The sequence below is a fragment of the Methyloligella solikamskensis genome (assembly GCF_042676065.1).
GTDB lineage: Bacteria > Pseudomonadota > Alphaproteobacteria > Rhizobiales > Methyloligellaceae > Methyloligella > Methyloligella solikamskensis.
In genome coordinates, this window is sequence record NZ_JBHTJO010000001.1 from 2,261,866 (window position 1) to 2,317,816 (window position 55,951).

The 55,951-nt window shown below is 63.9% G+C and carries 53 protein-coding genes (1 of these 53 cut by a window edge); 28 read left to right on the forward strand and 25 right to left on the reverse strand.

Going from position 1 to position 55,951, the window contains the following annotated elements; all coding sequences use genetic code 11:
- Positions 1-80 precede the first annotated feature (80 nt).
- From ACFQ2F_RS10950 to ACFQ2F_RS10975, 6 genes are all read left to right on the forward strand, one after another.
- The gene (locus ACFQ2F_RS10950) at positions 81-995 is read left to right on the forward strand and encodes an ABC transporter permease subunit (protein WP_379089768.1); all 915 of its coding nucleotides are present in this window, start codon (positions 81-83) and stop codon (positions 993-995) included.
- Positions 996-997: 2 nt separating this feature from the next.
- Positions 998-2,389 (forward strand): high-affinity branched-chain amino acid ABC transporter permease LivM, encoded by a 1,392-nt coding sequence (gene livM, locus ACFQ2F_RS10955; protein ID WP_379089769.1) that lies wholly within the window; start codon positions 998-1,000, stop codon positions 2,387-2,389.
- Entirely contained in the window at positions 2,386-3,234 is an 849-nt protein-coding gene (locus tag ACFQ2F_RS10960; protein WP_379089771.1) for an ABC transporter ATP-binding protein, read from the forward strand. The genes livM and ACFQ2F_RS10960 overlap by 4 nt, the downstream gene beginning before the upstream one ends.
- On the forward strand, positions 3,231-3,995 hold the full coding sequence (locus tag ACFQ2F_RS10965) for an ABC transporter ATP-binding protein (protein ID WP_379089773.1): 765 nt from the start codon (positions 3,231-3,233) through the stop codon (positions 3,993-3,995). Before ACFQ2F_RS10960 ends, ACFQ2F_RS10965 begins: the two co-directional genes overlap by 4 nt.
- A complete protein-coding gene (locus ACFQ2F_RS10970; protein ID WP_379089775.1) occupies positions 3,992-4,330 on the forward strand; it encodes a DUF6867 family protein in 339 nt (112 codons plus the stop codon). The genes ACFQ2F_RS10965 and ACFQ2F_RS10970 overlap by 4 nt, the downstream gene beginning before the upstream one ends.
- A gap of 103 nt (positions 4,331-4,433) precedes the next feature.
- A complete protein-coding gene (locus ACFQ2F_RS10975) occupies positions 4,434-5,669 on the forward strand; it encodes a branched-chain amino acid ABC transporter substrate-binding protein (RefSeq protein ID WP_379089777.1) in 1,236 nt (411 codons plus the stop codon).
- A 48-nt stretch (positions 5,670-5,717) separates the two neighbouring features.
- Here ACFQ2F_RS10975 and ACFQ2F_RS10980 read toward each other — a convergent pair whose 3' ends face one another.
- Positions 5,718-5,936 (reverse strand): hypothetical protein, encoded by a 219-nt coding sequence (locus ACFQ2F_RS10980; RefSeq protein ID WP_379089779.1) that lies wholly within the window; start codon positions 5,934-5,936, stop codon positions 5,718-5,720.
- 140 nt (positions 5,937-6,076) lie between these two features.
- Between ACFQ2F_RS10980 and ACFQ2F_RS10985 the strand changes: the two genes are divergently transcribed.
- Together ACFQ2F_RS10985 and purB are read left to right on the forward strand one after the other, a co-directional pair.
- Positions 6,077-6,565 carry a hypothetical protein gene (locus ACFQ2F_RS10985; protein WP_379089781.1) on the forward strand — a complete coding sequence of 163 codons (489 nt, stop codon included), beginning with the start codon at positions 6,077-6,079 and terminating at the stop codon, positions 6,563-6,565.
- A gap of 166 nt (positions 6,566-6,731) precedes the next feature.
- Complete coding sequence (gene purB / locus ACFQ2F_RS10990) at positions 6,732-8,027, forward strand: adenylosuccinate lyase (protein WP_379089783.1); 1,296 nt, start codon at positions 6,732-6,734, stop codon at positions 8,025-8,027.
- Between the two features lie 42 nt (positions 8,028-8,069).
- Here purB and ACFQ2F_RS10995 read toward each other — a convergent pair whose 3' ends face one another.
- The 4 genes from ACFQ2F_RS10995 to ACFQ2F_RS11010 form a co-directional block, all read right to left on the reverse strand.
- A complete protein-coding gene (locus ACFQ2F_RS10995) occupies positions 8,070-8,834 on the reverse strand; it encodes an SH3 domain-containing protein (RefSeq protein WP_379089785.1) in 765 nt (254 codons plus the stop codon).
- 113 nt (positions 8,835-8,947) lie between these two features.
- Positions 8,948-9,457: an SH3 domain-containing protein gene (locus ACFQ2F_RS11000; RefSeq protein ID WP_379089787.1), complete on the reverse strand. Its 510-nt coding sequence runs from the start codon at positions 9,455-9,457 to the stop codon at positions 8,948-8,950.
- Between the two features lie 157 nt (positions 9,458-9,614).
- Positions 9,615-10,373, reverse strand: coding sequence for an HpcH/HpaI aldolase family protein (locus tag ACFQ2F_RS11005; protein ID WP_379089789.1), 759 nt, complete (start codon positions 10,371-10,373; stop codon positions 9,615-9,617).
- Positions 10,374-10,422: 49 nt separating this feature from the next.
- Complete coding sequence (locus ACFQ2F_RS11010; RefSeq protein ID WP_379089791.1) at positions 10,423-10,746, reverse strand: DUF1476 domain-containing protein; 324 nt, start codon at positions 10,744-10,746, stop codon at positions 10,423-10,425.
- 299 nt (positions 10,747-11,045) lie between these two features.
- Between ACFQ2F_RS11010 and purC the strand changes: the two genes are divergently transcribed.
- The 6 genes from purC (at position 11,046) to grxD (ending at position 15,736) form a co-directional block, all read left to right on the forward strand.
- Positions 11,046-11,819, forward strand: a complete 774-nt coding sequence (gene purC, locus ACFQ2F_RS11015; RefSeq protein ID WP_379089793.1) for a phosphoribosylaminoimidazolesuccinocarboxamide synthase — start codon at positions 11,046-11,048, stop codon at positions 11,817-11,819.
- A 21-nt stretch (positions 11,820-11,840) separates the two neighbouring features.
- Positions 11,841-12,086: a phosphoribosylformylglycinamidine synthase subunit PurS gene (gene purS / locus ACFQ2F_RS11020; RefSeq protein WP_379089795.1), complete on the forward strand. Its 246-nt coding sequence runs from the start codon at positions 11,841-11,843 to the stop codon at positions 12,084-12,086.
- A gap of 103 nt (positions 12,087-12,189) precedes the next feature.
- Positions 12,190-12,879, forward strand: a complete 690-nt coding sequence (gene purQ / locus ACFQ2F_RS11025; RefSeq protein ID WP_379089797.1) for a phosphoribosylformylglycinamidine synthase subunit PurQ — start codon at positions 12,190-12,192, stop codon at positions 12,877-12,879.
- On the forward strand, positions 12,876-15,104 hold the full coding sequence (purL, locus tag ACFQ2F_RS11030) for a phosphoribosylformylglycinamidine synthase subunit PurL (protein WP_379089798.1): 2,229 nt from the start codon (positions 12,876-12,878) through the stop codon (positions 15,102-15,104). Before purQ ends, purL begins: the two co-directional genes overlap by 4 nt.
- A gap of 30 nt (positions 15,105-15,134) precedes the next feature.
- Positions 15,135-15,368 carry a BolA family protein gene (locus ACFQ2F_RS11035; protein ID WP_379089800.1) on the forward strand — a complete coding sequence of 78 codons (234 nt, stop codon included), beginning with the start codon at positions 15,135-15,137 and terminating at the stop codon, positions 15,366-15,368.
- Between the two features lie 14 nt (positions 15,369-15,382).
- Positions 15,383-15,736, forward strand: coding sequence for a Grx4 family monothiol glutaredoxin (gene grxD, locus ACFQ2F_RS11040; protein WP_379089802.1), 354 nt, complete (start codon positions 15,383-15,385; stop codon positions 15,734-15,736).
- 134 nt (positions 15,737-15,870) lie between these two features.
- Here grxD and rpsD read toward each other — a convergent pair whose 3' ends face one another.
- The 3 genes from rpsD to ACFQ2F_RS11055 form a co-directional block, all read right to left on the reverse strand.
- Positions 15,871-16,488, reverse strand: a complete 618-nt coding sequence (gene rpsD / locus ACFQ2F_RS11045; RefSeq protein ID WP_379089804.1) for a 30S ribosomal protein S4 — start codon at positions 16,486-16,488, stop codon at positions 15,871-15,873.
- Positions 16,489-16,735: 247 nt separating this feature from the next.
- The gene (locus tag ACFQ2F_RS11050) at positions 16,736-17,542 is read right to left on the reverse strand and encodes a hypothetical protein (RefSeq protein ID WP_379089806.1); all 807 of its coding nucleotides are present in this window, start codon (positions 17,540-17,542) and stop codon (positions 16,736-16,738) included.
- Positions 17,543-17,636: 94 nt separating this feature from the next.
- Positions 17,637-18,452 carry an RNA methyltransferase gene (locus ACFQ2F_RS11055; protein WP_379089808.1) on the reverse strand — a complete coding sequence of 272 codons (816 nt, stop codon included), beginning with the start codon at positions 18,450-18,452 and terminating at the stop codon, positions 17,637-17,639.
- A gap of 185 nt (positions 18,453-18,637) precedes the next feature.
- On the opposite strand from ACFQ2F_RS11055, the gene ACFQ2F_RS11060 reads away from it, so the two are divergent.
- Positions 18,638-19,858, forward strand: a complete 1,221-nt coding sequence (locus tag ACFQ2F_RS11060; protein WP_379089810.1) for an NADP-dependent isocitrate dehydrogenase — start codon at positions 18,638-18,640, stop codon at positions 19,856-19,858.
- Between the two features lie 28 nt (positions 19,859-19,886).
- Here ACFQ2F_RS11060 and ACFQ2F_RS11065 read toward each other — a convergent pair whose 3' ends face one another.
- The 3 genes from ACFQ2F_RS11065 to recA all read right to left on the reverse strand — a co-directional run bounded on the left by ACFQ2F_RS11065 (position 19,887) and on the right by recA (position 25,230).
- Entirely contained in the window at positions 19,887-21,080 is a 1,194-nt protein-coding gene (locus ACFQ2F_RS11065) for a cyclic nucleotide-gated ion channel (RefSeq protein WP_379089812.1), read from the reverse strand.
- A gap of 16 nt (positions 21,081-21,096) precedes the next feature.
- Entirely contained in the window at positions 21,097-23,805 is a 2,709-nt protein-coding gene (gene alaS / locus ACFQ2F_RS11070) for an alanine--tRNA ligase (protein WP_379089814.1), read from the reverse strand.
- Positions 23,806-24,084: 279 nt separating this feature from the next.
- Complete coding sequence (recA, locus tag ACFQ2F_RS11075; RefSeq protein ID WP_379089816.1) at positions 24,085-25,230, reverse strand: recombinase RecA; 1,146 nt, start codon at positions 25,228-25,230, stop codon at positions 24,085-24,087.
- Between the two features lie 207 nt (positions 25,231-25,437).
- On the opposite strand from recA, the gene ACFQ2F_RS11080 reads away from it, so the two are divergent.
- Entirely contained in the window at positions 25,438-26,094 is a 657-nt protein-coding gene (locus ACFQ2F_RS11080) for a cation transporter (RefSeq protein ID WP_379089818.1), read from the forward strand.
- Positions 26,095-26,105: 11 nt separating this feature from the next.
- Here the strand turns inward: ACFQ2F_RS11080 and ACFQ2F_RS11085 are convergent, their stop codons facing one another.
- The 4 genes from ACFQ2F_RS11085 to cckA all read right to left on the reverse strand — a co-directional run bounded on the left by ACFQ2F_RS11085 (position 26,106) and on the right by cckA (position 30,873).
- Complete coding sequence (locus tag ACFQ2F_RS11085; RefSeq protein ID WP_379089820.1) at positions 26,106-26,312, reverse strand: KTSC domain-containing protein; 207 nt, start codon at positions 26,310-26,312, stop codon at positions 26,106-26,108.
- A gap of 147 nt (positions 26,313-26,459) precedes the next feature.
- On the reverse strand, positions 26,460-26,708 hold the full coding sequence (locus ACFQ2F_RS11090; RefSeq protein WP_379089822.1) for a KTSC domain-containing protein: 249 nt from the start codon (positions 26,706-26,708) through the stop codon (positions 26,460-26,462).
- A 251-nt stretch (positions 26,709-26,959) separates the two neighbouring features.
- Positions 26,960-28,210 (reverse strand): sulfotransferase family protein, encoded by a 1,251-nt coding sequence (locus tag ACFQ2F_RS11095; protein WP_379089824.1) that lies wholly within the window; start codon positions 28,208-28,210, stop codon positions 26,960-26,962.
- 119 nt (positions 28,211-28,329) lie between these two features.
- Complete coding sequence (gene cckA, locus ACFQ2F_RS11100; RefSeq protein ID WP_379089826.1) at positions 28,330-30,873, reverse strand: cell cycle histidine kinase CckA; 2,544 nt, start codon at positions 30,871-30,873, stop codon at positions 28,330-28,332.
- Between the two features lie 370 nt (positions 30,874-31,243).
- On the opposite strand from cckA, the gene ACFQ2F_RS11105 reads away from it, so the two are divergent.
- The 4 genes from ACFQ2F_RS11105 to ACFQ2F_RS11120 all read left to right on the forward strand — a co-directional run bounded on the left by ACFQ2F_RS11105 (position 31,244) and on the right by ACFQ2F_RS11120 (position 35,403).
- On the forward strand, positions 31,244-31,597 hold the full coding sequence (locus ACFQ2F_RS11105; RefSeq protein WP_379089828.1) for a hypothetical protein: 354 nt from the start codon (positions 31,244-31,246) through the stop codon (positions 31,595-31,597).
- A gap of 564 nt (positions 31,598-32,161) precedes the next feature.
- Complete coding sequence (locus tag ACFQ2F_RS11110; protein WP_379089830.1) at positions 32,162-33,127, forward strand: DMT family transporter; 966 nt, start codon at positions 32,162-32,164, stop codon at positions 33,125-33,127.
- Between the two features lie 126 nt (positions 33,128-33,253).
- Positions 33,254-33,967 (forward strand): M15 family metallopeptidase, encoded by a 714-nt coding sequence (locus tag ACFQ2F_RS11115; protein WP_379089832.1) that lies wholly within the window; start codon positions 33,254-33,256, stop codon positions 33,965-33,967.
- Complete coding sequence (locus ACFQ2F_RS11120) at positions 33,964-35,403, forward strand: MFS transporter (protein WP_379089835.1); 1,440 nt, start codon at positions 33,964-33,966, stop codon at positions 35,401-35,403. Before ACFQ2F_RS11115 ends, ACFQ2F_RS11120 begins: the two co-directional genes overlap by 4 nt.
- 16 nt (positions 35,404-35,419) lie before the next feature.
- On the opposite strand, the gene dksA is transcribed toward ACFQ2F_RS11120, so the two are convergent.
- Positions 35,420-35,842 carry an RNA polymerase-binding protein DksA gene (gene dksA, locus ACFQ2F_RS11125; protein ID WP_069094107.1) on the reverse strand — a complete coding sequence of 141 codons (423 nt, stop codon included), beginning with the start codon at positions 35,840-35,842 and terminating at the stop codon, positions 35,420-35,422.
- A gap of 278 nt (positions 35,843-36,120) precedes the next feature.
- On the opposite strand from dksA, the gene ACFQ2F_RS11130 reads away from it, so the two are divergent.
- Complete coding sequence (locus tag ACFQ2F_RS11130; RefSeq protein WP_379089837.1) at positions 36,121-37,572, forward strand: YcjX family GTP-binding protein; 1,452 nt, start codon at positions 36,121-36,123, stop codon at positions 37,570-37,572.
- Positions 37,569-38,546 (forward strand): YcjF family protein, encoded by a 978-nt coding sequence (locus tag ACFQ2F_RS11135; protein ID WP_379089839.1) that lies wholly within the window; start codon positions 37,569-37,571, stop codon positions 38,544-38,546. Before ACFQ2F_RS11130 ends, ACFQ2F_RS11135 begins: the two co-directional genes overlap by 4 nt.
- 13 nt (positions 38,547-38,559) lie before the next feature.
- Here ACFQ2F_RS11135 and ACFQ2F_RS11140 read toward each other — a convergent pair whose 3' ends face one another.
- Positions 38,560-39,594, reverse strand: a complete 1,035-nt coding sequence (locus ACFQ2F_RS11140; protein WP_379089841.1) for a hypothetical protein — start codon at positions 39,592-39,594, stop codon at positions 38,560-38,562.
- A 1,076-nt stretch (positions 39,595-40,670) separates the two neighbouring features.
- On the opposite strand from ACFQ2F_RS11140, the gene ACFQ2F_RS11145 reads away from it, so the two are divergent.
- Complete coding sequence (locus ACFQ2F_RS11145) at positions 40,671-40,982, forward strand: hypothetical protein (RefSeq protein ID WP_379089843.1); 312 nt, start codon at positions 40,671-40,673, stop codon at positions 40,980-40,982.
- Here ACFQ2F_RS11145 and ACFQ2F_RS11150 read toward each other — a convergent pair.
- Positions 40,979-42,103, reverse strand: coding sequence for an anti-sigma factor family protein (locus ACFQ2F_RS11150; RefSeq protein ID WP_379089845.1), 1,125 nt, complete (start codon positions 42,101-42,103; stop codon positions 40,979-40,981). The two genes, ACFQ2F_RS11145 and ACFQ2F_RS11150, sit on opposite strands and share 4 nt — an antisense overlap.
- Positions 42,103-42,621 carry a sigma factor-like helix-turn-helix DNA-binding protein gene (locus ACFQ2F_RS11155; protein WP_379089847.1) on the reverse strand — a complete coding sequence of 173 codons (519 nt, stop codon included), beginning with the start codon at positions 42,619-42,621 and terminating at the stop codon, positions 42,103-42,105. Before ACFQ2F_RS11155 ends, ACFQ2F_RS11150 begins: the two co-directional genes overlap by 1 nt.
- 210 nt (positions 42,622-42,831) lie before the next feature.
- On the opposite strand from ACFQ2F_RS11155, the gene ACFQ2F_RS11160 reads away from it, so the two are divergent.
- Entirely contained in the window at positions 42,832-43,860 is a 1,029-nt protein-coding gene (locus tag ACFQ2F_RS11160; protein ID WP_379089849.1) for a class I SAM-dependent methyltransferase, read from the forward strand.
- Between the two features lie 32 nt (positions 43,861-43,892).
- On the opposite strand, the gene ACFQ2F_RS11165 is transcribed toward ACFQ2F_RS11160, so the two are convergent.
- The 3 genes from ACFQ2F_RS11165 to ACFQ2F_RS11175 all read right to left on the reverse strand — a co-directional run bounded on the left by ACFQ2F_RS11165 (position 43,893) and on the right by ACFQ2F_RS11175 (position 45,805).
- Positions 43,893-44,921 (reverse strand): NAD(P)/FAD-dependent oxidoreductase, encoded by a 1,029-nt coding sequence (locus ACFQ2F_RS11165; RefSeq protein WP_379089851.1) that lies wholly within the window; start codon positions 44,919-44,921, stop codon positions 43,893-43,895.
- Positions 44,922-44,929: 8 nt separating this feature from the next.
- Positions 44,930-45,250 carry a 2Fe-2S iron-sulfur cluster-binding protein gene (locus ACFQ2F_RS11170; RefSeq protein WP_379089853.1) on the reverse strand — a complete coding sequence of 107 codons (321 nt, stop codon included), beginning with the start codon at positions 45,248-45,250 and terminating at the stop codon, positions 44,930-44,932.
- A 162-nt stretch (positions 45,251-45,412) separates the two neighbouring features.
- The gene (locus tag ACFQ2F_RS11175) at positions 45,413-45,805 is read right to left on the reverse strand and encodes an Hpt domain-containing protein (RefSeq protein WP_379089855.1); all 393 of its coding nucleotides are present in this window, start codon (positions 45,803-45,805) and stop codon (positions 45,413-45,415) included.
- A 426-nt stretch (positions 45,806-46,231) separates the two neighbouring features.
- On the opposite strand from ACFQ2F_RS11175, the gene ACFQ2F_RS11180 reads away from it, so the two are divergent.
- The 3 genes from ACFQ2F_RS11180 to ACFQ2F_RS11190 are packed head-to-tail and all read left to right on the forward strand — an operon-like array spanning position 46,232 to position 52,045.
- A complete protein-coding gene (locus tag ACFQ2F_RS11180) occupies positions 46,232-50,029 on the forward strand; it encodes an apolipoprotein A-IV repeat region-like domain-containing protein (protein ID WP_379089857.1) in 3,798 nt (1,265 codons plus the stop codon).
- A 38-nt stretch (positions 50,030-50,067) separates the two neighbouring features.
- Positions 50,068-51,078, forward strand: a complete 1,011-nt coding sequence (gene dgcA, locus ACFQ2F_RS11185) for an N-acetyl-D-Glu racemase DgcA (protein ID WP_379089859.1) — start codon at positions 50,068-50,070, stop codon at positions 51,076-51,078.
- A 40-nt stretch (positions 51,079-51,118) separates the two neighbouring features.
- Positions 51,119-52,045, forward strand: a complete 927-nt coding sequence (locus ACFQ2F_RS11190; RefSeq protein WP_379089861.1) for a hypothetical protein — start codon at positions 51,119-51,121, stop codon at positions 52,043-52,045.
- 37 nt (positions 52,046-52,082) lie between these two features.
- On the opposite strand, the gene ACFQ2F_RS11195 is transcribed toward ACFQ2F_RS11190, so the two are convergent.
- Both ACFQ2F_RS11195 and ACFQ2F_RS11200 read right to left on the reverse strand, forming a co-directional pair.
- Positions 52,083-53,294, reverse strand: a complete 1,212-nt coding sequence (locus tag ACFQ2F_RS11195; RefSeq protein WP_379089863.1) for a glycosyltransferase family 4 protein — start codon at positions 53,292-53,294, stop codon at positions 52,083-52,085.
- Positions 53,294-54,115 carry a UDP-2,3-diacylglucosamine diphosphatase gene (locus ACFQ2F_RS11200; protein WP_379090688.1) on the reverse strand — a complete coding sequence of 274 codons (822 nt, stop codon included), beginning with the start codon at positions 54,113-54,115 and terminating at the stop codon, positions 53,294-53,296. The genes ACFQ2F_RS11195 and ACFQ2F_RS11200 overlap by 1 nt, the downstream gene beginning before the upstream one ends.
- Before the next feature lie 66 nt (positions 54,116-54,181).
- Between ACFQ2F_RS11200 and ACFQ2F_RS11205 the strand changes: the two genes are divergently transcribed.
- Entirely contained in the window at positions 54,182-55,063 is an 882-nt protein-coding gene (locus ACFQ2F_RS11205; protein ID WP_379089865.1) for a fructosamine kinase family protein, read from the forward strand.
- Between the two features lie 695 nt (positions 55,064-55,758).
- Here ACFQ2F_RS11205 and ACFQ2F_RS11210 read toward each other — a convergent pair.
- Positions 55,759-55,951, reverse strand: partial view of a TonB-dependent receptor plug domain-containing protein gene (locus ACFQ2F_RS11210; protein ID WP_379089867.1) — the 3' end only. Its footprint extends 1,910 nt past the window's final position; the window shows 193 of its 2,103 coding nt (coding positions 1,911-2,103); its start codon lies beyond the right edge, outside the window; its stop codon occupies positions 55,759-55,761.

A 55,951-nucleotide genomic window follows, 5' to 3' on the forward strand; every position in this document is an offset into this window, starting at 1 on the left:
TCCACACCCAATCGGAAAACAAATTTGCGTCGCCCTGGCCTTCCCGTTTTTGGGGGAGCGGAGGCAAACACGGACGGCGGATGGAATATTTCTTACAGCAGCTGATCAACGGGATCGCGCTCGGCTCCATCTATGGGCTGATCGCGATCGGCTACACGATGGTCTATGGGATCATCGGCATGATCAATTTCGCCCATGGCGACGTGTTCATGGTTGGCGCCTTCATCGCGCTGATCAGCTTTCTCGGACTCATGGCGGTCGGGGTCACCTTCGTGCCGCTGGCGCTGATCTTGGTGCTGGTGGTGGCGATGCTGCTCACCTCCGCCTGGGGCTGGACCATCGAGCGGGTCGCCTATCGGCCGTTGCGTAGCTCGTTCCGCCTGGCCCCGCTGATCACCGCCATCGGCATGTCCATCGTGCTTCAGAACTTCATGCAGGTGGCGCAAGGTGCCCGGGTGAAGCCGCTGCAGCCCGTTATCACCGGCGGGTTCGAGATGTTCACAGGCGACAATTTCGCCGTCACCCTTTCCAACATCCAGATCCTGATCGTGCTGACCACCATCGTCCTGATGGCGGTGTTCTGGCTGATCATCGACCGGACGCCTTTGGGGCGCTCGCTTAGAGCCTGCGAGCAGGACCGGATGATGGCGGCGCTGTGCGGGGTGAATGTCGACCGCACGATATCGCTCACCTTCGTCATGGGCGCGGCGCTCGCCGCCGTGGCCGGGCTGCTCTACCTCCTCTATTACGGCGTGATCGACTTCTTCATCGGCTTCATCGCCGGCATCAAAGCCTTCACCGCCGCCGTGCTGGGCGGGATCGGATCGCTGCCGGGTGCCATGCTGGGCGGGCTGATCATCGGCCTGATCGAGACCTTCTGGTCCGCCTATTTCACCATTGAATATAAGGACGTGGCCGCCTTCTCCATGCTGGCCCTGGTGCTGATCTTCTTCCCGTCCGGCCTGCTCGGCCGCCCGGAAGTGGAGAAGGTATAGTCTTGGAGCCGGCCTCGCCCGAAAAACCTCGGCTGGTGCCGGCGCTGCGGGATGCGGCCATCGCGGCCGGAATTGCGTTTCTGCTCTTTTGTCTGGTTCTCGGCGTCCGCACAGAGGATGGTGTCTACGGCCTCACTCTGCAGCCGCGGCCCGTGTTGCTGGCGGTGGTCGTCGGGATCGTCTTCTTCGGCCGGCTTGCTCTCAACCTCTTCTGGTGGGACCGCAATTGGCGGTTTCCGAGGCTGCCCTTCGTCGGCCGGAAATCGGAAGACACGCGCGCCCGCGCCTCCAGCGACATTCATAGAATAGGCCTGATCCTGATCGGATTCGCTGCGGTCTTTCCGCTGCTGGGCATCGTCCTCAACAATGTCTTCGGGGCGAACCTGCCCCTGCTCTATCTGATCGACCTCTCCATTCTGGTGCTCACCTATGTGATGCTGGGCTGGGGGCTCAATATCGTGGTGGGGCTCGCCGGCCTGCTGGACCTCGGCTACGTCGCCTTCTACGCGGTCGGCGCCTATACGTTCGCGATCCTCGCCACCACCTTCGGCTGGAGCTTCTGGATGTGCCTGCCGCTGGCGGGCATTCTGGCCGCCTTCTGGGGCATCATCCTCGGCTTTCCGGTCTTGCGGCTGCGGGGCGACTATCTCGCCATCGTGACTTTGGCGTTCGGTGAGATCATCCGGGTGGTGATCCAGAACTGGACGGAGCTGACCGGCGGGCCGAACGGCATCTCCAACATTCCGGAGCCCAGCTTTTTTGGGCTGGAATTCGCCTTCCGCGGCGAGAACACGTTCCACAAGTTCTTCGGCCTGCCCTACGACGCGATCTACGGCAGCATCTGGCTCTACTACATCATCCTGGTGCTGGCGCTCATCACCAACTTCGTGACCCTGCGCCTGCGCCGGCTTCCCATCGGGCGCGCCTGGGAAGCCTTGCGGGAAGATGAGATCGCCTGCCGTTCGCTTGGCATCAACACGACCACCACCAAGCTTTCCGCCTTCGCCACGGGCGCCCTGTTCGGTGGGTTCGCCGGTTCGTTCTTCGCTGCAAGGCAGAGCTTTATCAGCCCGGAATCCTTCACCTTCATCGAATCCGCCATCATCCTGTCCATCGTCGTCCTGGGCGGCATGGGCTCACAGCTCGGCGTGGCGATCGCGGCGGTGGTGATGATCGGCGGCTTCGAGGCGCTCCGCCACACGGACAGCCTGCAGCTCATCTTCGGCACGGGCTTCGATCCGACGCTTTATCGGATGCTGTTCTTCGGCCTCGCCATGGTGGCCATCATGGTGTGGCGCCCGCGGGGGCTGGTCTCGACCCGGAAGCCGTCCGTGACGCTGCATGAGGACTCGGACGCCATCTCCAGCGATCTCGTGAGCGAGGGGCGCGGATGAGCGCGGGCGCAAGCGATACTCCGGTGCTTAAGGTGGAGCATCTCACCATGCGCTTCGGCGGGCTGGTGGCCGTTGACGACGTGTCCCTAGAGGCGCGCCGCGGCGAGATCACAGCGCTGATCGGGCCCAACGGCGCCGGCAAGACCACGGTCTTCAACTGTATCACCGGCTTCTACAAGCCGACCGAAGGCATGATCATCCTCACCCAGGCGAACGGGCGGCGTTACCTGCTTGAGCGCATGGACGACCATGTGATCAACGCCACGGCGGGCGTGGCGCGTACCTTCCAGAATATCCGCCTCTTCCCCGGCATGACCGTGCTGGAGAATTTGATGGTCGCTCAGCATCAGATGCTGACGGCAGGCCCTGCCCGGGCGCTGGGCTCGCTGATCGGTCTTGCCGCTTACAAGCGGGCGGAAGCGGATGCGTTGTCTCTCGCCATCCATTGGCTGGAGCGGGTCGGGCTGACGGCGCGGGCCGATCAGGCGGCGGGCGATCTCCCCTACGGCGATCAGCGCAGGCTGGAGATCGCACGGGCCATGTGCACCCGGCCGGAGCTGCTTTGCCTCGACGAGCCTGCAGCCGGCCTGAATGCGCGGGAGAGCGATGAGCTGAACGGATTGCTGCGCTCCATCTGCACCGAGGAGAACACAGCCATCCTCCTGATCGAGCACGATATGAGCGTGGTGATGCGGATCTCCGACCACGTCATCGTGCTGGACCATGGCAGCGTCATTGCCGACGGGCCGCCGGACGAGGTCCAGAATGACGAGCATGTGATCGCCGCTTATCTCGGCGTGCCCGACGAAGAGGTGGCCGAGGTGGAGAAGGAGGTCGGCGCGTGAGCGAGGCCTTGCTCGAAATCCGCGATCTCGTCGTGGGGTACGGACACCACCCCGTGCTGCACGGCATCGACCTCAGCGTGAAGGAAGGCGAGATCGCCGCCATCATCGGTGCCAACGGGGCCGGCAAGACCACGCTGATGATGTCGATCTTCGGCAATCCCAAGCCGTCCTCCGGGCGCATCCTGTTCGAAGGACGGGACATCACCGATCTGCCGCCCCATGAGGTTGCTCATGAGCGGATCGCCCAATCGCCGGAAGGGCGGCGAATCTTCGCCCGGATGACGGTGCTGGAAAATCTCCAGATGGGCACCCTGATCGCACCCGACAAAGAACGCTACGAGGACGACCTCGCCCATGTGTTCGAGCTGTTCCCGGTGCTGAAGACCCGCAAGGACCAGCGGGCCGGCACGCTGTCGGGTGGCGAGCAGCAGATGCTGGCCATCGCGCGAGCGCTCATGGGCCAGCCGCGGCTGCTGCTTCTGGACGAGCCGTCGCTGGGGCTGGCGCCGCTGATCACACGGCAGATCTTCGCTGCCATCAAAGCGCTCAACGAGGAAGGGCTCACCGTCTTGCTGGTGGAGCAGAACGCCTATCACGCCCTGAAGCTCGCCTCTTGCGGCTATGTGATGGTGAACGGCCGCATCACGCTTTCGGGCAGCGGGACCGAGCTTCTGGAAAGCGACGAGGTCCGCCGCTCCTATCTGGAAGGCGGCGCGTCGACGCCATCGGCAGACGAAGCCAAGAAGGGGGGCAAGCGATGATCTGGCTCTCCGACGACGGCGCTCTCGTCTTCTTCGTGCTTACGGTCGTGATCGGCGGCGGAGCAGCCTATCTCTCCGCCCGCAGCCTGGCGCTTGGCTGGCGCGCCTTCTGGCAGGTCGCAGCCTATATGCTGCTTCTGGCTGCCGCGGTGCGCTTCTTCCACTACGCGCTGTTCGATGGAGAGCTGCTCTCCGCCTACTACTATCTTGTCACCTATCTCGTGCTGCTCGCCATCGCGGGCCTCGCCTACCGGCTCACACGAACGACACAAATGGTGACGCAATATCCTTGGCTCTATGAGCGCTCCAGCCCGTTGAGCTGGCGGGACCGCTAAGACGACAAACTGCTCCGCACCCGTTGGCGACGGCCGGAATTGCGCTAGAGTGCGCCGCAACTGGCCGAAAAGCCCGTTGGCCGGAGAAGCTTGGAGGGATGACATGGGTAAGTTTTGGAGCGTCACTGCATTAGCGGCCACGTTCGCCGTTCTGGCAGGTTTGGCGGGCTGCGGAGACGGCTCGGACGAGGATGTCACCACCATCGGTGTGGTGGGGCCGCTGACCCTGCAATACGCCTCCTTCGGCGAGCAGATGAAGCAGGGCGCGGATCTCGCGGTCGCCGATATCAACAAGGCCGGCGGCGTTCTCGGCAAGCAGCTCGAAGTGGATTATGGCGACGATGCCTGCGATCCGAAGCAGGCGGTGGCCGTGGCCGGCCAGATGGTTGGCGCCCGGGTGCCCCTGGTGGTGGGGCATTTCTGTTCCGGCTCTTCGATCCCGGCCGCCCAGATCTACGGCGATGCGGATCTCGTGATGATCTCGCCTGCCTCCACCAACCCCACCCTCACCGACGACCGGGCGGGTCCGAATATCTACCGGGTTTGTGGCCGTGACGATCAGCAAGGCGCCGTGGCCGGGAACTACATCGCCGACCATTTCGCCGGCAAGAACATCGCCATCGTCCACGACAAGACCGCCTACGGGAAGGGTCTCGCCGACCAGACCAAGAAGGCCATGAACGAGGCGGGGCTGGAGGAGAAGCTCTACGAGGCGATCACCGCCAACGAGAAGGATTATTCGGCGCTCGTCTCCAAGCTGAAGCGCAACAATATCGATCTCATCTTCCTCGGCGGCTATCACACCGAAGCTGGCCTCATCACGCGCCAGATGCGCGATCAGGGTCTCGATACGGTGATGATGGGCGGCGATGCGCTAGTCAGCCAGGAATACTGGTCCATCACGGGCGATGCGGGCGAAGGCACGCTGATGACCTTCTCCCCCGATCCGCGCAACAACCCCGCGGCGAAGGATGTGGTGGAGCGGTTCGAGGCCAAGGGCGTCGAGCCTGAAGGCTACGTGCTCTACACCTACGCCGCCATCCAGGCCTGGGCGGAAGCAGCCGAGAAAGCCGGCACCACCTCCTCCATCGAGGTGACGGAAGCGCTGAACAACAACGCGTTCGACACGGTGATCGGCAAGTTCCGCTTCAACGAGAAGGGCGATCCAAACCTGCCGCCCTACGCGGTCTATCGCTGGAAGGACGGCAAATACGCCGAGATCGACACCAAGAGCGGCGAAGCGGTCGTCACGGATGGTGAGACGGAAGACAAAACGCCGGAGGTGCACCCCGTCGAAGCCGAGAGGCCGGGCGGCGAGGAGAACGATCCGACGGAATAAGCCGGCAGAGAACTCGCCCTTTCGAAGCCGAAGGGGCGAGGCTTTCGCCTAGCTCTTCTTGGGAGGCGCCGCTTCCTTGGTGGCTATGAACTCAGCCTCCAAAGCCTTCTCGAGATCGACGAGATCCTGGGGCAACGGCATGCCATAGGCGCGCATTTCGTTCAGGCGTTCGCGAACCTGCTCGTAGAGCTCGTGCCGGTCTTCCGGCTGCTCTTCCATCTGATTGATGAGCATAGCGATTTCCGCCTGCAGATCGTCGAATGCCATATGCGTCGAGCCTCCTTCACAATTGGCCGGATCGGAGCATAAAGCAGCCGTTTGAGCAAGCAGATGCGCGCAAGCGGGATTGCGGCCATGGCCAATCGCTTGCATAGTCGCGGCAGGGCTGACGCGCGGGGGCGAGAGGCATGGGCAGCATCACAATCAACACGATCATCGGCTTCATCCTGGCACTGCTGTTCGCCATGGTGATGGGCATCTCCATGCAGGCGATTCTGGTGGGCGACTATCTGCAGTCCCAGAACGTCATGAGCGAGACCACCCAGATGACGTTGCGGATCGCGGGCTTCTCCGGCGCGCTCGCCGCCCTGCTCACCTGGTGGGCTCAGCGCTTCGCCGCCATGCGCGGCTTCATCGTCCGCTTCGTCTTTGCGCTTTTTATCTTCGCGCTCGCCTTCTTCAGCTTTGGCGGGCTGCTGCGGGTGATCTGGACCCATGTCACCTATCCGAACCAGCAGGACTGGTCGTTCGCGGGGCTCTATTTCGCCTCCATCAACGACTTCTATTCCTTCGTGCTGTTCATGATCGGCCCGTCCCTGCCCGCCTATGTGATGCTGCTGATCGGCGCCGGGCTCTATATCGCGATCTTCGGGCCCCGGGAGCGCGAGACCGTCTAGGCCGTCTGTCGCGCTCAATTCCCGAAGCGCGACGTTGCGGCCGGCCGAGCGCCTGTTGATTGCGCGTCAGCCGAATTGAGGCTTTGGCGCCGCTCTGCTAGACGAAGGCTCGAATTTCACGCGACAGAGGCGGCCTTAAGCCCCTCGCCTTCATTCAGGTCTTCATATGATCCCTCGCTACAGCCGTCCGGACATGACGCGCATCTGGGAACCGGAGAACCGGTTCAAAATCTGGCTCGAAATCGAGACCGCCGCCGCAGAGGCCATGGCGGATCTCGGGCTCATCCCCAAGGAGGCGGCGGAGGCCGTCCGGGCGAAGGGCGATTTCGACATCGAGCGGATCGACGAGATCGAGGCGGAGGTGAAGCACGACGTGATCGCCTTCCTCACCTCGGTATCGGAGCATGTGGGGCCGGAGGCGCGCTTCCTGCACCAGGGCATGACCTCGTCTGACGTGCTCGACACCTGCCTGAACCTGCAGCTCGTGCAGGCGGCGGACATTCTGCTCGCCGATCTCGAAAAGCTGCTGGAAGCGCTGAAGAAGCGCGCCTACGAGCATAAGGATACGGTCACCGTCGGGCGCAGCCACGGCATCCATGCGGAGCCGACGACCTTCGGGCTGAAGCTGGCCTTCGCCTATGCCGAGTTCGACCGCAACAAGCAGCGGCTGGAAGCCGCCCGGGAAGAGGTCGCGACCTGCGCCATCTCCGGCGCGGTCGGCACCTTCGCCCATCCCGATCCGCGGATCGAGGAGGCTGTGGCCAAGCATCTGGGCCTGAAGCCCGAACCGATCTCCACCCAGATCATTCCGCGGGACCGCCATGCGGCGTTCTTCGCAACGCTCGCCGTGATCGCCGGCTCGTTGGAGCGGGTCGCCACGGAGATCCGCCACCTGCAGCGCACCGAGGTGCTGGAGGCCGAGGAGCGGTTCGGCTCCGGCCAAAAGGGCTCATCGGCCATGCCGCATAAGCGCAATCCGGTGCTGTCGGAGAACCTGACCGGCATCGCCCGCCTGGTGCGTGGCTACGCCATGCCGGCATTGGAGAACGTCGCGCTGTGGCATGAGCGGGATATCTCCCACTCCTCCGTGGAACGGGTTATCGGGCCGGACGCCACCATCGCGCTGGACTTTGCGCTCCACCGCCTGACCGGCGTGATCGAGGGGCTCGTGGTCTATCCTGAGCGGATGCAGGCCAATCTGGACAAGCTCGGCGGGCTCATCCATTCCCAGCGGGTGCTGCTGGCGCTGACCAATGCCGGCGTGTCGCGAGAGGATGCCTACCGGCTGGTGCAGCGGAACGCCATGAAGGTCTGGGAAGGCGACGCCGATTTCCTGACCGAGCTTTTGGCCGACCCGGAAGTGACGGGCGCGCTGTCCGAAGAGCAGCTCCGCGCCCAGTTCGATCTCGGCTATCACACCAAGCATGTCGACACGATCTTCGAGCGAGTGTTCGGAGCGTAAAGCGCCTACGCCCCGAACCGATCCGGCTCTTCAAGCGGCCACTTAGCGGGCTGGCTGAAAGCCGGGGATAGGACGGTTTCCGTCGCGCTTCCCCGTGCCAGCCTGGCCATGAGCAGGCTTGGGCGGCTTTGCCCGCCCCTCAGCCGCCGCCCTGCCCCTAAGGGCCTCAGGCGTTGTGCCCTTCTTCTGATTCTTCTGAGCCGGTTTCTTGTTCGTCGATTTTTTCGCCGCGGGCTTCTTGTTCGAAGACTTGTTGCCCGACGATTTGTGACGGTCGCGGTCGTAGCCGCCGCTACGATGCCGGTCACGATCGTAGTCGCGATGGCTCCCGCTGCGATACCGGTCGCGGTCATAGCGGTCCCGGTCATAATGATCGTAGCGATCACGGTCATAATGACGGTGGCCGTAGTCCCAGTCGCGGTCACGATACCTGTCGTAGCGGTCATAGCGATCGTAATAGCGGTAGCGCGGGTAAGGCTGGACCAGCGGGTACGGGTCGTAGGGCACGTAGCCGTAATCGTAGCTGGGATAGTCGTTATAGCCCGGCGAACTGTAGCCGTATCCCACTGCGTCGAAGTCGAGATACATCTCGGCGACATAGCCACCGGCCGCTTCGCACCAGCCGAAATTGCAGTTGAGGGCATCCACCGTGGTGCCGCCCGGAAGGCTGCCGATGATCGGCGATCCGGTGGTGGGTGCTGCGCGGACATTGAGATTGGTCGTGACCAGGGCCGGCGCGGCGGATGCTGCGCCTGACATCGCGATCAAAGCGATGGCGGCCAGGCAAAATGTTGCGATTGCTCGCATGACTTCTGTCCTCCCGCCCGACCTCGGCTGGTTCGGACGTTTCATGTGGACGGCCTAACGCTTGATTTCAAACGAATTAAGGCAGAGGCGCCAATGCGCCACTTGCCGAGGTGCTACTTGACGTAGCCGGCCTCCGCATCGCCTGCGGAGCCGAAGATATGGGGCCGGTAGCGATAGCGGTTGCGCTCCCGCGGGCTCAGAATGTAGCGGCGCGGGTAAAAGCGCGGCGGCACGGCCGCGTAAGGCGGGAGTTCGCGGTAGACATTCGTGGAGCGGTAGTGACCGGCCCGATAGGGATATGGCGGATCGATCACGATCACCTCCGGCACCGGCCCTGCCTGGCCGCCGGCAAGCCCCACCATGCTGGCGAAGCCGTCCTGGCCGCGCCACTCGACGGCGCACCAATTGTCGGCGCAGTCGCCGATATCGATGCGGCTGCCGGCCGGCATCGTCGCGATGATCTGATACTGGGTGCCCGGTCCGGTGCGCAGGTTGAGATCGGCGGTGGTGTGGGCCTGACCTGCGTCGGCGGATGAGGCGAAGAGCCCAGCAACGGCCGCGACGGCAAGGACGGCGAAACTCCGCGCAAGCTTACTCACGCTCCAGGCTGTCTTGCTCCGCATCGACCTACTCCTGCTTTTCCCTGCCGCGAACTCCATAAGCGCTTCGTTCGGCACGCGCTGAGACCGGTCCGCGATTCTGTTTCCTCTCGTTCGCGCCATGATGCACCGGAATGGCCCCTCACGCCTAGCGGCCATTAGACGCTTTCCCGGGCACGCTTCACGGGGCGTCGTCGATCGAGCGCCGGATCTCGGCGGCCGTCTTGGCGAGCCAGGAAGCGTCGGACCCGATGGCGACCACATCCCATCCCGCTTCGATGGCGGGGCGGGCGAAATCGATATCGTTAGCGAAAATCAGAGCGATAACACCGCGCTCCTTGGCCTTCCTCAGAACTTGAGTCATGGCCTCTGCGACTTCCGGCGCCCGGATGTTCAGCGTGCCCGTGAGGGCCACGGAAAGATCGTTGGGGCCGAGACAGATCATATCCAGCCCATCGAGGGCTAGGATCTCGTCCAGATTGTCCATGGCGCCGGCGGTTTCGATCTGAGCACAGGCGATGGTCCAGCCATTGGCGGCGGAGAAATAGTCGCCTTCGAATTCCAGCCGGGCGCGATACGGGCCCCAGCTTCGGATGCCATGGGGCGGGTATTTCACAGCGCGGATGAAGCGGGAGGCGTCTTCCGCCGAATCGATCAGGGGGCAGATGACCCCTTGGGCGCCAGCATCCAACGCCCGGCCGATCAGCGCCATGTCGTTATCCGCGATGCGGACCAGGGCCGGCAGGTGTGCCGCCCGCGCCGCCGTGAGGCAGGCGACGAGATCCGAATGGCCGCCGAGGCCATGCTGCTGGTCGATGGTGACGCAATCCCAGCCGGCCTTGGCGATCAGCTCGACGGCAAAGGGAGAGTTGAGGGTGAGCCAGGCGTCGTAGAGCGTGCGCCCGGCCTTCGCGGCCTCTCTGAACCGGTCCTCGCTCATGATTCCTGTCTCGGGGCCGGCCGAATAGCGAATCGGCCGGCGGAGAGCATTAGCTCTCGTTCTCGATCTGGTTCACAGCCTCGGCCAGGAGATCCGCCATCTGGCGACGAATCTGATGGTCGGACTGATCGATATTTTTGGCGTCGAAGTCGCCGCGAACCTTGCGGAACACGTCCTCCTCGCCCGGCTCGTCGAAATCGGCCTTCACGACCTCGCGGGCATAATTCTGCGCATCGTCGCCGGCGAGGCCCATCTTCTCGGCCGCCCACAGGCCGAGCAGCTTGTTCCGGCGCGCCGTCGCCTTGAATTTCAGCTCCTCGTCATGAGCGAATTTCTTCTCGAAGCTCTTTTCGCGATCGTCAAAGCTGGCCATTGCGCCGCAATCCCCTCCAAAATGGCGGTTTTTCGTATGTGCCGCCGTCAAACGTACCGGAAATCCCGCAAAAATTTGCGGGGGAGACATAGCCTTCCGGCGTCCCTAAATCAACAAAGGGACCGCAAATCCGTCGCGGGGCAAGTCGTTGTGTGAGGATTTGCCATCGGATAAGCTCCAAGCGACAATTTCGCTAGGCGATTCCGACCATGGCAATTGGCTCAAGCGCGCGGCTCCTTGGTTCGCCCCGCGCTTTTTTGCTTTTTGCTGGAAAGACTCCGGCTGGAAAGGATGACAGCATGAACCGCCGACGGCGCATCTACGAAGGCAAGGCCAAGATCCTCTATGAAGGTCCTGAGCCGGGCACGCTCATTCAGCATTTCAAGGACGACGCCACCGCCTTCAACAATCAGAAGCACGACAAGATCGAAGGCAAGGGCGTGCTGAACAACCGGATCTCCGAGTACCTGTTTCAGCGTCTCGGCGAGATCGGCGTGCCGACCCATTTCATCAAGCGCATGAACATGCGCGAGCAGCTCGTGCGCGAGGTCGAGATCATCCCCGTGGAGGTGGTGGTCCGCAACGTGGCGGCCGGCTCCATCGCCAAACGGCTCGGCATGGAGGAAGGCACACCCCTGCCCCGCTCCATCGTGGAATTCTATTACAAGTCCGACGAGCTCGGCGATCCCATGGTGACCGAAGAGCACATCACGGCGTTCAACTGGGCGGTGCCTCAGGAGATCGACGACATGATGTCGGTCGCGCTCCGCGCCAACGACTTCCTCTGCGGGCTGTTCCTGGGCATCGGCATCAAGCTGGTGGACTTCAAATGCGAGTTCGGCCGGCTGTGGGAGAACGACACCATGCGGATCGTTCTCGCCGATGAGATTTCGCCCGATTGCTGCCGGCTGTGGGACATCGAGAGCCAGGAGAAGCTGGACAAGGACCGCTTCCGCCGCGATCTCGGCGGTCTCGTGGAGGCCTATCAGGAGGTGGCACGCCGGCTGGGCCTGCATGTGGAGAACAACCCTCAGCCGAACCAGTCGGGTCCCGTGCTGGTCCGCTCCCAGTAGCGGCTTAGAGGGGAAGCAGGCATGAAGGCACGCATCACCATCACCCTGAAGCCGGGGGTTCTGGATCCGCAAGGCAAGGCGATCGAAGGCGCGCTCCATGCGCTTGGCTTCGGCGGTGTGGATGACGTCCGCCAGGGCAAATATATCGAGGTCGAGATCGGCGAGAGCGATCCTACCCGCGCCAAGGCGGAAGTTGAGCGCATGTGCGAGGAGCTGCTCGCCAACACGGTGATCGAGAACTATTCCTACGAGCTCGAGGCGGCGTGAGGCCGTTCAAGCTCATTCCGGCGCAAGCCGGAATCCTGCCACGTGTACCGAAGTCTTTCTGGATCCCGGCTTTCGCCGGGATGACACGCGGAAGTTTTGAAAGATGAAAGCTGCTGTCGTCGTCTTTCCCGGATCCAACTGCGATCGCGACGCCAAGACCGTTCTGACCCAAGTGACCGGCGAAGCGCCGGCCATGGTCTGGCACGGCGATGCAGAGCTGCCCCAAGCCGATCTGATCGTGCTGCCGGGCGGCTTCTCCTATGGCGATTACCTGCGCTCCGGCGCCATGGCGGCCCATTCGCCGGTGATGCGCGAAGTGGTCTCTCGGGCGAAGGCCGGCACACCGGTGCTCGGCATCTGCAACGGCTTTCAGGTTCTGACCGAGACGGGGCTGCTGCCCGGCGTCCTCATGCGCAACCGCTCGCTCCGCTTCATCTGCAAGGATGTGCGGCTGAAGGTGGAGCGGAACGACACGATCTATACCCGCGGCTACGAGGCCGGCGAGATCGTCACCATCCCCATCGCTCATAAGGACGGCAACTACTTCGCCGATGACGAGACCCTGGCGCGCATCGAGGGCGAAGGGCTGGTCGCGTTCCGCTATGTCTCGGAGACCGGTGCGCTGGACGACGATGCGAACCCCAACGGGTCCCAGCACAATATCGCCGGGCTCTACAACGAGCGCGGCAACGTGCTCGGCATGATGCCCCACCCCGAGCGGCTGGCGGAGCCGGCGCTGGGCGGCACGGATGGGGCGAAGATCTTCCGCTCGCTCCTGGAGGCGCTGCATTGAGTGACGCGACGCAAAAGGTGGATGCGCCAGATGAGCTTCCGCAAGAACTGATCGCCGAGCACGGGCTTTCGCCGGACGAATATGCACGCATCCGTGAGGAGCTGGGGCGCACGCCCTCCCTCACCGAGCTCGGCATCGTCTCGGTGATGTGGTCGGAGCATTGCTCCTACAAATCCTCGCGCATCTGGCTGAAGACGCTGCCGACGGACGGTCCTCAGGTGATCCAGGGACCGGGCGAAAATGCCGGCGTGGTCGATCTCGGCGACGGCCATGCGGCCGTCTTCAAGATGGAGAGCCACAACCACCCGTCTTACATCGAGCCCTATCAGGGGGCTGCCACGGGCGTGGGCGGCATTATGCGCGACGTCTTCACCATGGGCGCGCGGCCCGTGGCGAACATGAACGCGCTGCGCTTCGGTTCGCCGGAGCATGCGAAGACCCGGCATCTCGTCTCGGGCGTCGTGTCCGGCATCGGCGATTACGGCAACTGCATGGGCGTGCCGACCATCGGCGGCGAGACCAATTTCGATGCGCGCTATGACGGCAACATCCTGGTCAATGCCATGTGCGTCGGTCTGGTGGACGCCAACCGCATCTTCAAATCCGCTGCGCGCGGCGTCGGGCTCCCTGTCGTCTATGTGGGTTCCAAGACGGGCCGCGACGGCATTCACGGTGCGACCATGGCGTCGGCCGAGTTCGACGACGCATCCGCCGAGAAGCGCCCCACAGTGCAGGTGGGCGATCCCTTCACGGAGAAGCTGCTGCTGGAAGCCTGCCTGGAGCTGATGGCGGAGGACGTCATCATCGGTATCCAGGACATGGGTGCTGCAGGGCTCACCTCCTCTTCCGTTGAGATGGCCGATAAGGGCGGCGTCGGGATCGAGCTCGATCTCGACAAGGTGCCCTGCCGGGAAGAGGCCATGACGGCCTATGAGATGATGCTGTCGGAAAGCCAGGAGCGCATGCTCATGGTGCTGAAGCCCGGCGCAGAGCCGAAGGCCGAAGCGATCTTCAAGAAGTGGGAGCTCGACTTCGCGGTGATCGGCGTCACGACCGACACGGGCCGCTTCGTGATCAAGCATCAGGGGGCCACAGAGGCCGACCTGCCCCTTTCGGCCCTTGCCGACGGCGCCCCCATCTATGAGCGCCCCTGGGTGCCCAAGGAGCCGCAGGTGGCGCCGAAGGAGGTCCCGGCGGCCGACGGGCCCTTAAGCTCGCTGGAAGCGCTCATGGGCACCCCCAATCTCTGCTCCAAGCGCTGGATCTGGGAACAGTACGATCACATGGTGATGGCCGACACGGTCGCACGGCCCGGCGGCGATGCCGGCGTGGTGCGCGTCCACGGCACGAACAAAGGCATTGCGGTCTCCTGCGATGTGACACCCCGCTACTGCGCGGGCGATGCCTTCGAGGGCGCCAAGCAGGCGGTCGCCGAATGCTGGCGCAACCTCACCGCCGTGGGCGCCGCTCCGCTGGCCATCACCGATTGCATGAATTTCGGCAATCCCGAGCGGCCCGAGATCATGGGCGAGTTCGTGGCGGCCGTGAAAGGCATGGGCGAGGCCTGCACCGCGCTCTCCTTCCCCGTCGTCTCCGGCAATGTCTCCCTCTACAACGAGACCAACGGCGTCGCCATTCCGCCCACGCCGGCCATCGGTGGGGTCGGGCTGATTCCCGACGTGGCGAAGATGGCCGGGGCGGGGCTGTCTCAGGATGGTGACGCGCTCATCGTTCTCGGCGAGACGAAGGGACACCTCTATCAGTCGCGTTACCAGGAATGGATCAGCGGCAAGCTGGAAGGACCGCCCCCGTCCGTCGATCTGGAGGCGGAGCGCAAGGCCGGCGACTTCGTCCGCAGCCTGATCCGCGATTCGAAGGTCACGGCGGTGCACGATGTTTCCGATGGGGGTCTTCTGGTGGCGATCGCCGAGATGGCGCTTTCCGGGAAACGCGGTGTCGCCCTCGACACCGACACAGGCAGCGTGCCGGCCCACGGGTTCTGGTTCGGCGAGGACCAGGGCCGCTACGTGGTTTCCGTGCCGTCTGACGCGCTCGAGGCCCTGCTGACGGCCGCGAACGATGCCGGGGTCCCTGCCCTCAAGGTCGGGGTTGTCGGCGGCGATTCCCTGAGCCTGGGCGAGGAGCCCCCCTTGCCGCTCGCGACTTTACGGTCCACTTATGAGCAGTGGCTGCCGGACTACATGGAAGGCGGCCGCGAACAATAGCGCGCCAGACTTGTTAAGGAGACGACGCTTATGGCCATGCAGGCCAGTCAGATCGAAGCGCTGATCCGGCAGGAGTTTCCGGATGCGGAAATCGAGATCGAGGATCTCGCCGGCGACGGCGATCACTATAAGGCGGTGATCGTGGCGGAGGCCTTCCGCGGCAAGAGCCGGGTTCAGCAGCACCAGATGGTTTACGCGGCGCTGCAGGGCAAGATGGGCGGCGAGCTGCATGCCCTCGCCTTGCACACGAAGACGCCGGCATAGAAAGGACGACAGCGATGAGCGACGAACAAGACGTTCAGGATTGGATCAAGCGGCAGGTGGCCGAGAACGACGTCGTGCTCTTCATGAAGGGCGCGAAGGAGATGCCCCAGTGCGGCTTCTCAGCCCAGACGGCCTATATCCTCAATCACCTCGGCGTGGACTTCAAAGACGTCAACGTGCTGGAGGATATGAGCGTGCGCGAAGGCATCAAGACCTTCAGCAACTGGCCGACCATTCCGCAGCTCTACGTGAAGGGCGAGTTCGTCGGCGGGGCCGACATCATCCGCGAGATGTTCCAGGCCAACGAGCTGCAGGAGCTGCTCACCTCGAAGGGCATCTCCCACAACAATCAGACGCTGACGGCGTAAAGCCGCCTTTCGCGAAACAAGTCGCGCAAAGAAAAAGGGGCGCTGAGGAAATTCCTCGCGCCCCTTTTCGCGCCTGAAGCATCTCGACCAGAAGGCGCTGGAAGCAGAACCTCCAGCGCTCGAGGGAAACGCCTCTAGCGCGAGTAGTACTCGATGACCAGGTTCGGCTCCATCATGACCGGATAAGGCACATCGGTGAGCGCCGGGGTCCGGACATACTTGGCCGTCATCTTGTTGTGGTCGACATCGAGATAGTCCGGCACGTCGCGCTCGGAGCTCTGAGCGGCTTCCAGCACGATGCCGATATCCTTGGCGCGATCGCGCACCTCGATCACATCGCCCTCTTTGCAGCGATAGCTCGGGATGTCGACCTTCTTGCCGTTCACCTTGACGTGGCCATGGGACACGAACTGGCGGGCGGCGAAAACGGTCGGCACGAACTTCGCGCGATAGACAAGCGCATCGAGACGCGATTCGAGAAGGCCGACCAAACGCTCGCCGGTGTCGCCCTTCAGGCGGGCGGCCTCGTGATAGATCGCCTTGAACTGCTTCTCGGTGATGTTGCCGTAATAGCCCTTCAGCTTCTGCTTGGCGCGCAGCTGAATGCCGAAGTCGGACAGCTTCTGGCGGCGGCGCTGGCCGTGCTCGCCAGGACCGTATTCCCGCTTGTTGATGGGGCTCTTCGGACGTCCCCAGATATTCTCGCCAAGACGACGGTCGATCTTGTACTTGGCATTAATGCGTTTCGTCATCGAAAACTCCAAAGCTCGTCAGTGCCGATCGCGAGCGCCCCGCTTGGTCTCCATTTCAAATAAGACGCCTCTCCCCTGAAGCCGAATGCGCTAATTGCGGCCATTCGCCTTATATTTCGGGGCGGCGGCTTGGATGAAATGGAAACAGGCCCCTGACGACAATGACCTTCCGATCCGTCGTCACGGGCGCCTCGCGCTCAAGCTCAGCTTTCGCTGGGGCTCTGTTACACGCAAATCGGAGAAAGTGTCAATTGGCACCGGCGTTGTTTGGTGCCACAGGCTCTGCCACCGGGGCCTCCGGGGTCATGGGCACGTCGCCTGACGGCACCTGTCCCGAAGGAACCTGACCCGACGGAACCGGCGAGGCATCGGCCGACGAGTTGCCGCCTGCCGCCTTCGCCGCCTCGGCCTCCTGAAGATATTCGTTGATGGCCTCGGTCACGGCCGCCTTTTTCTCCGGGGTGCAGGTCGGACGGCTCGGATTGAAGGCATCCTCGCCTTCCGTGGCGTTGGAGGCGGCGCCTTCCGCCGGCGTGCCGTCCTCGTTCTTCTCGGTGATCTTCATGTCGCCGGTGAAGTAGGAGACGGAGAACATATGCAGGGTGTTGATGAATTGCATCTGCTCCAGGGTCCAGACGTTCCGGGCCTCCTCCTGCTCCATCATGGTTCGGAAATTCTTCTGGCCGAGCTCCGGAACATCGCAGATCTCGGCGTAGGCGGAGCGCATGGCGGCGCGAATCACGTTCCGCGCATCGTCCACCGGAATGATGATCTTGGCGGGATCGGACTTGTCGATGCTGATCATCGTGCCGTTCCCTGCGTCGAGCTGGTTCGGCATGATGGACCAGGCATAGCTCGTCATGACGCGCACGGCGCTGTCGCTGAGCTTCTCCTCCGACCCCTCGTTACTGGGCTCGGGCTCCCGGGTCCGCTCGGTGAGCTGCTGGGCCATGATCTGGCCCGCCTCCTGATCGGCGGCCATGGCCGGCGAACCGGACATCAACGCAAAAGCTGCGAACGCGCCAGCGCTCGCACGCACCCAAAACATACCCATAAACTGCCTTCTTCCTCCCGTGCAGGAAGCTATCATTGTTAACCCCCATCGCAATAGGAGAAAGCGGGCGGAACTATGACACCTTGGTTGTAAATCAAGGTTTCCTGCGCTTTCCGCCGGTCAGCGACGAAACGATTCCGCGCCAGGTCCTGACGTCCTGCTCGGTCAGCTGCATGCGGTGAAACATGTTTCTGATATTGCGCACCATGGTCGGCCGCTTCTCCACCGGCTGCAGGAAGCCATGGGCGTCGAGCTCTCTCTCCAGGTGATCGAACAGGCCGAAGATCTCCTCGCGCTCCGCCGGCCGCGTGTTCTGCATGGGTGTGCCCTCCTGGGCCGGGCCATCGAACTGGGTGGAGCGGCCGAGACCTGCCCGCCCTGACTGCTTCTGCCACTCATAGGCGACCAGCAGCACGGTCTGCGGCAGGCTGAGGGAGGCGAAGGCCGGATTGACCGGCGCGGTGACAAGCGCGTCGGCAAGCCCGATGGCATCATTGTCGAGGCCGCTGCGCTCCGGGCCGAAGAGAATGGCGCAACGCTCACCGCTCCGCTGGCGCTTGGTCAGCTCGGCTGCCGCGGTCTCCGGCGTCATGACGGGCTTCACCATGTCCCGCGGACGGGCGGTGGTGGCGATCACATAGTTGGTTTTAGCGAGGGCCTCTTCCGGCGTCTCGTAAAGGGTGGCCGCATCGACGGTGGCGTAGGCCCCGGCCGCGGCTGCGCTTGCCTTCTCGTTGGGCCAGCCATCCCGGGGCGCTACCAGACGAAGATCGGTCAGCCCGAAATTCGCCATGGCGCGCGCGGCAAAGCCGATGTTCTCGCCAAGCTGGGGCCGAATCAGGACGATCGCCGGACCGACGACAGACGCTGCTGCATTTTTCTTCGTGCTCGCTCGCGATACGCGGCTCACCTTGTCTCCTCCCCTAGGGGCGACGATCTTCCGCCATCGCCCTTTGACGCAGGGCAGCTCGCTTTTTGGCGCGGCTGCCTGATGTTATAGATTTGATCTCGCCGACATTGATCTTGCCGTCTTCGACGCGGTCATACCGGCCGCCCCGATAATTACAAGCGCCTCACCTCTTCGGAGACCACGTCTTGAAAAAAATTCCAGTCGAGAATCCCATCGTCGAGCTTGATGGGGACGAGATGACACGAGTCATCTGGCAATTCATCAAAGAGAAGCTGATCCTCGCCTATGTGGATGTGCCGCTCAAATATTACGATTTGAGCATCGAGAACCGGGACGCCACGGACGACCAGGTGACGGTCGAGGCGGCCGAAGCCATCAAGGCGACGGGCGTGGGCGTAAAATGCGCCACCATCACGCCGGACGAGGCCCGGGTCGAGGAGTTCGGCCTGAAGAAGATGTGGCGCTCGCCCAACGGGACGATCCGCAACATTCTGGGCGGGGTGATCTTCCGGGAGCCGATCATCTGCCAGAACGTGCCGCGGCTGGTGCCGGGCTGGACTCAGCCCATCGTGATCGGCCGTCATGCATTCGGCGATATCTACAGGGCGACGGATTTCGTGGTGCCCGGACCGGGCAAGCTCACCATCTCCTTCGTGGGTGAGGACGGCGAAAAGATCGAGAAGGAGATCTACGACTTCCCCGGCGGCGGCGTCGCCATGGGCATGTTCAATCTCGATGAATCGATCCGCGATTTCGCCCGCGCGTCCCTGAATTACGGGCTCGCCCGGAACTATCCCGTCTTCCTCTCCACCAAGAACACGATCCTGAAAGCCTATGACGGGCGCTTCAAGGATCTGTTCCAGGAGGTCTACGACGCCGAGTTCAAGGAGGCGTTCGAGAAGCGCGGGCTCACCTACGAACACCGGCTTATCGACGACATGGTGGCCTGCGCGCTCCGCTGGTCGGGGGGCTATGTCTGGGCCTGCAAGAACTACGACGGCGACGTGCAGTCCGACACGGTGGCGCAAGGCTTCGGCTCGCTGGGGCTGATGACCTCGGTGCTGATGACGCCGGACGGCAAGGTGGTGGAAACGGAAGCCGCCCACGGCACGGTGACCCGCCATTTCCGCCGCCATCAGGAAGGGCTGGAAACCTCGACGAACTCCACCGCCTCTATCTTCGCCTGGACCCGGGCCCTGAAGCACCGGGCCAAGCTCGACGACAACGAAGCGCTCGCCACCTTCGCGGAGACACTGGAGAAGGTCGTGGTGGACACGATCGAGGATGGCTTCATGACCAAGGATCTGGCGCTTCTGGTCGGGCCTCAGCAGGGCTGGCTCTCGACCACGGGCTTCCTCGACAAGATCGACGAGAACCTGCAAGCCGCCATGGCGGACGCCAGCTAGCGCGCGGCCTTTGGGCGGGAGCGGCGTCTTAAGACGCCTCTTCCGCTGCCCGCTCCTTGGCTTCCTGGTGGCGCTCCCTGGCGACCTTTCGGATGGTCTGCAGCACCTCCGGGTGGCGCCGGCCGAGCTTGGCGAGGGAAACTGAATCCAGCACGTAGATGCGGCAGGAGGTGGCGGCGATCACATCGGACTTATGACGCCGGTGGTCGAGCAGCGCCCTTTCGCCGAAGAAGTCGCCGGGGCCTAGGGGCTCGCGGATGTCGTCGCCGTAATCGGCCAGCACCTCACCGCTTTCGATGATGTACATGGCGCTGCCCGACTCACCCGCCGAGACGATGGGCGCGCCGGGCGGGAAATGCCGCGCGTGAAGAACACGGCAGATCTCGGCGATCTCCGTGGCCTTCAGAGTTTCGAAGAGCGGGACCCGGGCGACATTGCCCCAGGTGATCACGAATTCGTGGCGGCCTGATTCCTGGCTGAAGCCGGTGGCCACGATGGCGACGGGAAGCGCAAGCGCGCATAGGCCCAGCAGCATGACGACTGCGCCGACCACCTTGCCGGCGGGCGTGACGGGGACGACGTCGCCATAGCCCACGGTGGTCAGCGTCGCCATGGCCCACCAAAGTGCCTGAGGGATGCTGCCCATCGTCTCGGGCTGCGCCTCACGCTCCAGGAAATACATGAGGGTGGAGCAGAAGAAGAGCAGGATGAGGATGACAAGAAGGGCGCCGACCAGAGCGCGCCATTCGGTGGCGAAGACCCGCTGCAGGGATTGCAGGGCCGGCGAGTAGCGCACCAGCTTCAAGAGCCTGAACAGACGCAGGACGCGCAGCACCCGGAGATCGATGGGCAGAAGGCTGCCGAGATAAAAGGGCAGGATCGCCAGCAGATCGATGATCATGATCGGGCGGCGGGCGAATTTCAGCCGCGCACGCCAGTGGGGCTCGTTGCGGAAGAGCGGGATATCGACGGCGCTCCAGATGCGGAGCACATATTCCACGGTGAAGACGGCCACCGAGAAGGTGTTGAACCGCCGGAAGGCGGCGGCGTACTCGGTCCCGAGCGGCTCGACCGTCTCCAGGGCGAAGGCCGCGACATTCGCCACGATCAGAGTGATGATGAAGGCATCGACGAAGGACGATGCCGGGTGGGCATCGGAGCCGACCTCCAAGATGTCGTGGACGCCGCGGCGGAGACGGCGCCACGGTGTCTCTTTACTCATCAGGAGATCCTAAAGCTCACGCGGTGGTTTCGGCCAGGTTCGAGGCGGCACTGCCAGAAAGCTGCGCCGCGATCGCGGCAAGCGCCTCGTCGGCCTTGGCACCGTCCGCGCCGCCGGCCTGAGCCATGTCGGGACGGCCGCCGCCGCCCTTGCCGCCGAGCACTGAGGCCCCAGCCTTGGCGAGATCGACGGCGTTGAACTCGCCCGTGAGATCTTCAGTGACGCCCACAACGATAGAGGCTTTGCCGTCCTCGCTGACGCCGACGATGGCGACAACTCCGGAACCGATACGCTTCTTGCCCTCATCGACCAGGCCGCGCAGCTCCTTGGCCGGCACGCCGTGGGCTGTGCGGGCGAGCAGCTTCACATTGCCCAGATCCTGGATGGCATCGGCATCGCCGTTCGCCTGTCCGCCGCCGCCGAGCGCCAGCTCGCGCTTGGCCTCGGCCAGCTGCCGCTCCAGCTTGCGGCGCTCGTCGACCAGGGCGGCGATCCGGGTGATGACGTCGTCGGGACCGACTTTCAGGAGCTCGGCCGCTTCCCGGACCTTCTCGTCCTGGGCGTTGAGATAGTCGCGGGCGGGCTCGCCGGTGAGCGCCTCGATGCGCCGCGTGCCGGAGCCGACGGCGCTTTCGGCGACGATCTTCATAATGCCGATCTCGCCCGTGTGGCCCACATGGGTGCCGCCGCACAGCTCGATGGAATAGGCGTGATCCGCCTTCTCGCTGTCGTCGATGGTGCCCATGGAGACGACGCGGACCTCATCGCCGTATTTCTCGCCGAACAGCGCAAGCGCCCCCTTCTCGATGGCCTCGTCGGGGCTCATGAGATGGGTCTCCACCGCGCTGTTCTGGAGGATCATCCGGTTGGCCAGCGCCTCGACCTCTTCGATCTGCTCGTGGGTCATGGGCTTCTGATGAGAGAAGTCGAAGCGAAGGCGGCCCGGCTCGACCAGGGAGCCCTTCTGGGCGACATGGGTGCCGAGCACGCGGCGGAGCGCCTCGTGGAGTAGATGGGTCGCGGAGTGATGGGCGCGGGAGCCGGCGCGGAAGTCGTGATCCACCTCCAGCTCGACCATGTCGCCGAGCTTGAGGCTGCCCTTCTCCAGCTTGCCCTGATGGACGAAGAGACGGCCCAGCTTCTTCTGAGTGTCGTCGACCTCGAACAAGGTGCCGGGCGCGAAGATGCTGCCGCGGTCGCCGACCTGGCCGCCGGATTCACCGTAGAACGGGGTCTGGTTGAGGATGACGGAACCGCGGTCGCCCTGCTCCAGAGTCTCGACGCGCTTGCCGTCCTTGATGAGAGCGACGATCTCGCCGGATGCGCTCTCGTTCTCGTAGCCGAGGAACTCGGTCGCGCCGAGCTCTTCGGTCAGCTCGAACCAGAGGGTCTCGGTGGCAGACTCGCCCGAGCCGGACCAGGATTTGCGCGCTTCGGCGCGCTGGCGCTCCATGGCCTTGGCAAAGCCTTCCGTATCGACGCCGATGCCGCGCTCTTTGAGAGCGTCGGCGGTGAGGTCGAAGGGAAAGCCGTAAGTGTCGTAAAGCTTGAAGGCGACGTCGCCGGGCAGCGTTGCGCCAGGTTTCAGGTCGCCGCTTGCCTCGTCGAGGAGCTTCAGGCCGCGATCGAGGGTCTCCCGGAAACGGGTCTCTTCCAGCTTGAGGGTCTCGGTGATGAGGCCCTGGCCGCGGATCAGCTCCGGATAGGGCCGGCCCATCTCCTTCTCAAGCGCCGGGAAGAGGCGGTAGAGCAGCGGCTCCTCGGCCCCCAAGAGGTGGGCGTGGCGCATGGCCCGGCGCATAATGCGGCGAAGCACGTAGCCCCGGCCTTCGTTGGAGGGCAGCACGCCATCGGCGATCAGGAAGCTCGCAGAGCGCAGATGATCGGCGATGATCCGGTGGCTCGCCCGGTCCTTGCCTTCCGCGGGCTTGCCCGTCAGCTCGACGGACGCCTCGATGAGGTGGCGGAAGAGATCGATTTCGTAATTGTCGTGGGTGCCTTGCAGGACGGCGGCGATGCGCTCAAGTCCCATGCCGGTGTCTATGGAGGGGCGCGGAAGGTCTTTGCGGCTGCCGTCCTCCTGCTGGTCGAACTGCATGAAGACCAGGTTCCAGATCTCCACGAAACGGTCGCCGTCTTCGTCGGGGCTTCCCGGCGGCCCCCCTTGGATGCCCTCGCCGTGATCGTAGAAGATCTCCGAACACGGACCGCAGGGGCCGACCTCGCCCATGGACCAGAAATTGTCGGAGGTCGAGATGGGGATGATCTTGGAGTCGGGGAAACCGGTGACCTTTTTCCAGATCTTCGCCGCTTCCTTATCCTCGCCGTAGACGGTGACGAGGAGCTTCTCCGGCGGCAGGCCGAAGCCTTTCGTCAGCAGCTCCCAGGCGAGCGGTATCGCCTCTTCCTTGAAGTAGTCGCCGAAGGAGAAATTCCCCAGCATCTCGAAGAAGGTGTGGTGGCGGGCGGTGTAGCCCACATTGTCGAGATCGTTGTGCTTGCCACCGGCGCGCACGCATTTCTGGGATGAGACCGCCCGGGGGCTCGGCGCCTTCTCCGCACCGGTGAAAACGTTCTTGAACGGCACCATGCCCGCATTGACGAACATCAAGGTGGGATCGTTATGGGGCACGAGTGGAGCCGACGGCACGATCTCGTGATCGCGCTTGCCGAAATATTCCAGGAAGGCCGTCCTGATCTCGTTGACGCCGGTGCTTTCGCTCACGGGCAAATTCCAAAAATGGTGACGATAAAAGATCGCATCAAAATCTCGAAGCTGGCGCGCATGTTTGGGGGCGCGGCGTCCCCGCAAACCCTTATCCGCAAAAGGTTAGCGCAAATCTGAAACGCCGGCTGAGACATATGATGGCAGAAAGACGCTGTCCAGCCGCGAAGACGACAAACGCCGCCTCAATATGAAGCGGCGTTTGCCTAAATCTCAGGGATCGGTTGGACGGGCCGGAGTGTTTTCCGGCCGGAACCACGCTTCTACGCGCGAATGCTCTTAAGCCCGGCTTTTGCGCTTACTCTCAATGGGGGTCACGGACTCCTTGCCGTCGCCCTCCTCCGCGTCGGCGGCCTCGGCGTCTTCTTCGGCGCCTATGGAGTCGTCGAAGATCCGCTCGGCGATGAGCCCGGCATTCTGGCGCACCGCCGCTTCGATCTTCGCCGCAACGTTCGGATTTTCCTTCAGATAGGTCTTGGCGTTCTCACGGCCCTGACCGATCCGTTCGGAATCGACGGAGAACCACGAGCCGGACTTCTCCACGATGCCGGCCTTCACGCCGAGATCGATGAGCTCGCCCGTCTTGGAGACGCCCTCGCCATACATGATGTCGAACTCGACCTGCTTGAACGGCGGGGCGACCTTGTTCTTCACCACCTTGACGCGGGTCTGGTTGCCGACCACCTCGTCGCGCTCCTTGATGGCGCCGATGCGGCGGATATCGAGGCGGACCGAAGAATAGAACTTCAGGGCGTTGCCGCCGGTGGTGGTCTCGGGCGAGCCGAACATCACACCGATCTTCATGCGGATCTGGTTGATGAAGATCACCATGCAGCGGGATTTGGAGATGGAGCCTGTGAGCTTGCGCAGGGCCTGGCTCATGAGCCGGGCCTGGCTGCCCATCTGCATGTCGCCCATTTCGCCTTCCAGCTCGGATTTGGGCGTCAGCGCGGCGACCGAATCGACGACCAAAACGTCGATCGCTCCGGACCGCACTAGAGTATCGGTGATCTCCAGCGCCTGCTCGCCTGTGTCGGGCTGGGAGATCAAAAGATCTTCCAGATTCACCCCAAGCTTATTGGCGTAGACCGTATCGAGGGCGTGCTCGGCATCGACGAAGCCGCAGATGCCGCCCTTCTTCTGAGCCTCGGCAATCACATGCAGGGCCAAGGTCGTCTTGCCCGAGGATTCCGGCCCATAGATCTCTATGACACGGCCGCGGGGCAGACCGCCGATTCCAAGCGCGATATCGAGGCCAAGAGAGCCGGTCGGGATCGACTCCACCTCGACGATCTTCTCGTTGGCGCCCAGCCGCATGACCGAGCCCTTGCCGCAATTCCGCTCGATCTGCGAAATCGCTGCCTCAAGCGCTTTTTGTTTGTCCATTTCAGCTCCCTCGACGAGGCGCAGCGCAGCGTTCGACATCGGATTTCTCCCCTTTTCACACGCGATTCGGGCGTGGGTAAATGGATAAGTGCGGTTGCGTTCGAATTGACGGAGACTGTACACGCTTTGTTCTATGTTCGCAAGATGTTCTTCTGCGAAACTAACCTTACCGCCCGATTGCCTATCCCGCTTGGTCCTCGCGCCCCCTGCCCTTACCTTTCCCCCATGGCTTGCTGCTGCTCGGAAATGGATTCTGCCCAGACGGCCCGCTGGCGCGCGGTGCTGTGGGTCGCGCTCGCGGTCAATCTGGCGATGTTCGTCGTTGAGCTGACCGCCGGTCTGCTGTCCGGCTCGGTCTCGCTCCTGGCCGACGGGATCGACTTTGCGGGCGATGCGGCGAATTACGCCATCAGCCTTGCGGTGGTCGGGCTGGCGCTTCAGTGGCGGGCGCGGACCGCGCTCCTGAAGGGCGTCACCATGGCGGCCTTCGGGATCTGGGTGATCGGGCAGGCTGTCTGGCATTGGGTGAGCGGCGTGGTGCCTGATGCCCCGGTCATGGGTGTGGTCGCCGTGCTGGCGCTCGCCGCCAATGTGGGTGTCGCCGCCCTGCTCTACCGTTACCGGGAGGGCGATTCCAACATGCGGTCGGTGTGGATCTGCTCGCGGAACGACGCCTACAGCAATCTGGCGGTGCTGGCTGCGGCGGCCGGCGTGTTCGGCACAGGCTCATCGCTCCCGGATATCGCGGTGGCCTGCGTGATGGCGGGGCTGGCGCTGCATGGCAGCTACACGGTGATCCGCCACGCGATCTCCGACATTCGCCACGACAAGGCTGGCTCTGAAGAGGCTGGCGACGACGCGGCGCGCCGAGAGGCTGCGGGGCAGGAAGAGCCGGCAACCTGACGCTGACCGCCCTAGCCCGCCTGGTCGAACCGGCGGAACTGATAGTTGTCCCGGATATTTTCGTTGAAATACGCCCCCGTGGAGGGTGCGGCGGCGAGCTCGCGATAAACGATCTCGGGCACCGCGTCATAGACGTAGCGGCGCCCCGACTGGAAGATCACGGTTAGACGTTGGGAGTCGAAATCGTAGAAGAAGGTGCGGATGACGCTTGAGGGCATCTCTTCAAAGCTCCAGACCATACAGCCCAAGAATTTGGGCGGCCACGGATGCGCGGCCTGCCTGATATATGGTCCCGGAGGGGGCCGCGTTTAAGCCCTCTTGGAAGCTCCTTGCTAAGGCCCCCTGCCCGCTCACCAAATCCGGTTTTAGGTGGCGAAGGCCGGTATGCCCCGCAGCGGCTCCACCACATTGCCGGCAAAGGTGGACGGAAAATTCTGGCGGATATGGTCGTTGTAGAAGCGCCCCTGGGAGGGCGCGTCGAGGAAGGCCTGATAAACTTCTTCGCTCACGCCGTGGAAGCTGAAGGTCCCGACATCACGGAAGGTGATGTCCATGGTGGACCGTTTCGCATCGTGCTCGACGTAAACGATGCTGCCAGAGTTCACGTAAGGCATGAAACCTCTCCTGTCCCATCTCACCGTCAGGGCAAATGCCCAGGCCGAAGGTCGACGGCACGAAGGCCGAGACCCCAAAGGTCAAGAACGCGAACACCAAAACTTGGAAACGCCGGACCGGATCGCCTGAGAAAACCCCTCCCCCAAACCGGCGGGCTACGCCGGTTGAAGGCTGGCGCGCAGGTTTTCCCGAGTCGTTTCAGCCTTCAAGACAGAACTGTGACGCCGCGACGATAAGCGCGTCAAGCAAATCACGCAGGCTGTTCATCGCTTTCGGTCACGGGCTGTTGCTCGGTCGCTTGGCCCGGCTGGTCGAGATAGCCGTAACGCTCCATGTGAGGCTTCATGCGCTCCAGGATGCGCGCCTTGATATCGGCAGGCAGCTCGTATTGGGAGGTCTTGTGCTCGGACCGCGCTTCCAGCAGCGCGCGGATCTTGGGCTCCGCTTCGGAGAAGTCGCCGATGCCGAGCTTCTCGTACATCTCGCGCAGGCGCCCGACCGGATCCTTCACCAGATCCTCGTAGCGGATCTCATAGAGATTCTGCTCCGGGATCAGATGACGGTCCTTCTGATAGCGCTCGGTCAGGCGCTGCATCATGTCGAGGACGTAGTCGTCGAGCCAGCCGTCGACGTAGGGCGGGTTGTGCAGCCCTTGCGTCGAATAGAGCGCACGCCACAGCTTCACCGTGGAGGGGAAGACGTCGAGCGGGTTGCGGGTGATGTAGATGAAGCGCCCGTTGGGGAAATGCTCCAGCAGGTAGCGCACCCGCGCCGAGTTCGCCGGCGATTTCAGGACCAGCGGCTTGTTATGGCGCACCATGAGGCGCTTGTAGAACCACATATACGCGTCGAACCAGCGCTTGCGCTTCTTCTCCGGCACGCCTTCGAAATCGACATAGTCGCTATCGACGGGACCGTGGCGCGGCCAGGCCATGGTGTTCAGCGGGCTGCCCTGGCCCAGCATTATGACGCCGAACTCTTCCTCCTGGGGCCGGTCGAAGCCGACGGGCACGTCGTCCTGGGGCCGCTTCTTGGGCAGCAACGCCCGCATGACCCGCGACAGGGTCCGCTCCGTGATCAGGAAGTGGTGCGGGAAGAAGCACTCATAGGTGGTCGGGTATGCGGTGTTCGGGTCCGACGCCAGCAGGTCGTGCAGGAAGGTGGTACCCGTGCGCCAATGGCCGATGACGAAGACCGGCTCCTTGTCGAGCTTCACGTTCTTGATGCGGCGGCGATAGATCAACTCGCTCAGGAGATAGAGCGGCGTGTTGATGGGGCACCACAGGACGAGGGTGATCACGTCCGGAATGCAGTTGGTGGTGAAGTCCCAGCGGCCCCGGTTGAAGAGCTTCATCAGCGTGAAGAAGCGCATGCCGTACCACATGTAGAGAAGCTTCCCGCCATAGCGGTGGATGCCGAGGAATTTCTGCTTCGGCTTGCGCTTCTCGGCCTTCACGGCCGCCTTTTCGGGATCGTCCGGAATCTTCTCGTAGTCGGGCACGCTGGCGGGGCTCCAAAATCGGGCTGAGGTGCGAAAATTTTGCTCAGGCGTGTTAGCCGGGAATGCTGCTCAAGAAAACCCCTAAGGCGATTGCGCCGCGGTACGACAACGCCCGGTGGTTAAGCCTCGAGCGCCTCTTTCACGGCGGCGGCGAGCTGCTTCAGGTCGAAGGGCTTCTGAATGAACATGAAGGCTTCGCCCTCGTCCAGATTGCGCTTGAAGGCGTCCTCCGCATAGCCGGACATGAAGATGATGCGCAGGTCCGGGTGGTCGCGGCGGAGCTCCTTCAGCAGCGTCGGCCCGTCCATCTCCGGCATGACGACGTCGGAGACCACGAGATCGACCTCGCCGTCATGTTCGTTGAAGACCTCCAGCGCCTCCGCGCCCGTGCCGGCTTCCAGCACGTTGTAGCCCCGCTGGGCAAGCGCGCGGGCGGCGAAGCTGCGCACGGCATCCTCGTCCTCCACCAGGAGCACGGTGCCGCGCCCGGTGAGATCCCTGGTTTCGCGCTTCTCCGGCTTCTCCTCCTCCACGACCTTTTCGGTGTGAACGGGGATGTGGCGGGGCAGATAGACCCGCATGGAGGTGCCCTTCCCCGGCTCGCTTTCGGGGAAGATGAAGCCGCCTGTCTGCTTGACGATGCCGTAGACGGTCGAGAGGCCGAGACCGGTGCCGCGGCCGACCTCCTTGGTGGAGAAGAAGGGATCGAAGATCTTCTGAATCACCTCCGGCGGCATGCCCTCGCCGGTGTCGGTGACTTCGATCTCGACATACTCGCCGGGGTCGAGATGACGCTGGCCGATCTCGCGGGAGGTGCGCTCGGAGATGTTCCTGGTGCGGATGGTGAGCTTGCCGCCGCCGGGCATGGCGTCGCGGGCGTTGACCGCCAGGTTGATGATCACCTGCTCAAGCTGATGCTGGTCGGCTTTCACGGGCCAAAGATCGCGGCCCTGATCGAGCTCCAGCTCGACATTCTCGCCGAGCAGACGGCCGAGAAGCTGGGACAGTTCGGACACAAGATCGCCGATCTGCAGCACCTGGGGCCGCAGGGTCTGCTGGCGGGAGAAGGCAAGCAGCTGCCGCACCAGGCCGGCGGCCCGGTTGGCGTTCTGCTTGATGTTCATGATGTCCTTGAACGCCGGGTCGGTGGGCCGGTGGTTCTGGAGCAGGAAGTCGGAGAAGCCGATGATCGCCGTCAGCATGTTGTTGAAGTCGTGGGCGATGCCGCCGGCCATCTGACCGATGGCCTGCATCTTCTGGCTCTGGGCGATCTGCAGCTCCAGCACCCGCTGCTGGCTGGTGTCGATGGCATAGGCGATCGCGGCATCCGTCTCGCCTTCCACCTGTTCGATGGGGCTGAGGAAGAGACGGCCGCTCTTCTCCTCGTCATGGGCGAGGGTGAAGTCCAGGGGCTCGATCAGCCCCTGGCCCGCAAGCGCATGCTCCAGGGTCTTGTCGAAGGCCCCCCTGCTCTCCTCGTCCAGGAGGCTCGCGATGGCCACCGGCCCGTCGTCCTTGTCGGGCTCGCCGAACAGGGTGATGAAAGCCGCGTTGCTGGCTGTGATGGTGCCGTCCTTGCCGAGGGTCGCAATGGCGATGGGGGAGGACTGGAAGAGCCTGGCGAAACGGAGCTCGGCCGAAGCAGCCTCGTCGGCTTCGCCGGCTGACCGATTCAGCACCAGCGCATGGGCCCAGCCCGTGTGGGCGCCGCGCGGCAAGCGGTGAAGAATGCGAACGGGCAAGCTGGTGCCGTCGGCCTTCACCAGATCGAGATCGAAGCGCCGGGTGGTGCTCTGGGATGCATTGCGTCCGGCGCCGGCCAGAAGCGCCGCCCCGTCCCGGGACATGATGCCGTCGAGCTTCAACTCGCTGGTGGCGGCCTCGGACAGGTCGATGCCGAGCCACTGGGCCAGGGTCGCGTTGAGATATTCGATATTGCCTTGAGCGTCGGCGGTGAAGAAGCCGGCAGGGGCATGATCCAAATAAGCGATGGCCTGCTGGACTTTCTCGAAGCTCTCTTCCTGGTTCTGGCGCTCCTCGGTGATCTCGTCGAGCTGCCAGACCACGAGGCCGGCCGGGCGTTCGGCATCCGGGCTGCCGGGCATGGGCCGGACGGAGATACGGAACCAGCGCGGCTCGATGGTGTCGTCCTCCATCACCTCGCCCAAGGGCGGCAGGCGGAACTCTTCTTTGAGAGAGCGGCCCTGCTGAGCGGCGCGGGCGAGGCGGAAGATGGTCTCGGCCAAATGGGCGTTACCGGCGAAGGCCCGGTCCGGGGTCGGCACGCTGGCGGTTTCATCCAGACCCAAAAGATCGCGATAAGCCTCGTTGGCGTAAAGCACCCGCCCATTGGGATCGGCGATCAGAGCGCCTTGGGGCAGATTGTCGAGAAACGCCTTGGCGATATCGTTCTTCACCTGGCGCTGGCCGAAATGGAGGATGCCGACGGCGCCGGCGAACAGGCAGAACACGCCGATCACCGCAAGGCCTGCGAGAATGGCCAGCACGAAGGGCTCGGCGATCTCGCGGGACACCATGGCCAGGCCGATGGCCGCCACCGCAAGGCCGAGGGCCAACAGCACCACAAGGCCGATGCTTCCCTCGCGTTCGGTCCGGTCCGTCACAGGCTGTGAATAGCGCATCGGCGCCCCAATGTCGGTCATGGATGGAAAAACTATCCGATTCGGCCCCGAGTCGAGCCCGAGATTATGCCGAGACAGCGGCGGAGACCGTGGTCTCAAACCGTTTGAATATCGCTAATTCCCACCGGTTTCACCCCCGTCGGGCATCGCCCGTCTTCCGTGGGTGACGCCGGCGGTTGTCATAATCCTCTACTCAGGCGCATTCCTCTGCTAAAGATGCGCCGGTCGAGGCGACTCTCAACGGCCCGGACGCGCCTTCTGATGGCGCAGGTCAGCTCCTTCGGGGCTTGTGGTCCTTTCGGGGACTTGCGGCGCGAGATCACCCGACCTATCTCCCCGCGGGGGCCGCGGGACGGATAGCGATTGCGGCGCACTTCATCGCGAGGAAGGGATGTCAGACACCAGCCAGCTGATCCTCGTCATCTCCACGTTTCTGTTCGTCATCGCGCTCATCGCCTTGGCGGCGTGGGGCTTCAAGGCGTTTTTCTCCAGCAATACCAGCGGTCCGGGGTTCTTCCGGTCGCGGGAGCGCCGGCTGAACGTGGTGGAAAGCGCCACGGTCGATGCCAAGCGCAAGCTCTATCTGATCCGCCGGGACGACAAGGAGCACCTCGTGATGATCGGCGGGCCCGTCGACATGGTGATCGAGACGGGCATCGAGGCGCGGCAGCCGCTGGAGCATCCGCTGGAAGACGTGGTGATCGACCACGGCGAACGCCCGCAATCGGATCCCGAGCTCAGCTAGACCGAGCTTTGGGCTAAGCGCCCTTCCCCATTTCATTCTCCCATTTTCGCCGATTCGCACCTGCGGCGGCCGGTGGCGCTCGCCTCGATGCGCCTGCGCGACACACGCGTGGCGGGAAAATTTCGCTGCGGCCTTAAGTCCTTCATTTCACTAAACGTTTGACTGGTGCCGAAAAGCCACGTCGGTTTTTCTTGTGGAAAGTGGCGAAATCAGGTAGAAGGGAAATGGTCTTACGGTCGCCATGCGTAGCTTGTTGGCAGGCGGAAGAACTTGTCGCCGGTACTTTCGACCGCTTCGCTGTAAGATCGCCGGCAGTTCCCTGCTAATGGTCCGACATCGGTTGGTTCAGCCAACCCTGTCAGTCCCCCAAAACCTCTCCACGCCCCGCTCCCCAGCGGGGCGTTTTTTTATGCGTTTTGGACGCCCGCTCGCGCGGGCCTCGGCCCCGCTCCCCAGCGGTTTCTGAACCTAGCAGCGTTACTTTCCCCTGCTTTGCGCAAGTTCCGGGTCGCCTTCGGAAAATCCAACTCATACGAGTACGGCCGGGCACACTAAGGGGGCGTCATGAGCGAGGCATCGCAGCCGGCGGCGGCATCCAACACCAATCTCTCGATGGGAACCGTCGAATGGGCGATGCTGCTCTTGCTGTCTGTCCTATGGGGCGGGTCTTTCTTCTTCGTTGGCGTGGCCGTGCGGGATCTTCCCACACTGACGATCGTCGTGTTGCGCGTCGGACTGGCGGCATTCGTCCTTTGGGGCGTCGTGGCCCTGCTCCAGCGCCCCCTGCCGCGCGATCCTCATGCGTGGATTGCATTTTTGGGCATGGGCATCCTCAACAATGTCATTCCGTTCGGCCTAATCGTCTGGGGCCAACAGACCATCACCTCGGGTCTCGCCTCGATCCTCAACGCAACGACGCCCCTCTTTACCGTCGCCGTGGCCGGACTCCTGCTCTCCGATGAGCGGATCAACGGCAGAAAGCTCGCAGGCATTGCGGTCGGGTTCGCAGGCGTTGTGGTCATGATTGGCCCCGGCGCTCTGTCCGGGTTAGGCACCAATGTTCTGGCCCAGCTTGCCTGTCTCGGCAGTGCCGTGTCCTATGCCTTCGCTGGCGTGTTCGGCAGGCGCTTCAAACGGCTCGCTGTTGACCCGATCGTCGTGGCAGCGGGCCAGGTGACCGCCTCCAGCCTCGTTCTCGCGCCGCTTGCCCTCATCGTCGACCGGCCCTGGATCCTCCAGATGCCGCAGATCACAACCTGGGCGGCGATCGCCGGTCTCGCCATCCTCTCGACGGCTCTCGCCTACATCCTCTACTTCCAGATTCTTCAGCGTGCCGGGGCCACCAACCTCTTGCTCGTGACCTTCCTCATCCCCGTTTCCGCAATAACACTCGGGATGCTCGTTCTGGGGGAGCACCTGGATAGCGCACAGATCGCAGGCATGGGGCTTATCGGGCTGGGCCTACTAGCGATCGACGGAAAAGCGCTGAATCTCTGGAAGTATGGAGGCGCCAGAGCGTCGGGCCGATAGGACAGGCATGGCTCGTGCTTAGTTGACCACAGGCCGCGCATTTCGAAATGTTGTCCGGCCATGGTGAGAGCGCAAACAATCCGATTCGTTTCAGTCCTCTGGGGGCTCCTCTTCACCCTGCCCGCAATGGCGGCCGACTCCAGCGGAACGCTGCCGGAAGGCTTTGTCTATTTGCGCGACGTGGCGCCTTCGATCCGCCAGGAGATGCGCTACGCGGGCCCGAAGAACTTCACGGGCAAGCCGGTGCCCGGCTACGAGGCCAGCGAGTGCATTCTGGCGCGGCCGGTGGCCGAAGCGCTGAAAGCCGTGCAAGCAGACCTCGAAGCCGATGGTCTGTCTCTCAAGGTCTACGATTGCTACCGGCCGACCCGCGCGGTCGATGCCTTCGTCGGCTGGGCGAAGGCGCCGGACGACCCACAGGCCAAGCGGGCCTATTATCCCAACCTAACGAAGGGCGCGCTCTTTCCAAACTATATCGCCACTCGGTCGGGTCACTCGCGGGGCGCAACGGTTGATGTGACGCTCGTTCCGCGCGATGCGCCGGAGGGAGCGATCGACACGTCGCAACGGGTCGCCTGCACCCAGGCCGATCCAGGTGACGACAGCCTGGATATGGGGACGAGCTTCGACTGCTTCGATACGAAGGCCAACACGGCGGCACCAGGTCTGACGGCGGACGAGCGGCGGAATCGTCAGCGGCTTGTCGACGTCATGGCGGCGCCCGGCTTCAAGAACTACCCGAAGGAGTTCTGGCACTACACGTTCAAGCCCGAGCCCTACCCTTCTACCTATTTCGACTTTCCTATTCTCCCGCGCCGGACCGGCGGCGGATCGGAATGAGCGCTTCGTCCGGCGCGGTCATCGAGACCGACATCCCCGCCCGGCTGGAAAAACTCGCCTGGGGCCTATTTCACACCAAGGTGGTGTTGGCGCTCGGCATCACCTGGGTGCTGGACGGGCTTGAGGTGACGCTGGCGGGCGCCGTCGCTGGTGCGCTCAAAGAAAGCCCGGTCCTTAACATGGGCAATGCGGAGGTCGGGCTCGCCAACAGCGCCTATCTCGCCGGCGCCGTTCTCGGCGCTGTCTTCTTCGGCTGGCTGACGGACCGGCTCGGCCGGAAGCGGCTCTTCACCATCACGCTTGGCGTCTATCTGGTGGCCACGGCCGCGACGGCGTTCGCTTGGGATGCGTGGAGCTTCGCGCTTTTCCGGTTCCTCACGGGCGCAGGCATCGGCGGGGAATACACCGCCATCAATTCCGCCATCCAGGAGTTGATCCCGGCGCGCTATCGCGGCTGGACCGATCTCGTCATCAACGGAAGCTTCTGGATCGGCGCGGCCATGGGCGCGGCGGGCTCCATCGTTCTGCTGGAGCCGGGCTTTCTGCCGCCGGATATGGGCTGGCGTGCGGCCTTTTTCATTGGGGCGGCGCTGGGGCTGGTGATCCTCATCCTGCGGCTCTGGATTCCCGAATCGCCTCGCTGGCTGATCACCCATGGGAGACCGGAGGAAGCCGCGGAGGTGATCGACGAAATTGAAGGCCAGACGCGCGTCCATCACGCCCATCACGAGATCGAGGTGCCGGCCAGTGTCCGGCTCACCCCGCGCACCCACACGCCGCTGCTGGAAGTCTGGCGCAGCCTCTATCGCGATCAGCGCCAGCGCACCCTGGTGGGGTTGAGCCTGATGACGGCCCAAGCCTTCTTCTACAACGCGATCTTCTTCACTTACGCGCTGATCCTCACGGATTTCTACGGGATCGCGGCGGGAAGCGTCGGCTGGTACCTGCTGCCCTTCGCGGCGGGGAATTTCTTCGGCCCCGTCATCCTCGGCCGGTTCTTCGACACGATCGGGCGCCGGCCGATGATCGCGCTCACCTACGGGCTCTCCGGGGTGCTGCTGGCCATCACCGGCGCGCTGTTTGCCGCCGACATGCTGTCGGCCACGGAGCAGACCATCGCCTGGTCGGTGATCTTCTTCTTCGCATCCGCCGCGGCGAGCTCCGCCTATCTCACGGTGTCGGAGACATTCCCGCTGGAGATCCGGGCGCTCGCGATTGCGTTCTTCTATGCGGTGGGGACGGGCATCGGCGGCGTGTTCGCGCCGACACTCTTCGGTCTGCTGATCGATACGGGCTCGCGGGTCAGCGTCTTCTGGGGCTACCTGCTGGGCGCCGCCCTGATGATCACGGTGGTTTTCGTGATCCTGCGCTGGGGCGTGGCGGCGGAACGCCGGTCGCTCGAAACCGTCGCGAAGCCGCTGTCCCAAACAGACTAGAAGCGCTTAAGCGGCCCTACTCGTCCCGGTAGACGCGTTCGCGCCTTTCGTGCCTCTCCTGAGCCTCGACGCTCAATGTCGCGATCGGGCGGGCATCCAGGCGCTTCAGGCTGATCGGCTCGCCGGTTTCCTCGCAATAGCCGTAGGTGCCGTCCTCGATCCGCTCCAGGGCGGCATCGATCTTGGCTATCAGCTTACGCTGGCGGTCGCGGGCGCGCAGCTCGAACGCTCGCTCGCTCTCCGAGCTAGCACGATCGGCGATATCGGCGTGCTGCTCCGATTCGTTCTGAAGATGCTCCAGCGTCTCCTTGGTGGAGCGCAGGATCTCCTCACGCCAGTCTTCCAGCTTGTCCCTGAAGTAAGCGCGCTGGCGCTCATTCATAAAAGGCTCGTCCTCGGTGGGACGATAATCCTTGGGGAGCTTCTTCTCGGGCCGCATGACAGCCTCTTTTTCCTGAACCAGTTCACCGACTTGGGTGAGTCGAGCTCAACCCCTCTGCCAGCTCCGTTGCCGGTTCCCCCCGCTGGCCGCCCCCCGTATTGCGGAAGCGATGGCCCAAGTCAAGCGAGGAGAACGCTTGACAGCATAGGTTGTGTTCCCGGGCTGAAGGCGGAGCTGTTTCGGTGGAGCGTGCTAGGGCTTATATGCTCGTTGGGCAATCGTGACGCGCGTGCCTTGTGCGTTCCCCATGTGAAGGAAGTCGAAGCTCCCGCCTTATGGTCAATCTGATTCAGGACACCACGGATATCTTCCGGAATGTCGGCCACTATGCCGGCGATCTGGTCAGCCCAACCTTGCGGCTGGGGGTTACCGGGCTGGCCCGCTCCGGCAAGACGGTCTTCATCACCGCGCTGGTGCACAACCTGATCGCTGGCGGACGCCTGCCCTTCTTCGATGCGGCAGCGGAAGGCCGGGTCTCCCGGGTGTTTCTGGAGCCTCAGCCCGACGACACGGTGCCCCGCTTTGATTTCGAGGCCCATATGGCGGATCTGACGGGCGATCCGCCGACCTGGCCGGAAAGCACGCGCCGGATCAGCCAGCTTCGCCTGGCCATCGAATATCAACCCCAAGGTTTCTGGAAGCGGCAGCTCGGCTACGACCGGCTGCATGTCGACATCGTCGATTATCCCGGCGAGTGGCTGCTCGACCTTCCTCTGCTGTCGCTGGATTTCGCCGAATGGTCGGCGCAAGCGCTGCAGCAGAGCGTCGAGGCGGGCCGCGAGACGATCTCCGGGCCCTGGCGCCAAGCGCTCACCGAGATCGATCCCGCGGCGCCCGCCGACGAAGGGCTGGCCGTCAAGCTATCGGATCTCTTCAAGACCTATCTGGCGAATGCGCGTGCCGATCAGTATTCGCTCTCCACCCTGCCGCCGGGCCGCTTCCTCATGCCCGGCGATCTGGAAGGCTCACCGGCGCTCACCTTCGCGCCGCTCGACGCCAAGGGGGAGAGCAAGTTCCCCAAGGGCTCGCTCTGGGCGATGATGGAGCGGCGCTACGAGGCCTATAAGGCCCATGTGGTGCGCCCGTTCTTCCGGGATCACTTCTCCCGGCTAGACCGGCAGATCGTGCTGGTGGACGTGCTGGCGGCGCTCAATGGCGGGCCGGAAGCGGTGGCCGACCTGGAACGGGCCATGACCGATATCCTCGATTGCTTCCGGACAGGTTCGAACTCGTTCCTCTCCAATCTCTTCTTCCCGCGCATCGACCGGCTCGTCTTCGCCGCGACCAAGGCGGACCATCTGCACCATTCGAGCCATGACCGGCTTCAGGCGATCCTGAAGGCGCTGACGGAACAGGCCATGGAGCGGGCCGAGTTTGGCGGGGCAGATGTGAAGGCACTCGCCATGGCAGCAATCCGCGCCACCCGGGAAGGCGAAGCTCGACGCGCCGGGGAGACGCTTCCCTGCATCATCGGCAATCCTCTCCAGGGCGAAGCCATCGGCCGACAGAAATTCGGCGGCAACGACGAATTCGCAATCTTTCCCGGCGACCTGCCGGAGGACCCTGCCCTGGCGCTGCGGGGCGACGGCATGCAGGCGGAGGATGTCCGCTTCGTCCGCTTCCGGCCGCCGGATCCCGTGCCGCTTCCGGGCGGCGGTTTCGCGCCCTTCCCCAATATCCGGCTCGACCGGGCGATTCAGAGTCTGATCGGAGACCATCTGGAATGAGTTCCCCCAGAAAACCCGCCTCCTTCCGGGTCGACGAGGTGGAGATCGACGTGCCGCCTCCGCCGCCGCCCGTGCTGGAGGAGCCGCTGGCAAACCCGCCGGCGACGGTCAAGAACCTGCCGAAGATGAAGCGCGGCTTCGCCTGGGGCAGCATCCTGATCGGCGCCGTGGGCGGACTGATCTCGATCTGGGCGGCCATCTGGTTCGACGCCATGGTGCGCGACCTGCTGGCCCGGGACGACTGGATCGGCTGGGCCGCCATCGGACTGATGGTCGTGGCGCTGCTGGCGCTCGCCATGATCGTGCTGAAGGAGGCGATCGGGCTCATGCGGCTCGGACGGCTCGGGAAGATCCGCCACGAGGCGGAGAGCGCCATCCGGCAGCAGGACAAGCCGCTTGCGCTTGACGTCACCCATCGGCTCAAGAGCCTCTATCACGGCCGCAAGGACATGGCCTGGGGCTTAAGCCGCCTGGCGGAGAGCGAACGGGACATCATGGATGCGGACGAGCTCCTGAAGCTCGACGAGCGCACCCTCGTGGCGCCGCTCGACCCGCTGGCCCGGGGCATTGTCGCGGCGTCGGCCAAACGGGTCTCAGTGGTAACGGCGGTGAGCCCGGCGGCGCTGATCGACATGATGTTCGTCGCGGCGGAGAATTTACGGATGCTGCGCAAGCTCGCGACGCTCTACGGCGCACGGCCCGGCACGCTTGCGCTGATGAAGCTCGCCCGCATGGTGATCAGCCATATCGTGCTGACCGGCGGCATTGCACTGGGCGACGACGTGATCCAGCAGCTGGTCGGCCACGGGTTGACGGCGCGGCTTTCCTCGCGTCTCGGCGAGGGCGTGTTCAACGGTGCGCTGACCACAAGGATCGGGATCGCAGCCATCGATGTCTGCCGGCCCCTGCCCTATATCGAAGCGAAGCGGCCGCGCTTCCGGACCCTGGTCGCCGAGGTTGCCGGCATCAACTAAACCAAGTCCGGGATCACTGGACCGCGCTGCACCCGTCTACCGGCACCTTGTGGGAGCGGCCGTCCTTATAGGTCAGCGTGAGAGTCAGGTTGCCCTCGCAGCTCGTGCCTTCGAAGGAGACGCGGAAGCCGCTTTCGGGCCTCCGCGAAAGGCGGGTGATCATCTCTCCGTCAGGGGGCTTGAACTGATAGCCCACGGCGGTGAGCCGCAGTCGCATATCCATGGAGGGCTCGAGCCATAGCTCGTAGCGCGTGTTGCCCGCAGCCAGGTTGGACGCCCGGCCCTGGAGCCACTTCCGGACCGTATCCGGTTCAGGCAGGCTGAACTCGGGCGTATCTTCCGGCACATCCACCGGCGACATCAGGTCAGGATCCGGCACGATGGCTTCCCAGGGCAGCACCTCGCGCTGGCCGCTGGCGCCCGACGCCGGCGGAGGCGCAGGCTGGGCGGCCGGTGCCGGCCCGCCGGAGGGGCCTGCGTCGGTGCTGGGCTCGTCTTCCTTCTTGTCTTCTTCTTCAGCTTCCTCGCGATTGAGATCGCTCAAGGCATCGCCGACATCGAGATCGATGGGCCCGTCGAGCACGGCTTCGCCGTCGGCCTCGGTATCGCTGCCCGGCGCGCCTTCCGGTCCCTGCCAGCCGACGGGTCCGCTGGACGGGGCTTCCGGCTTGGCTTCGGCAGCTTCCGAATCATCGTTCGCCGGTTGAGCCACGCCCTTCTCGTCATCGGCAGGCTGGGCGAGCGGCGCGGAGCTCTCGTCTTGCCCGGTCTCTTTCGCCGTCTCAGACTCGTATGAGGACGACGACGTAGGCTCGTCCTCAGGCGGCGCGGGCGTGGCGATAGGCGGGGGCGTGGTGCGCGTGCGGGATCTCCGGTCGCTGGACTCGTTTTCAGCCCCGACGTCTCCCGGCTCCTCCCCGCCCAGGTGGATCGTGAAGAGACCCGGAATCCCTACGCTGCCCGCCGTCAGGACGAGCACGATCTGCGAGGCGAAAATGCCGGCCGCGAGGGCAAGCGCAACGATGCCCGCAGTGCGCCGACTGCTCAAAAACTCAGGCCTCATATGAAACACCACATCTGTCCAGCGCCACTCCGGGGCGCGGGTCCGCCTACCATAGCAATCCGATGACAGGGCAGAAAAGCATGGTCCCTTTGTCGCATTAGGGGCGGCGCGGCACTGGCGCGCAACCGCGGCCCCTTCGAAACCTCATCCCACCCCGATATGGGCGCAAGTCGCTGAATTCGTAGGGTTCCCGGAGACGAAGAAACATTGAAATTCATGGCGAATCCGGCCGGACCGGTGGATATCGGGGAAAACCTGCACGGCATGCGTGCACGTGGAAAACGGAAAGCTATCATGAATCCTGTGAGCGGCCCCGCTGCCACTGAGGCGGCGGCGGAACGGTCCAAGAAAGCAAGCGGAGAAATCCGGGTGTTTTCGAGGAGCGTCCCAAAGTTCTCTCGGTGTTATCGGGAATGCTCATATGGCAAGGCAAGCCGAGGTCGTCCACTGCCAGGGACGACCAAAGGCGAAGCTGCCGACCTTCGTGGGGTGCCACGGTCTGTCGGGTCTGCCGAAATGCCGTTTGAGGCTGAGCCGGCGGGGCGTCCGACGAAGAAGGCGGCATCGTCCTCCCGGGTCTGGGATGGCAATTCCGGATCCGCGTCGTGGCAGCGCGACGCAAAACAAGTGGCTGCAGCCGGGTCGCACTGGCCCGCGCGCGGGGAAACCTGCGCAAAAGCCGGTGCGGCGTGAGATCGAAAGATCTCGCGGCGCCGACCGATCGTCCCGAACGGGCGAGTGGCTCGACATCGCAAAGGAGGCGGAGCTGGCCAGCTCCGCCTCTCTTGCGTTTGGGCGGGCATTCCGTTTCGGGCGGGTCATTCCGGGCAAAGTTCGCCTCCTCTTCCCGCTTGCATCTCTGCCGTCTACATCGCTGCTACTTGCATCACTGTCCCTTAGCGCGCGTTGCCTAATCGGCTACAGTGCGGCCCGCGTGTTTGGATTTGGAGTGGAGAATCGTCTTGCGTCACGCAGCTCCGGCATTCGTGTTCGGTGTGCTTATTGCCTGTTCGGGGCTTTCAGGCTGCGGAACCTCCAGCACGGAGAAGGCTGCCTGGAACATGAACGAGGCCGACCCGCTATCCCGCCCAGTGCAGGTCGCCTGGACATCGGCCCGGGCCAGCCGCTGCGGCTTTATCTTCCAGCCTGCGCAGCTGCGGGCGAACTATCTCAATCAGATGCAGCGTCTCGGCACGCCGGCTTCGGAGATGAGCCGGATCACGGAGGCGTACGACTACACCTACGAATCTGTGACGAAGACGGTGGAGGGGCAGTCGGGCTACTGCACCAAGTCGAAGACCGATGCGATCCGCAAAGACCTGAACCAATATCTCGCCGGGAATTTCGCCCACCGGGCGAGCCCTGCGGATTAATCCTCCGCTGAGCTGTCCGTCTCCGCGCCGTCTTCTTCGGCCGGTGCCGCTTCAGAGTCGCCCTCTTCCGAGGCGCCCTCAGGCTCAGCGGGGAGTTCATCGGCCGGCTGGAGCCGCTGATCGTCCCGCGGCTCGTTGCGGATCTTCTCCGCGATGCGGAGTAGATCTTCCTCGCCGGCTTCCGCCGCCAGCAGATAGGCGATGCCACCCTCAGACCATTTCACGGCACCGACCGGCCCCTCTTTTAGGAAGTCCGGCGGGGCGTCCTCGCCGCCCGGCGTGGCGTAGAGCGCCAGCGGACTGCCCGATTCCGGCAGATAGAGCATCTGGGCGATAGGCTTGCCCTCGAGCCGCAGCACCTGGGCGCGGATGAAGCGGTAGCCGTCGGGCCGAAGATCCGGACCACGGACGTTCTGGCCGATGGCCTTGGTGAGCTGGAAGGACAGAAGATACGGATTCTTCTGGCTCTCGATGCTGACTTCCAGGCTCTCCCGGCTGACCAGCGCATGGGCCTGGGCCGCTCTCTCCTGCCAAGTCGCGGGTTCCGGCGCCGGTGGTGCGGGCGGCGGCGCTGGCGGGGCAAGCGCCATGTCCGCCGTCAGCGTGGCCGGCGTGTTGTAGGCGCCGAGACTGGGCGATTTCGCCTTCACGGTCTCCATGGGCGCTTCGACGCCAGCTCTCATCGTGGCGGGGGTCTCGAACGGACCGGCGGGCTCTGGTGCGGGCGTCTCAGGGGTTGAGGTATTGGGCGCCGTCGTCTCTACGGCAGTCTCAACCCCGCGCGGGGCGAGCATGACCCCCAGCCCTATCCCGGCGAGGCCCGCCGCGATTCCGCACAACACCAGCATGCGCGCCGGCCAGCCTTTGGGCTCCGGCTCCGTCTCAATAAGCCGCTCGGCGGGATTGCTGCGGAAGCTTTCCTTCGGCACCAGGGTGCGCAGCTCGCCGGCCAGGATGGATTCGAAGGCGAATTCCAGCCGGCCATGGGCTTCCTGCAGCGCCTCGGCCCGGCGCGCCACCACATCGTCCTGCTTCAGAACCTTCTCGATGGCGCGGTTCTGATCCTTGGCAAGCTGGCCGTCCACATAGGCCACCAACAGCTCGTCGGAGAGCTCCGTCATTACGCTGCTCCGGCCTGGTGGTTGTGAAGGGATTCGATCTCGGCTGAAGGCGGCGCCTCGACACCGTGGCCGATCTTGTTGGCGAGCCCTGCGCTGGCGCGGATCAGCCGCGTCTCGATGCTCTCAAGCGCGCAATCGAGGATGACGCTGGCGTCTTCGTAGGAGAAGCCTTCGCCGTAGATCAGCAGCAAGGTAACCCGCTGCTGGGGCGGGAGATTGGCGATGAAGGAGACGGTCATCGGATCGGGCAGCGCGCCGTCGTCCTCCGTGATCAGCGCCTGGAATTCGCGGTCGGGTTGGCTGCCGCGGCGCATAGGATTGGCATGGCCGCGCAGCTCCTTCAGCCAGAGCCGGTAGATCTCTCCGAAGGCCCAGCGGTCCAGCGGCGTGCCGCGCTGATAGGTATGAGCGTGATCCAGCATGTCGCGCAAACTGCGGCCGAGCAGCGCGGTGCCCTCGCCCTGCTCACCGATGAGCACCTCGGCGAAGCGTTTCAGCCGAGGCAAAATGGTGATCAAACCGTCCCTTACGGTTTCGTCGCCATACTCTGCCACCCGTCACTCCCCGCTTGGCGGCGCGTCCCCGAGCCTTCCGGCCGCCTTGTTCTAGCGAATCGGAGGATACCATAAGGAACCGGGGAAGCTCCCCGACTAACTGTTCAGGCTGTTGGCAAAATTGGGTAAAACCTAGAGTGCAGCCCGAATCAGAAGAGCGCCAGAACCGCCGACATGCCGGAGCCGAAACGCAAGATCGAGACCGACGCGGAGACCGATTTTACGTCTTCGGCGGACGAGGATTCGCTCGACAATGACTTCGCCGCCGCCGAGCGCGCAGAGGCTGCGCAGACAAACAAATCCGGAAGCAAAGAGTCCACCGCCGGTCTCGTGAAGCGCACCCGCGAGGCTCTGGCCCGGGAGGCCGAGGTCGAGCGCGAGACGGACCACACTCCACTGGGCGAGCAGCTCAGAGCCTTCTCCGGCCAGGCCGGCGCCCACGCGAAGGATGCCGGCAAAGCAGGCGCGGCTCGGGCGGAAGGTCTGCTCTCCCGTGCCTTCTCGAGCCTAAAGGATGCGCTGTCGCCGGCGAGCATCGGAGATGCCGCGCAAGCCTCGATCCTGTGGTGGCACTGGCTGTTGTTCGACCGGGATTTCGACAAGCTGCTGTTCCGAAAGACATCGAAGCCCGCCAAGCTCAAGACGCTCACGGTGCATGGAAGGCGTACCGAGGGGCGCGACTATCGCCCTACCCCGGCGCTCGTCTTCGAATGGGCGATGAGCGCGCTCCGGGACGATCTCAGCCATTACCGGTTCGTCGATTACGGTGCGGGCCGCGGCCGGGTGTTGATGATGGCGGCGCAATATCCGTTCAAGTCGATCCGGGGGATGGAATTCGCCGAGGAGCTGTTCGAGGATGCGCGGCTCAACATCGCGCAATTCCCGCGGCCTCGCATGCGCTGCAGGGACGTCGCCTGCGAGCTTGTGGATGCGACGGCCATCGCGCCGGCCGACGGCACGGTGGTGCACTATTTCTTCGCGCCGTTCTCGCGCAAAGCCTTCGCGGAAATCCTGAACGGGATCGCCGCCTCTCTGCGGGAAAGTCCCCGCCCGGCCTATCTGGTGCTGGTGGATTCCCGGGACGGCGATCTGGTGCGCCAGACCGGGCTCTTTGTGCGCGCCAAGATGAAGCTCGGCGCGCGGCTGGAGAGCTTTGTCTTCAGCCCTTACAGGATTGAGGTCTACCGGGCGAAGGACGGCTAGGCCCGCGAGATCCCCGCGGGCCTCTGCCAGCGCTACTTCACGCCGAGCTTCTTCTGGAGGCTCGTGGAAGAGGTCGTGTACTGGAAGGTCAGCTTCTTGTCCGGATAGACATACTCATGAGCCTTCTGGGCCATGAGCGCCGCCTCGTGGAAGCCCGACAAGATGAGCTTCAGCTTGCCTGCATAGGTATTGATGTCGCCGATGGCGAAGATGCGCGGCTCGCTGGTCTCGAACTTCTCGGTGTCGACCGGGATCAGGTTCTCTTCCAGGTTCAGGCCCCAATCGGCAACGGGACCAAGCTTCATGGTCAGCCCGAAGAAGGGCAGCATGGCGTTGGCCTCCTGCTCGAAGGTTTTGCCGTCGGGCGCCTTCACGGTGACGCCGGTCAGCTGACCGTCATCGCCGTGCAGCTCGGTGACCTGACCGAGCTCGAACTTGATGTCGCCGTTCTCGACCAGCTTGAACATCTTGTTCACGGAGTCGGGCGCTGCGCGGAACTGATCGCGGCGATGCACCAGGGTCAGAGACTTGGCGACGGGCTGCAGATTGAGGCTCCAGTCGAGAGCGGAATCACCGCCACCGACGATGAGCACGTCCTTGTCGCGGAAATCCTCGATCTTCTTCACCGAGTAGAAGACGGATTTGCCCTCGTAATTCTCGATACCCGGAAGTGGCGGGCGCTTCGGCGTGAAGGAGCCGCCGCCGGCGGCGATCACGACCACCTTGCACTCGATGACGATGCCGCCATCGGTGGTCAGGCGGAAGCCTTCGTCCAGGCGCTCGAGCTGGTCGACGCGCTCATTGAAATGAAATTCGGCGCCGAAGGGCTCGATCTGCTCCATGAGGCGATCGGTCAGCTCCTGCCCCGTCACGGTCGGCAGGGCCGGAATGTCGTAGATCGGCTTTTCCGGATAGAGCTCGCTGCACTGCCCGCCAGCGCGCGGCAGAATATCGACGACATGGCATTTCAGATCCACGAGGCCGAGCTCGAAAACGGCAAACAGTCCAACGGGGCCAGCGCCCACGATGACGACATCGGTCTTAATAGGTTCTTCCGACATGGTTCCTACTAGAATTGTTTCTCAGGGACCTTGACCACGAGGCCGTCGAGTTCCTCGGTCACGGTAATCTGGCAGCTCAGCCGGCTCTCATCGCGCACATCGAAGGCGAAGTCGAGCATGTCCTCTTCCATGGGTTCCGGCGTGCCGACCGGCTCGCGCCAGGGTTCCTGCACATAGACGTGGCACGTGGCGCACGCGCAGGCTCCACCGCACTCTGCGGCGATCCCTGGAACGGAGTTTTGGACGGCGGCTTCCATTACGGTCTGGCCGAGCTCTGCCTCAACAGTGTGCTCCTGCCCGTTATGCTCAATAAATGTTATCTTCGCCATGCGTTAGGCTGCGTTCACTCGTCTCATCGGTTGAGGGAGATGTGCAGTCGATGTCTCGCCTGCACCACGGTGAAGGGGGGGTATCCCCTTGCGCGATCGTTGCTCTATAAGGCAATTGGCAGTGTGTTGCCAGCCCGCAAGCGCGATTGTCGGCCCACCCGACTAGCGCTCACGTTGCAGAGCTCGAATTTGCTCTTTCGCATCTGCGAGAGCGGCTTCTAGCGTTGCGAGCAACCTCTTTCGCTCTTCAAACGTGCATTCTGCGGGGCTTGTTTCAGCCGCTTCGGCGGCATGTGCGACATCGAATGCGCCGACAGCCTTTGCCGATCCTTTCAAAGAGTGCGCCGCATCCCGCCAGGCTTTCTCCGTCTCCGCCCCGCGCATACGCTCCATATAGACACCGGATTGGTCTGCGAACAGGGTCAGCAGCTCTTTCTCCAGCTCGGCGTCGCCGGCGGTGTAGCGTGCCAGGTGGGCGCGATCTAATGCCGCGGTTTTCCCGGGCTCTGTGGATAACTTTTCGGGCTTTTCGGACGGATCCGGGGCTGCCGACATGCTCTTCGATCCCCTTCCCCTGACCGCGATGCACCGCTGACGGCGGCCAGGCCAGGGTTTGTGAAGCAATTCAGGATGGTTGCCTCATATACTCTCGCAGAGGTTATGAACTTCCCAACCGTATCCCCTTGAGGAAAGCGCGATTGTCCGCCTGCCCCCTATCGCCACCTCGCAGGTGCCCCAAAACGGGACGATTCTGCCGAAATAAGAGCGACTTATCCTCCGTTTAGGATGTTCGGCGATTCACCTTCCCATGGCATTAAATTTTCGGTAACCATGAGGCTTGCGGGGGAATGAGATCGGAAGCTCGGGGCCTATAAGGTCCGATAGAGGCGACTTCCGAGAGACGCCGCGCGTAAGCGGGTCTGTATCGAGTTCAAGCGGCACCAATTCTCTCGTTGAGTATAGTTGTACGAGGAATGCGTGATGGCGCAGGAACGAGCCCGGTCGAAAGACGCCAAGTCGGACGATATCAAAGCGGCCGACATCAAGTCTGACGACGTCGAGAAATCACCTGAAAAGAAGAGTTCGGAAGCCAAAGGCTCCCGGTTTGCCGCGACAGAGCAGCGCCGGCCGGGGGCAGCGGAGGCTTCGTCTTCCGAGACCGGATCGAAGCGGCGCATCTCTCTCACCGAACGGCTGCAGCAGCGCAAGGTCACAGAGGCGCAAGGTAACCAGGCGCAAGGCCCGGCCGCGCCGACGCCCGAGCTGCGCGCGGAGCGGGACCAAGAGCCCGACTCCGAACAGCCGGCCCGCCGCCGGCCGGCCGGTCCGCCGCCGCGCAGGCTCGCAACGCCCGCCAATGACGACCTGCCATCTATCGGCGGTCTGATCTTTTCGCTTCAGCAGAAGCCCTCCAGCACCCCGTTCCTGATCGCAGGCATCGCCAGCGTCGTCTGGTTCGTGATCGGCGGGTTCCTCAGCTATGGGCTGCTGACCTCCGAAAGCCTGTCCACTACGCCGAGCATGCTCGCTGCGGCCATGGCGATCGTCATTCCGATCGCGCTGTTCTGGTTCCTGGCGCTGCTCGTTTGGCGTGCCCAGGAGCTGCGCCTGATGGCCTCGGCCATGACCGAGGTCGCGGTGCGTCTGGCTGAGCCGGACAAGCTGGCCGAGCAATCGGTCGCCTCTTTGGGTCAGGTGATCCGCCGCCAGGTCGCAGCCATGAATGATGGCATTTCGCGTGCCATCGGCCGGGCGAGCGAGTTGGAAGCGCTAGTGCACAATGAAGTGGCCGCGCTTGAGCGCTCCTATGGGGACAACGAGACCCGGGTACGCGGGTTGATCAGCGAGCTCGCCAGCGAGCGCGAAGCCCTGCTCAACAATTCCGATCGTGTGAGTGCCTCCCTCAAAGGCGTGGGCCAGCAGGTCGCAAAAGACATCGCGGCGGCCACCAACGAGATCGACAAGAACCTGGCCGATCGCGGCATGAAGCTGACCGAGCTTCTGGTTGCCCGTTCCAACGAGGCGGCCAAGGAAGTCTACAAGGTTCAGGACGTCATCGCGGCCAACATGCCGGGGCTGCTGCAGGAGCTCGGCAAGGAGCAGGCCGGGCTGACCAAGCTGGTCGAGGATGCGGTGAACAATCTTTCCGCCCTGGAAGGCGCAGTTGGGGCCCGCACCGAGCAGTTCGACCGGGTGATGCAGGAGCGCAGCGCCGGCTTCGCCATGACCCTGGCGGAGCGCATCCAGGGGCTGGAGAACCTGGTGGAGGACGGCACGCGCCGGATCGAGACCACCATGCAGGAGCGCAGCGACCTGCTGGATTCGCGGCTGCAGGAGCGGAGCGATCTTTTGACCTCGCAGCTTCAGGAACGCACCGACGCCCTGGGCTCCCAGATCGACCGCGGGGCGCAGACCCTGGTCAAGACCCTGGAGGACGGCACGGAAGTCTTCGCCGTTTCCGCCGACAACAGCATCTCTGGCCTGGAGACGGCGCTGCGCTCGCGCACCGACGCCTTCACCTCCAGCATCAATCAGGGCGCCGTGGCGCTCGACCGGACGCTGGCGGAGCGCTCCGATTCCGTTTCCAAGACTCTGTACGCCCGGCTGGACGCCATCGACACGGCCTTCGGCGAGCGTGCCGGTCTGGTGGCGCGCGGCATCGACGAGCGGCTGACGGCCATCGACAAGGTTCTGGAGCATCGCAGCATCGCGGTCGCCAAAGGGCTGGACGAGCGGCTGACCCTACTGGACAAGGCTTTCGAGGAGCGCGGCAACGCGGTCAACAAAGGGCTGGACGATCGCCTCGCCCTGATCGGCAAGACCCTGGACGAGCGCGGCGGCAAGGTCACCAAGGATCTCGACGAGCGCCTGGCTCTCCTGGACAAGACCTTCGAAACGCGCGGGGCGGAAGTCGCCAAGACCCTCAGCGAGAACATGAAGGCGATCGACGAGACCTTCGAGCAGCGTACGGCGTTCGCGACCAAGCGCATGGACGAGCGTCTGATCGCCATGGACAAGCAGCTGCAGCAGCGCGCGGGCGAAGTGGTTCAGGGGCTGGACGAGCGCCTCAAGGCCATCGACACCACCATCGAGCAGCGCGGCGGCGCCGTGACTCAGAATCTCGATGCGCGGCTCAAGGCCATCGACACGACGTTCCAGCAGCGGACCGGCGAGGTGGATCAGACGCTCACCAAGCATGTTCAGGGCGCTGAGCAGACCTTCGGCCGCCAGACCGAGCTGCTGCATAAGGTGCTGTCGGAGAATTCCGCCTCACTGCGCGAGACCGCGGCCATCGTCGGCAAGCAGTCCGGCCAGGCGGTCGACGTGCTGACCAAGCAGACGGACTCCCTGAAGGAGGTCTCCTCCGGCCTGCTCGATCAGATCCACAGCCTGACCCAGCGCTTCGAGAACCAGGGCCAGGGCATCCTGACGGCTGCCAAGGCGCTGGAAACCTCGAACACCAAGATCGACTCCATCCTGGAGAGCCGCCATCAGGCGATCATCGGCCTGCTCCACACGGTCAACAACAAGGCCCGGGAGCTGGACGATCAGATGAAGAACTATGTGGGCGTCATCACTAACTCGATGACGGAAGCGGAGGAGCGGGCCAAGCACGCCACGCAGCTTCTGTCCCGCGATACGTCCCATCAGGCGCGCCAGGCGGTGGCCCAGATCGAGAAGCTGCGCACCGACGCCCAGAACCATACGGCGCGGGCGGTGTCCGATCTGAAGAACAGCTTCGCCAAGGTGATCGGCGACCTCGGCCAGCAGATGGAGCAGATGCGCGGCCAGTTCGCCAATACGTCTCAGGGCATGCGCGAGGTGGCGCGGCAGACCGCCGGCGACCTGGAGGCGCTGCGCCACGAGATGCAGACCCGCATGGAGGCCCTGCCGGAGCATACGGCCCAGGCCACCGAAGCGATCCGCAAGGCGCTGGCCAACCAGATCTCCGAGATCGAGGCGATCACCCCGGTGCTGACCAGCGCGGCCACCCAAGGGATCAATCAGGGGATCGGCCAGGGTTCGGGACAGGCGCCCCGCCAGGAGGAGAGCTATCGCCCCGCCCCGGCCAAGGAAACGCCATCACAGCCTTACGGCTCGTCTTCGGATTACGGGTCCTACGACCCGGCGACGCCGCTCAGCGGCGAGACCATCCCGCCAGTGCATCAGTACGATTACTCGCCGGTGCCGGAGTTCGACTCCTACGGACGGCCGACCGGCGGCGGCACCACGGGCGATATCGGCGATGTGGCCGGCAATCTGGCCGAGCAGCTGAGCGGCGCTTCCTCCTACACGGAGCCTTCCGAGCCGTCCTTCGGCGGCGGCAACCGGCAGGCTGGCGGCCGGCAGAACACCAGCGGGTCGCGGCAGGCAAGCGGTGGCGGCCGGGGTCAGCAGACGCCCCCGCCCCGGCAGAATGCTCGTCCCGCCGCTGGGGGTGCGGCGCCCGGCGGTTTGCGGCTCGACGAGATCGCCCGGGCCATCGATCAGCGCACGGCGGCCGATGTCTGGCAGCGCTACCGCTCCGGCCAGGAAGGCGTCCTGAATCGCCGCCTCTATACAAGGGAAGGCCAAGGCACGTTCGACGAGATCAGCCGGCGCTACGCGCGCGATCCGGAGTTCCGCGGCACGGTCGATCGCTATATGAGCGATTTCGAGCGGCTGCTGGGCGAGGCCGAGCAGGCCGATCCGGAAGGGCGGATGCTGGACAATTATCTCGTCTCCGAGACGGGCCGGGTCTATCTGCTTCTCGCCCATGCCAGCGGCCGGCTGCGCTAATCTCGCGCGGTCGTCCGGCTCATGTCCTCTCCTGACTGATGGTTTCTGAGGATGGCGCCATAGGGCGTCCGCCGCGGCTGGCGGTCGTCACCGAACGCTGGCCTATCGCCGGCGGCTTCTCCATCTCCCGCGGCAGCAAGGATTTCGCCGAGGTCGCCGTTGCCACTCTAGGTGACGGCAGTGCCATCGGCCGGGGCGAGTGCGTGCCTTACGCCCGCTATGGGGAGACCATGGAAGGCGTCGTCTCCGACATTCACCGCGCCGGCGCCCAGCTCACCGGGATCGACGACCGGGCACGGCTGCAGGATCTGCTGCCCCCCGGCGCTGCCCGCAATGCGCTCGACTGCGCCCTGTGGGATCTGGAGGCGAAGCGGCGTGGGACGACCGTCCCTGCCCTCGCCGGACGGCCTGCGCTGCAAGCGGTCGAGACGGCTTTCACGATTTCCCTCGACACACCGGAGGCCATGGCCGCGAAGGCGAAGGCGGCATCGGACTATCCGCTCCTAAAGCTGAAGCTCGGCGGGGATGGGGACGAAGCTCGGCTCGCCGCGATCCGCGCCGCGGTGCCGTCCGCCCGGCTTATCGCCGATGCCAACGAGGCGTGGCGTCCGGATCATTTCGAGAGCCTGATGGGGGCCGCGGAAGCAGCGAAGGTCGAGCTGATCGAGCAGCCCTTGCCCGCAGGCGACGACGCGATGCTGAAGGATCTGCCGCGTCCCGTGCCGCTTTGCGCCGACGAATCCGTGCATGACCGCGAGGGGCTCGCCGCGTTGGCCGGGCGCTACGATGCCATCAACATCAAGCTCGACAAGACCGGCGGGCTGACCGAGGCGCTAGAGCTCTTGGAGGCGGCCCGTTCCCACGATCTGAAGATCATGGTTGGCTGCATGGTCGCCACGTCGCTCGCCATGGCGCCGGCCATGCTGGTGGCGCAAGGGGCCAACTGGGTCGATCTCGATGGGCCGCTGCTGCTCGCCGAGGACCGACCGCACAGCCTCGCCTATCGCGACGGGAAGCTTCAGCCGCCGGCGCCGGCGCTATGGGGATGAAATCCCTGATTTCCTTTCGAATCAGCTAGATTCTCAGCCCATGGCTGAGGGACAGGCGAGGCCCGCGACCGGTTCACCCGGTGGCGGAGGCCAAGAAGATTACGCGAAAATCGAGACGGCGCTGCAGAAGACGCCGCGTGGCCGCTGGTTTCTGGCGGAGTATGCGCGGCGGAACCGCAATGCCGACACGGCGCTCGTGCTCACCGCTATGGAGCGGCTGGAGCGCGTGGTGAAAGGCAGCGCGGGCGCAGGCCCGGTGTCGCCACCCGAAACCGCGCAGGCCAAGACGTCTTTGGCCGAGGCCTTTCCCCTCGCCCGGATGAAGCAGGACGCGGAGATCGCCGTCCAGGATATCGCCGCCATGGAGCAGGCGAGCAAGGACGCGGCCACGGACATTCTGCTCGCCACGGAGGCCATCCAGGATTTCTCCTGGGAGATGCGGGACAAGGGCATCGACCGGAAGACCTGCGAGACCATCGAGCGCCACACGGCCGATATCTATGCGGCCTGCTCGTTCCAGGATGTGGTCTATCAGCGGAAGGAGAACGCGCTTCATCTGCTGCGCCTGATGGCCGAGACGCTGGAAGCGGCCCTCGGCGCGGGCCGCCGGTCGGCACGTCAGAGCGCAGCGCCCTCTACAGCGCCCGAGACCTCTTTTGAAGGCGCCCCTCCAGTCGATGTCGCGCCTGCACTGGATGCCAGCGCGCCCGAGCTCGAAATTCCCATTTCGGCCGAGTTCGTCGCCGACGAGACAGGCTCGGTCGGGGGAGCGGAGCATCACGCTCCCGCACCGGCTGAAGCGACGCAGCCAAGCGAACCTGAGACGGCTGCCCCTTCGCGCCCGCAAACGCCGGAAGCGCGTCCGGCGCCTCAACGGCCCGCAGCCAAAGGCACGGGCGGCCCGAGCCCCGTGGACACGGCTCTGAGCCGCCTCGACGACACGCGACTTGCGGTTTTGTTCGGCTAGATTTTCCGCCCTGTCAGGCGCCGAAATCCGAATCGTTTCAATCGTTTGCGATTTTTTCGTTGGCGGGGCTTGCCGGAACCCTTGATTTCCCCGCGCGACCACCCCATTTGCGTGTGGACGCACTATCCCCCAAGCGTCCCCCAATAGACGCATAAGTGCGAGACGGCCCGGTTTCCCCCCAACCGGGCCGTCTTTCTATCTGGCTCCGGTTGCTGGCCCGCCACCGGGCAAGGGCGCGCCTTCGCGGCAGCACATCGTTGGCCGCCAGCACATTCTCCAGGAACTGATCGGCCGAAGCCTCCCAGCTGAATTTCAGCGCATGGTCGCGGGCGTCTTCGCCCTTCAAATCAAGCGCGGCCAGGGTCGCCTGGCGCAGATCTTCGTGCAGCGCGCCGGCTGTCGGATCGGTCACCACATCCTTCGGCCCGCAGACCGGATAGGCCGCGACGGGCACGCCGCTCGCCATGGCTTCCAGCAACACCAGACCGAACGTGTCGGTTAGGCTCGGGAAGACGAAGACGTCGGCCGAGGCATAGATCTCGGCAAGCTCCTCACCGTGCTTCGGCCCGGTGAAGATCGCATCCGGATATCTCTTCTCGAGCTCGGCGGCTTGCGGCCCGCCGCCGGTCAGCACCTTCCTGCCCGGCAGGTCGAGGTTCAGGAACGCCTCGATATTCTTCTCCACCGCGATGCGGCCGACATAGAGGAAGACGGGCTCGTCGCCGAAAAGGCGCACCGGCCTGGGCCGGAAGAGCTCGGTGTCGACGCCGCGGGACCAATACATCAGCCGCTCGAACCCCTCCTCTTCGAGCTGGCTGGCCAAAGACGGCGTGGCGACGAAGGTGCCCGCCGCGCGGCCGTGGAACCAGCGCTCGAACATGTAGCCCAGCTTCAGGGGGATCGGCAGCCGGGCGGAGACATATTCGGGGAAGCGGGTGTGATAGCTGGTGGTGAAGGGCCGCTTGCGGGTGATGCAGTAGCGGCGCGTCATCAACCCCACGGGACCTTCCGTGGCGATATGGATGAAGTCCGGCGCGATCTCCTCGATCGCGCGAGCGATCTTCCGCGGCCGTGTCAGGGCCAGCCTGATCTCCGGATAGGTGGGGCATGGGACGGTGCGGAAATCCTGAGGCGTCAGGAAGTGCAGCACCTCCCCGCGCCGGGCGATCTCCTTCGCCAAGCGCTCATAGGTGCACACCACACCATTGACCTGAGGATACCAGGCATCCGTGGCGACGAGCACCTTCATCAGGCCGCGGCCTCGAGCTCCTTGTCGGGGATCGCTGGGGGTCTTACCCCGGAGATCGCGGGGGTCCATCGAATAATCTCGAACGTCCCCGCCTGGGTTTCGGCAACTGCCGTACAGCTCTCGACCCAGTCTCCGGTGTTGATGTAGGTCACCTCGCCGATCTGGCGCTTCGCGGCATGATGGATATGGCCGCAGATGACCCCTTGTGTCCCACGGCGGGCCGCCTCTTGGACAAGCGCCGCCTCAAACTCACCAATGTAATTCACCGCACGCTTTACTTTGTGCTTCAGATACGCGGACAAAGACCAGTACGGCAGTCCGAACCAACGCCGCATCGTGTTGAAATGGGTGTTGATCCAGAGCGCGAAGTTGTAGGCGCCGTCGCCGAGGAAGGCGATCCACTTGGCGTAGCGGACCACCACGTCGAACTCGTCGCCATGCATCACGAGATAGCGTTTGCCGTCGGCCGCCTCGTGGATCGTATCGCGTTCCACCCGGATGGCGCCGAAGCTCGCACCGCAATAGTCGCGCAGGACCTCGTCGTGATTGCCGGGGATGACGATCAGCTCGGTCCCCTTGCGCGCCCGGCGGAGCAGCTTCTGCAGCACGTCGTTGTGATATTGCGGCCAGTAGACCCCTCGGCGGATCCGCCAGAAGTCGACGATATCGCCGACCAGGTAGATCTTCTCGGCTTCGACGGTCTTCAGGAATTCGAGGAACGCCGCGGCCTGGGAGGCCTTCGTCCCCAAGTGAATATCGGAGATAAACAATGCCCGGTAATGCTTCACTTCAGGGCTGGGCGTGAGTGGTGTAACCGGCATATCCATGATGATGCGGCAGGTAAGCCGGTATTGTTTCAGCCATGTGACAGATGACATGGGTGCGTCATGCTGAAAGAGCGGCTTGAAACGGTCTTGGGAGCCGAAATCACCCAGTCTCGTGCGCTGCCCGTCGGTTTCGGGCTGGAGGGGCTGGAGATCACTCTGAATGATGGCCGGCATCTCGCCGTGAAGGCCTCTCGATCGCCAGGAAAAGCGCATCCTTCCAACGGGTTATGGGCGGCTCCCCTGGAGATCGAAGGCTACATGCTCGGCGAGCTGCGGCGGCTGTCGGATTTCCCGGTGCCAGAGGTGCATCATTGCGATGCAGACCTCCTCGTCATGGACTTCATCGAGACCGATGGCGGAAGCATCACCGAGGCGGTCGAACGGGACGCTGCGGAGACGATTGCGGCCCTCCATTCGGTTCGCGGCGAGCGATTCGGCTATCCGAAAGACACCCTGATCGGCCCCCTGCCCCAGCGGAATGCGGAGTCGGATCGATGGATCCCCTTCTTCGCCGAGCATCGGCTGATGGCCATGGCGCGCATGGCCCATGAAGACGGGCCGCTCTCGGCCGCCGATCTGGCGCGGCTGGAGAGGCTAGCCGAACGGCTCGACGCGTTCCTGGTGGAGCCGGAGCACCCCAGCCTTCTCCATGGCGATCTGTGGACCGGGAATGTGCTGGTGAAGGGAAATCAAATCGCCGGTTTCGTCGATCCCGCGATCTCCTTCGGTCACCCAGAGATCGAACTCGCCTTCACCACCATGTTCGGGACGTTCGGCGGTGCCTTCTTCGATGCGTATGAGGCTATTTCTCCGCTGGAGCCCGGCTTCCACGAGCTTCGAAAGGATCTCTACAATCTCTATCCGACGCTGGTGCATGTCCGGCTATTCGGCCGCGGCTATCTAGGCGGAGTCGATTCGACGTTAAGGCGAATCGGGTTTTGATCCCGGCCATTTGCGGCCGTTTCTTCACCTACGGATGCACAAAAAAAACCGGCCCGCGAAGCGGGCCGGTTTTCCCTGCGAAACGAGTTGGTCTCGGAGGCCGAAGCCTCAACAAGGGTTCCAACTCGCCCCCCCAATTGTCTCCCGGATCTTCGCTCTTATCGGCTCGATCCGTTCAACTGTCCCTCGGACCTCTCGGTCCTTTTGGAGCCTTGCGTCCCCCGACTGGCTCCAGTTTGACGCCTCTTGGGCAGTGGGCCCCCCAGCCCGTGTGCCCCCGTCGTGTGTGAGTTAAGCTACCCACCCCCCTGACCTGCTTCAAGTTTGAGCAACAGGGCAAAACGCAAAAGGCGGGACCCTGTTGCAAAATTGCACTTCGTGTCGCTCGACCCTCTGGCGAAGACGTCGGAGGTCGCTTTTTATCGTTTCAAATCAGCATTTTGACCTGTCATCGCAAACAGCGTCTCGGCGTCCTCGCCCGGCCCAAATAGCCCGTTCAAGAAAATTTCCAAGCGCGATCAATTCGGTCTGGGCCGGAATCTCTGTGACCTCAAAACCACAGCAGCCCCGAGGTGGGCAATATGGAGCAGGACTCAGCCCTTCGACGGAGCGCGGTCAGACGGTCCGGAGAATCAAAAAAGGGGAGCGCCTCGGCACTCCCCTTCTCTCAAATGCTTCGATGAAGACGAGACCGCCTAGGACTCGTTCCCACCGATCTTGATCTTCAGACCGCCATAGACGGCCGCCGGTGCCGTCTCGAAGCCGTAAACCTCCTGATAGTCCTCGTCGAAGAGGTTCTCGGCCCGGGCGAACAGCTCCATGCCCGGCTTGAACTCGTAGCTGCCGGCAAGCCGCACGGTCGTATAGGAATCGAGCTCCACCCGGGTC

Coding starts and splice junctions, on each gene's coding strand:
- ACFQ2F_RS11010 (WP_379089791.1), bottom strand. CDS start 10,746: ATGGCCAGCTTTGACGATCGCGAAAAGAGCTTCGAGAAGAAATTCGCT.
- ACFQ2F_RS10980 (WP_379089779.1), bottom strand. CDS start 5,936: ATGGCATTCGACGATCTGCAGGCGGAAATCGCTATGCTCATCAATCAG.
- ACFQ2F_RS11170 (WP_379089853.1), bottom strand. CDS start 45,250: ATGGCGAAGATAACATTTATTGAGCATAACGGGCAGGAGCACACTGTT.
- ACFQ2F_RS11085 (WP_379089820.1), bottom strand. CDS start 26,312: ATGCCCTCAAGCGTCATCCGCACCTTCTTCTACGATTTCGACTCCCAA.
- ACFQ2F_RS10960 (WP_379089771.1), top strand. CDS start 2,386: ATGAGCGCGGGCGCAAGCGATACTCCGGTGCTTAAGGTGGAGCATCTC.
- ACFQ2F_RS11160 (WP_379089849.1), top strand. CDS start 42,832: ATGCCGGAGCCGAAACGCAAGATCGAGACCGACGCGGAGACCGATTTT.
- purC (WP_379089793.1), top strand. CDS start 11,046: ATGAACCGCCGACGGCGCATCTACGAAGGCAAGGCCAAGATCCTCTAT.
- ACFQ2F_RS11165 (WP_379089851.1), bottom strand. CDS start 44,921: ATGTCGGAAGAACCTATTAAGACCGATGTCGTCATCGTGGGCGCTGGC.
- ACFQ2F_RS11175 (WP_379089855.1), bottom strand. CDS start 45,805: ATGTCGGCAGCCCCGGATCCGTCCGAAAAGCCCGAAAAGTTATCCACA.
- ACFQ2F_RS11090 (WP_379089822.1), bottom strand. CDS start 26,708: ATGCCTTACGTGAACTCTGGCAGCATCGTTTACGTCGAGCACGATGCG.
- ACFQ2F_RS11050 (WP_379089806.1), bottom strand. CDS start 17,542: ATGGGTATGTTTTGGGTGCGTGCGAGCGCTGGCGCGTTCGCAGCTTTT.
- ACFQ2F_RS11115 (WP_379089832.1), top strand. CDS start 33,254: ATGGCGGCCGACTCCAGCGGAACGCTGCCGGAAGGCTTTGTCTATTTG.
- ACFQ2F_RS11035 (WP_379089800.1), top strand. CDS start 15,135: ATGGCCATGCAGGCCAGTCAGATCGAAGCGCTGATCCGGCAGGAGTTT.
- ACFQ2F_RS11065 (WP_379089812.1), bottom strand. CDS start 21,080: ATGAGTAAAGAGACACCGTGGCGCCGTCTCCGCCGCGGCGTCCACGAC.
- ACFQ2F_RS11105 (WP_379089828.1), top strand. CDS start 31,244: ATGTCAGACACCAGCCAGCTGATCCTCGTCATCTCCACGTTTCTGTTC.
- grxD (WP_379089802.1), top strand. CDS start 15,383: ATGAGCGACGAACAAGACGTTCAGGATTGGATCAAGCGGCAGGTGGCC.
- ACFQ2F_RS11005 (WP_379089789.1), bottom strand. CDS start 10,373: ATGAGCGAGGACCGGTTCAGAGAGGCCGCGAAGGCCGGGCGCACGCTC.
- ACFQ2F_RS11000 (WP_379089787.1), bottom strand. CDS start 9,457: ATGCGGAGCAAGACAGCCTGGAGCGTGAGTAAGCTTGCGCGGAGTTTC.
- recA (WP_379089816.1), bottom strand. CDS start 25,230: ATGTCGAACGCTGCGCTGCGCCTCGTCGAGGGAGCTGAAATGGACAAA.
- ACFQ2F_RS10995 (WP_379089785.1), bottom strand. CDS start 8,834: ATGCGAGCAATCGCAACATTTTGCCTGGCCGCCATCGCTTTGATCGCG.
- ACFQ2F_RS10950 (WP_379089768.1), top strand. CDS start 81: ATGGAATATTTCTTACAGCAGCTGATCAACGGGATCGCGCTCGGCTCC.
- ACFQ2F_RS11205 (WP_379089865.1), top strand. CDS start 54,182: ATGCTGAAAGAGCGGCTTGAAACGGTCTTGGGAGCCGAAATCACCCAG.
- rpsD (WP_379089804.1), bottom strand. CDS start 16,488: ATGACGAAACGCATTAATGCCAAGTACAAGATCGACCGTCGTCTTGGC.
- ACFQ2F_RS10975 (WP_379089777.1), top strand. CDS start 4,434: ATGGGTAAGTTTTGGAGCGTCACTGCATTAGCGGCCACGTTCGCCGTT.
- ACFQ2F_RS11120 (WP_379089835.1), top strand. CDS start 33,964: ATGAGCGCTTCGTCCGGCGCGGTCATCGAGACCGACATCCCCGCCCGG.
- ACFQ2F_RS11190 (WP_379089861.1), top strand. CDS start 51,119: ATGGCTGAGGGACAGGCGAGGCCCGCGACCGGTTCACCCGGTGGCGGA.
- ACFQ2F_RS11145 (WP_379089843.1), top strand. CDS start 40,671: ATGAACGAGGCCGACCCGCTATCCCGCCCAGTGCAGGTCGCCTGGACA.
- purQ (WP_379089797.1), top strand. CDS start 12,190: ATGAAAGCTGCTGTCGTCGTCTTTCCCGGATCCAACTGCGATCGCGAC.
- ACFQ2F_RS10970 (WP_379089775.1), top strand. CDS start 3,992: ATGATCTGGCTCTCCGACGACGGCGCTCTCGTCTTCTTCGTGCTTACG.
- ACFQ2F_RS11130 (WP_379089837.1), top strand. CDS start 36,121: ATGGTCAATCTGATTCAGGACACCACGGATATCTTCCGGAATGTCGGC.
- cckA (WP_379089826.1), bottom strand. CDS start 30,873: ATGACCGACATTGGGGCGCCGATGCGCTATTCACAGCCTGTGACGGAC.
- dgcA (WP_379089859.1), top strand. CDS start 50,068: ATGGTTTCTGAGGATGGCGCCATAGGGCGTCCGCCGCGGCTGGCGGTC.
- dksA (WP_069094107.1), bottom strand. CDS start 35,842: ATGCGGCCCGAGAAGAAGCTCCCCAAGGATTATCGTCCCACCGAGGAC.
- ACFQ2F_RS11110 (WP_379089830.1), top strand. CDS start 32,162: ATGAGCGAGGCATCGCAGCCGGCGGCGGCATCCAACACCAATCTCTCG.
- ACFQ2F_RS11150 (WP_379089845.1), bottom strand. CDS start 42,103: ATGACGGAGCTCTCCGACGAGCTGTTGGTGGCCTATGTGGACGGCCAG.
- ACFQ2F_RS11080 (WP_379089818.1), top strand. CDS start 25,438: ATGGATTCTGCCCAGACGGCCCGCTGGCGCGCGGTGCTGTGGGTCGCG.
- purB (WP_379089783.1), top strand. CDS start 6,732: ATGATCCCTCGCTACAGCCGTCCGGACATGACGCGCATCTGGGAACCG.
- ACFQ2F_RS10985 (WP_379089781.1), top strand. CDS start 6,077: ATGGGCAGCATCACAATCAACACGATCATCGGCTTCATCCTGGCACTG.
- purS (WP_379089795.1), top strand. CDS start 11,841: ATGAAGGCACGCATCACCATCACCCTGAAGCCGGGGGTTCTGGATCCG.
- ACFQ2F_RS11180 (WP_379089857.1), top strand. CDS start 46,232: ATGGCGCAGGAACGAGCCCGGTCGAAAGACGCCAAGTCGGACGATATC.
- ACFQ2F_RS11135 (WP_379089839.1), top strand. CDS start 37,569: ATGAGTTCCCCCAGAAAACCCGCCTCCTTCCGGGTCGACGAGGTGGAG.
- ACFQ2F_RS11195 (WP_379089863.1), bottom strand. CDS start 53,294: ATGAAGGTGCTCGTCGCCACGGATGCCTGGTATCCTCAGGTCAATGGT.
- ACFQ2F_RS11200 (WP_379090688.1), bottom strand. CDS start 54,115: ATGCCGGTTACACCACTCACGCCCAGCCCTGAAGTGAAGCATTACCGG.